Source organism: Natroniella sulfidigena (assembly GCF_023223645.1).
Taxonomy (GTDB): domain Bacteria; phylum Bacillota; class Halanaerobiia; order Halobacteroidales; family Halobacteroidaceae; genus Natroniella; species Natroniella sulfidigena.
On record NZ_JALKBY010000003.1, the window covers coordinates 173014 to 216987 of the forward strand.

Annotated in this window: 49 protein-coding genes (1 of these 49 only partly in view); 1 reads left to right on the plus strand and 48 read right to left on the minus strand. The window is 34.8% G+C overall.

What is annotated here, in order from left to right:
- The 16 genes from MWH28_RS03275 to MWH28_RS03350 all read right to left on the minus strand — a co-directional run.
- Positions 1–245 carry the 5' end (the start) of a M23 family metallopeptidase gene (locus MWH28_RS03275; RefSeq protein ID WP_248617849.1) on the minus strand. The gene continues 574 nt to the left of window position 1, outside the view, so 245 of the gene's 819 nt are visible here — the first part of the coding sequence; its start codon is at positions 243–245; its stop codon lies off the left edge, out of view.
- A 92-nt stretch (positions 246–337) separates the two neighbouring features.
- On the minus strand, positions 338–1198 hold the full coding sequence (gene spoIID, locus MWH28_RS03280) for a stage II sporulation protein D (protein ID WP_248617850.1): 861 nt from the start codon (positions 1196–1198) through the stop codon (positions 338–340).
- 123 nt (positions 1199–1321) lie between these two features.
- A complete protein-coding gene (gene murA / locus MWH28_RS03285) occupies positions 1322–2584 on the minus strand; it encodes a UDP-N-acetylglucosamine 1-carboxyvinyltransferase (RefSeq protein ID WP_248617851.1) in 1263 nt (420 codons plus the stop codon).
- Positions 2585–2675: 91 nt separating this feature from the next.
- Complete coding sequence (locus tag MWH28_RS03290) at positions 2676–3266, minus strand: YueI family protein (protein ID WP_248617852.1); 591 nt, start codon at positions 3264–3266, stop codon at positions 2676–2678.
- 514 nt (positions 3267–3780) lie between these two features.
- The gene (locus tag MWH28_RS03295; protein WP_248617853.1) at positions 3781–4191 is read right to left on the minus strand and encodes a F0F1 ATP synthase subunit epsilon; all 411 of its coding nucleotides are present in this window, start codon (positions 4189–4191) and stop codon (positions 3781–3783) included.
- Positions 4192–4193: 2 nt separating this feature from the next.
- On the minus strand, positions 4194–5621 hold the full coding sequence (atpD, locus tag MWH28_RS03300) for a F0F1 ATP synthase subunit beta (protein WP_282580105.1): 1428 nt from the start codon (positions 5619–5621) through the stop codon (positions 4194–4196).
- Between the two features lie 20 nt (positions 5622–5641).
- Positions 5642–6496 (minus strand): ATP synthase F1 subunit gamma, encoded by an 855-nt coding sequence (gene atpG / locus MWH28_RS03305; RefSeq protein WP_248617855.1) that lies wholly within the window; start codon positions 6494–6496, stop codon positions 5642–5644.
- Between the two features lie 40 nt (positions 6497–6536).
- Positions 6537–8066 carry a F0F1 ATP synthase subunit alpha gene (gene atpA, locus MWH28_RS03310; protein ID WP_248617856.1) on the minus strand — a complete coding sequence of 510 codons (1530 nt, stop codon included), beginning with the start codon at positions 8064–8066 and terminating at the stop codon, positions 6537–6539.
- Between the two features lies 1 nt (position 8067).
- Entirely contained in the window at positions 8068–8631 is a 564-nt protein-coding gene (gene atpH, locus MWH28_RS03315) for an ATP synthase F1 subunit delta (RefSeq protein ID WP_248617857.1), read from the minus strand.
- Positions 8625–9128 carry a F0F1 ATP synthase subunit B gene (gene atpF, locus MWH28_RS03320; protein ID WP_248617858.1) on the minus strand — a complete coding sequence of 168 codons (504 nt, stop codon included), beginning with the start codon at positions 9126–9128 and terminating at the stop codon, positions 8625–8627. The genes atpH and atpF overlap by 7 nt, the downstream gene beginning before the upstream one ends.
- Positions 9129–9234: 106 nt before the next feature.
- Entirely contained in the window at positions 9235–9495 is a 261-nt protein-coding gene (gene atpE / locus MWH28_RS03325) for an ATP synthase F0 subunit C (protein WP_248617859.1), read from the minus strand.
- A gap of 208 nt (positions 9496–9703) precedes the next feature.
- Positions 9704–10408 carry a F0F1 ATP synthase subunit A gene (gene atpB, locus MWH28_RS03330; protein WP_248617860.1) on the minus strand — a complete coding sequence of 235 codons (705 nt, stop codon included), beginning with the start codon at positions 10406–10408 and terminating at the stop codon, positions 9704–9706.
- Between the two features lie 18 nt (positions 10409–10426).
- Positions 10427–10816, minus strand: coding sequence for an ATP synthase subunit I (locus MWH28_RS03335; protein ID WP_248617861.1), 390 nt, complete (start codon positions 10814–10816; stop codon positions 10427–10429).
- 11 nt (positions 10817–10827) lie between these two features.
- Entirely contained in the window at positions 10828–11040 is a 213-nt protein-coding gene (locus MWH28_RS03340; RefSeq protein ID WP_248617862.1) for an AtpZ/AtpI family protein, read from the minus strand.
- 394 nt (positions 11041–11434) lie between these two features.
- Positions 11435–12451, minus strand: a complete 1017-nt coding sequence (locus tag MWH28_RS03345; RefSeq protein ID WP_248617863.1) for a glycosyltransferase family 4 protein — start codon at positions 12449–12451, stop codon at positions 11435–11437.
- A 161-nt stretch (positions 12452–12612) separates the two neighbouring features.
- Complete coding sequence (locus tag MWH28_RS03350; protein WP_248617864.1) at positions 12613–14757, minus strand: catalase; 2145 nt, start codon at positions 14755–14757, stop codon at positions 12613–12615.
- 188 nt (positions 14758–14945) lie between these two features.
- Here MWH28_RS03350 and MWH28_RS03355 point away from each other — a divergent pair, with 188 nt between their 5' ends.
- The gene (locus MWH28_RS03355; RefSeq protein ID WP_248617865.1) at positions 14946–15467 is read left to right on the plus strand and encodes a hypothetical protein; all 522 of its coding nucleotides are present in this window, start codon (positions 14946–14948) and stop codon (positions 15465–15467) included.
- Positions 15468–15629: 162 nt separating this feature from the next.
- On the opposite strand, the gene MWH28_RS03360 is transcribed toward MWH28_RS03355, so the two are convergent.
- The 32 genes from MWH28_RS03360 to MWH28_RS03515 form a co-directional block, all read right to left on the minus strand.
- Positions 15630–16091, minus strand: coding sequence for a deoxycytidylate deaminase (locus MWH28_RS03360; RefSeq protein WP_248617866.1), 462 nt, complete (start codon positions 16089–16091; stop codon positions 15630–15632).
- Entirely contained in the window at positions 16078–16707 is a 630-nt protein-coding gene (upp, locus tag MWH28_RS03365; protein WP_248617867.1) for a uracil phosphoribosyltransferase, read from the minus strand. Before upp ends, MWH28_RS03360 begins: the two co-directional genes overlap by 14 nt.
- 32 nt (positions 16708–16739) lie before the next feature.
- Positions 16740–17975 (minus strand): serine hydroxymethyltransferase, encoded by a 1236-nt coding sequence (locus tag MWH28_RS03370; RefSeq protein ID WP_248617868.1) that lies wholly within the window; start codon positions 17973–17975, stop codon positions 16740–16742.
- Between the two features lie 14 nt (positions 17976–17989).
- A complete protein-coding gene (rpiB, locus tag MWH28_RS03375) occupies positions 17990–18427 on the minus strand; it encodes a ribose 5-phosphate isomerase B (RefSeq protein ID WP_248617869.1) in 438 nt (145 codons plus the stop codon).
- A gap of 116 nt (positions 18428–18543) precedes the next feature.
- Entirely contained in the window at positions 18544–19011 is a 468-nt protein-coding gene (locus tag MWH28_RS03380; RefSeq protein ID WP_248617870.1) for a low molecular weight protein arginine phosphatase, read from the minus strand.
- Between the two features lie 6 nt (positions 19012–19017).
- Positions 19018–19548: a manganese efflux pump MntP gene (locus tag MWH28_RS03385; RefSeq protein ID WP_248617871.1), complete on the minus strand. Its 531-nt coding sequence runs from the start codon at positions 19546–19548 to the stop codon at positions 19018–19020.
- A gap of 12 nt (positions 19549–19560) precedes the next feature.
- Positions 19561–20136, minus strand: coding sequence for a manganese efflux pump MntP (locus MWH28_RS03390; protein ID WP_248617872.1), 576 nt, complete (start codon positions 20134–20136; stop codon positions 19561–19563).
- Between the two features lie 68 nt (positions 20137–20204).
- Positions 20205–21248, minus strand: coding sequence for an L-threonylcarbamoyladenylate synthase (locus MWH28_RS03395; protein WP_248617873.1), 1044 nt, complete (start codon positions 21246–21248; stop codon positions 20205–20207).
- Between the two features lie 317 nt (positions 21249–21565).
- Positions 21566–22429, minus strand: coding sequence for a peptide chain release factor N(5)-glutamine methyltransferase (gene prmC, locus MWH28_RS03400; RefSeq protein WP_248617874.1), 864 nt, complete (start codon positions 22427–22429; stop codon positions 21566–21568).
- A gap of 1 nt (position 22430) precedes the next feature.
- On the minus strand, positions 22431–23507 hold the full coding sequence (prfA, locus tag MWH28_RS03405; protein ID WP_248617875.1) for a peptide chain release factor 1: 1077 nt from the start codon (positions 23505–23507) through the stop codon (positions 22431–22433).
- A gap of 41 nt (positions 23508–23548) precedes the next feature.
- Entirely contained in the window at positions 23549–24403 is an 855-nt protein-coding gene (locus MWH28_RS03410; RefSeq protein ID WP_248617876.1) for a DUF1385 domain-containing protein, read from the minus strand.
- 93 nt (positions 24404–24496) lie between these two features.
- Entirely contained in the window at positions 24497–24700 is a 204-nt protein-coding gene (rpmE, locus tag MWH28_RS03415; RefSeq protein WP_248617877.1) for a 50S ribosomal protein L31, read from the minus strand.
- Positions 24701–24808: 108 nt separating this feature from the next.
- Entirely contained in the window at positions 24809–26059 is a 1251-nt protein-coding gene (rho, locus tag MWH28_RS03420; RefSeq protein WP_248617878.1) for a transcription termination factor Rho, read from the minus strand.
- Between the two features lie 280 nt (positions 26060–26339).
- Positions 26340–27185: a class II fructose-1,6-bisphosphate aldolase gene (gene fba, locus MWH28_RS03425; RefSeq protein WP_248617879.1), complete on the minus strand. Its 846-nt coding sequence runs from the start codon at positions 27183–27185 to the stop codon at positions 26340–26342.
- A gap of 82 nt (positions 27186–27267) precedes the next feature.
- Complete coding sequence (locus MWH28_RS03430) at positions 27268–27906, minus strand: hypothetical protein (RefSeq protein WP_248617880.1); 639 nt, start codon at positions 27904–27906, stop codon at positions 27268–27270.
- Between the two features lie 90 nt (positions 27907–27996).
- Complete coding sequence (locus MWH28_RS03435; protein ID WP_248617881.1) at positions 27997–28746, minus strand: hypothetical protein; 750 nt, start codon at positions 28744–28746, stop codon at positions 27997–27999.
- Positions 28747–28877: 131 nt separating this feature from the next.
- On the minus strand, positions 28878–30473 hold the full coding sequence (pyrG, locus tag MWH28_RS03440; RefSeq protein WP_248617882.1) for a CTP synthase: 1596 nt from the start codon (positions 30471–30473) through the stop codon (positions 28878–28880).
- Between the two features lie 232 nt (positions 30474–30705).
- Positions 30706–30861: a XapX domain-containing protein gene (locus MWH28_RS03445; RefSeq protein WP_248617883.1), complete on the minus strand. Its 156-nt coding sequence runs from the start codon at positions 30859–30861 to the stop codon at positions 30706–30708.
- 201 nt (positions 30862–31062) lie between these two features.
- The gene (gene argS / locus MWH28_RS03450; protein ID WP_248617884.1) at positions 31063–32730 is read right to left on the minus strand and encodes an arginine--tRNA ligase; all 1668 of its coding nucleotides are present in this window, start codon (positions 32728–32730) and stop codon (positions 31063–31065) included.
- Positions 32731–32946: 216 nt separating this feature from the next.
- Complete coding sequence (locus MWH28_RS03455) at positions 32947–33363, minus strand: YwiB family protein (protein ID WP_248617885.1); 417 nt, start codon at positions 33361–33363, stop codon at positions 32947–32949.
- A gap of 110 nt (positions 33364–33473) precedes the next feature.
- Positions 33474–33917, minus strand: coding sequence for a DUF441 domain-containing protein (locus MWH28_RS03460; protein ID WP_248617886.1), 444 nt, complete (start codon positions 33915–33917; stop codon positions 33474–33476).
- Between the two features lie 287 nt (positions 33918–34204).
- Complete coding sequence (locus tag MWH28_RS03465; RefSeq protein WP_248617887.1) at positions 34205–35158, minus strand: acyl-CoA dehydratase activase; 954 nt, start codon at positions 35156–35158, stop codon at positions 34205–34207.
- A complete protein-coding gene (locus MWH28_RS03470) occupies positions 35155–36237 on the minus strand; it encodes a 2-hydroxyacyl-CoA dehydratase (RefSeq protein WP_248617888.1) in 1083 nt (360 codons plus the stop codon). The genes MWH28_RS03465 and MWH28_RS03470 overlap by 4 nt, the downstream gene beginning before the upstream one ends.
- The gene (locus MWH28_RS03475; protein WP_248617889.1) at positions 36212–37207 is read right to left on the minus strand and encodes an acyl-CoA dehydratase activase-related protein; all 996 of its coding nucleotides are present in this window, start codon (positions 37205–37207) and stop codon (positions 36212–36214) included. Before MWH28_RS03475 ends, MWH28_RS03470 begins: the two co-directional genes overlap by 26 nt.
- Positions 37208–37452: 245 nt before the next feature.
- Entirely contained in the window at positions 37453–38520 is a 1068-nt protein-coding gene (gene arsB, locus MWH28_RS03480; protein WP_248617890.1) for an ACR3 family arsenite efflux transporter, read from the minus strand.
- 28 nt (positions 38521–38548) lie between these two features.
- The gene (locus tag MWH28_RS03485; RefSeq protein ID WP_248617891.1) at positions 38549–39262 is read right to left on the minus strand and encodes a metallophosphoesterase family protein; all 714 of its coding nucleotides are present in this window, start codon (positions 39260–39262) and stop codon (positions 38549–38551) included.
- Positions 39263–39504: 242 nt separating this feature from the next.
- Positions 39505–40398: an ArsA family ATPase gene (locus tag MWH28_RS03490; RefSeq protein WP_248617892.1), complete on the minus strand. Its 894-nt coding sequence runs from the start codon at positions 40396–40398 to the stop codon at positions 39505–39507.
- The gene (locus MWH28_RS03495; protein ID WP_248617893.1) at positions 40398–41282 is read right to left on the minus strand and encodes an ArsA family ATPase; all 885 of its coding nucleotides are present in this window, start codon (positions 41280–41282) and stop codon (positions 40398–40400) included. The genes MWH28_RS03490 and MWH28_RS03495 overlap by 1 nt, the downstream gene beginning before the upstream one ends.
- 2 nt (positions 41283–41284) lie before the next feature.
- Entirely contained in the window at positions 41285–41605 is a 321-nt protein-coding gene (arsD, locus tag MWH28_RS03500) for an arsenite efflux transporter metallochaperone ArsD (RefSeq protein ID WP_248617894.1), read from the minus strand.
- Between the two features lie 56 nt (positions 41606–41661).
- Positions 41662–41988 (minus strand): ArsR/SmtB family transcription factor, encoded by a 327-nt coding sequence (locus tag MWH28_RS03505; protein WP_248617895.1) that lies wholly within the window; start codon positions 41986–41988, stop codon positions 41662–41664.
- 159 nt (positions 41989–42147) lie between these two features.
- Positions 42148–43275 (minus strand): SIR2 family protein, encoded by a 1128-nt coding sequence (locus tag MWH28_RS03510; RefSeq protein WP_248617896.1) that lies wholly within the window; start codon positions 43273–43275, stop codon positions 42148–42150.
- Positions 43276–43300: 25 nt separating this feature from the next.
- A complete protein-coding gene (locus MWH28_RS03515; RefSeq protein WP_248617897.1) occupies positions 43301–43630 on the minus strand; it encodes a tRNA-binding protein in 330 nt (109 codons plus the stop codon).
- Positions 43631–43974: the final 344 nt, after the last annotated feature.

Below are 43974 nucleotides of genomic sequence, written 5' to 3' on the forward strand. Positions count from 1 at the left end.
TACTCATCCTCTTCTTCTAACTCAACAATTTCTACTTCTGCACTTTCTTGACTTAAGTCCTGATCAGTTATAAATTGATAAATCGCAAAAGAAATCCCTAATACAAAAGAAATTATTATTACTAGCATGTACTTACTCCACTGTAACCCCTTTAGCCTTTCTAATTGCTTCTTGATAAAATTTTTCTTCTTAGCCCAGCTAATAGAAAATGGTAATTTGTCATTTTGATTATCTTTTTTACTCAACTTAATCCACCTCCAGAAATATTATTTCCAGAAATGATTATTTTATACATCTTGTTTCCATCAATTTACTTTTAGCTGGGTGGTTACTACTTCTAATAATATCTCAATTCAGTATCAGGATAATAGTGTTCTAAAATTTCTCTAAAGTCATAACCATTAGCAGCCATACCATCTGCTCCATACTGACTCATCCCTACTCCATGCCCATAACCAGAAGTGATGATTCTAACTTGTTCATCATCTTGTTCAATAAAAAAGTTCGTTGATCTAATACCTAGTTGTTCCCTAAACTCTCGTCCTGAAAATAAATGATCACCAATTTTTAACTTTAAAACTCGACCACTTGCACTTCGTTCAAGTATCTCAATCTGTTGGGCAAAGTTACTATTTATCCCTAACTTACGATTGAATTCTTCAATTGAAAAAAATTGTTGATATTGATAGTAAGGCGATTCTTCTTCATATTCACTAGCTACCGACTGTAAATAGGGTAGATTACTACCCCACACATTAACTGCTGCTTCTGTATAATCCCCACTAGTAGAGTGATAAGCAGCAGTAATTAGCTCCCCTTGATATTTTATTATCAACCCTTCAGTTTCTTCTACTGCTGCTGAAATTTTTGCCCAATACAGCAAATAATTTAGACTTCCCCATCTATCTATTAACTCTGCTTTGGAAACCCAAGCTTGATCTATAGTACTATCAGTCGTTAATTGTTGACCTTCTTCTAGATTTTTAAGGGCATAAGTTCTAGCAGCAACTGCTTGAGCTTTCAAGGCTTCAAATTCAAAATTAGCTGGCATTTCTGCTGCTACAACCCCTTTTAAGTACTCTTCCAGTTCTAAAAGTAGTATTTGATCATTAACATTATCATAAACTTCAACTTCAATCGATTGAACACTAAAGCGATTAGATAAATTTATTATTAAAGCAGGGATTATAATTATCAATACTAGTAAAAATATAATTAAACTAAGTAATGCCTTATTAACATTTCTCCCCCCTAATAAATCAATTTATTAATTTTTATGTTTCTTAAATTTAGATATGTCAGATAATAAAAAAAGCACCCCTTATTCAGAGGTACTTACCCGTTTGATATTGACACCAATCTTTTTCAATTTTTCTGTTACATCTTCATAGCCACGTTCAATATGATATATATCTGTTATTTTTGTCTTACCTTCTGCTGCTAAAGCAGCTAAAATCAAAGCTGCACCAGCTCTTAAGTCTGTAGCTTTTACTTCAGCTCCACTTAAGTTAGATTTTCTAATCATAGCAGCCCTACCATCTATCCTAATATCTGCTCCCATTCTTCTTAATTCATCAACATGGCCAAAGCGATTTTCAAATACCGTTTCCACTAACACACTATTTCCTTCAGCTTGGGTCAATAAAGCCATGAATTGAGATTGCATATCAGTAGGGAATCCAGGATATGGTAATGTCTTAACATCTGCAGATTTCAACTTGCCAGTACTAATTACCCTAACTCCACTGACATCTTCTTCTATCTTAACCCCCATCTCTTTTAATTTAGCAATTAAAGGTTTAATATGCTCTACCAAAACATTATCTATATATAATTCGCTTCCTGTAATTGCAGCCGCCATCATATAGGTGCCTGATTCAATTCGATCTGGAATAATAGTATATTCGCTACCAATTAATTGTTCCACCCCTGTAATCCGAATTATATCAGTTCCAGCTCCTTTGATCTTGGCCCCCATTACATTCAAGTAATTTGCTAAATCAATAATCTCCGGTTCTCGTGCTGCATTTTCAATAATTGTTTTTCCTTCAGCTGTAGTTGCTGCCATAATTATATTCATTGTAGCACCTACACTCGGGTAATCTAAATAGATCTTGTTGCCTACTAGTTTATCAGCTTTTACTTCTACTACACCATGCTCAATCTTTACTTCAGCTCCTAAAGCTCGAAATCCTTTCAAATGCAGATCAATTGGTCGACTACCAATTTCACAACCTCCTGGTAAAGTAGTTGCTACTTCACCATAACGGGCCAACAAAGCTCCTAAAGCATAATAAGATGCTCTCATCTTACGGGCTAGAGAATAAGGAACTTCTAATCGATTAACGGTATCAGTATTAATCTGTAATTTATTTTGCTCATAATCAACATCAACTTCTGCTCCTAAAGACACTAATATCTTAATTAAGTTATTGATATCTCTCAAATTAGGTATTCCATATAATGTACTTTTTCCAACTCCCATTAAGCTTGCAGTTACAATTGGCAAAGCAGCATTTTTAGCTCCACTAATGCTTACTTCCCCACTTAATTTATTACCACCAGTTATTACTAGGTGTTCCATATTATTATTTCCTCCTATCCTTATAATCAAATAGCCCACTGAAACTATTCTTGATCAAATCATAAATTCCTGCTTTCTAGCTTAAATTAAATCAATGAGCACCGGGACAATTTTTTCCAATTAATTTATCAACCCATGTTATCTTTTGATAATTTTGTAATTCTTCTGGAGCACGCTCTTCTAATAATTCATAACACTCACTGCAGATTGCCTGCCCTTGAGCATTAATTAATTCTTCTGGAATCCCTTTTTCCTTCAATTTTTTCTTGCGATTCTCGACATGAATATCTTCTTTATTAACAGCTTGATCACTGACTACCACTAGCCCAACCTCTCCTTTGAATTCAGGGGAATTAACTTTTTTAAAGGATAGATCATTCTCTCTAGCAATTTCAACATATTCTTTAGCTGCTGAAGAAGAAACTCGACTATCGATAATCAACTTTTTAGCTTCTGGATCCTTGATACTGCTTATAATTTCAGGATAGATCCCTTCTTCCTCTACCTGAGCGAAAGTTAAAGCTTTTAAGACTCGCTCTTTGAATTGACCTAAATATTGATTTCGCTCCTCCTTCTTTAGTTCAAGACCACCATGAGCTTCTGCTCCTACTTTTCTTTCTAATTCGCTTTTTCCTTGTTGACCTTTAATTGCTTCTTGCTGTAAATCTTTCTCTTTACTCATATTTTATCACCTCTAGGTTAGTATTGACCACAATAAAATATTATATTATTTCGAAGCTATATTTTTTTATAATCAAAGCTGCTTTGATATTAAGTGTCACTTCGTGACACAGTCATTAGTAACTGGTAACTAGTAATTAGTAAATTCAAACCTCTAAAAACATACAATCAAACCCTTGTTAGAAGCAGACTAAATTCGGATTAAAATTCGACTAACACAAGACAATTTCAAGGTCATAAAATAAATTTTAATTGGTTTTAATCAGAACTTAGCTAAACCTTAGTCCCCCCAAGAGTACTTCCTCAGAAAACAAAAAAACGTTTTCTTCAGGGCGCTGTGTCAAAAGATTTTGACTTTAATTTTACCAATCACGAATCACTAATTACCAATTACTAAAGCTAAGCTTTATTGTAATACAAATTTACTTTTCACTAATATCTATATTATAAAGACAATAACATCTTGACCCAATTCCTTTTTATCCATAAAAAAAAAGAGCAAGAGATATTATCTCTTACTCAAAATTTCTACCTTTACTAGCTTTTAATCTATTTAGTGCTCTTTGCAAAGCCAGTTCAGCTCTTTTTTCGTTAATATTATCCTTTGGAGAATTAAGCCTCTCTTCAGCTCTTTTTTTAGCAGCTTTGGCCCGTTCTACATCAATCTCCTTAGCAAATTCAGCTGAATCAACTAAAATAGTAGTCTCTTCTGGTTGGACTTCCATATATCCTTTAGTTGCAGCTAATACATGCTCCTCATTATTTGCTTTAATTCTAATCGTTCCAATATCTAATCCAGTAATTAAAGGAGCATGCCGTGGCATAATTCCTCTATCTCCGTCAATAGTTCTTACAATAACCATCTCTATATCATCATCATAAACAACTTCTTCCGGAGTGACAATGTTTAATTTCATTTTAGACATGATTATTCACGTCCTTTTGACTTTTCTGCTTTCTCCACTGCTTCATCGATTGTTCCTACATATAGGAACGCTTCTTCAGGTAAATCATCATGCTTTCCTTCTAAGATTTCTTTAAATCCACGAACCGTCTCATCTACAGATACATATTTACCAGGCATTCCAGTAAACTGTTCTGCTACAAAGAAAGGCTGGGATAAGAAACGTTCAATCTTTCTTGCTCGTTCTACAGCTAATTTATCGTCCTCTGATAATTCATCCATACCTAAAATAGCAATGATATCTTGTAAATCTTTATAACGTTGTAAAATCTCTTGGACTTGACGTGCTACTTGATAATGCTCATCTCCTACAATATTTGGATCCAAAATTCGTGAAGTAGAATCTAGTGGATCTACTGCAGGATAGATACCTTTCTCTGCAATCGGTCTTGATAATACAGTCGTTGCATCTAAGTGAGCAAAAGTCGTCGCTGGAGCAGGGTCAGTCAAGTCATCTGCTGGTACATAAACTGCCTGTACAGATGTAATCGATCCCTCTTTAGTTGATGTAATTCTTTCCTGCAATTCTCCTACATCTGTAGCTAAAGTTGGCTGATAACCTACCGCTGAAGGCATTCTTCCTAATAAAGCAGAAACCTCAGAACCTGCCTGAATAAATCGGAAGATATTATCAATAAATAATAGTACGTCTTGCCCTGCTTCATCACGGAAGTATTCGGCCATTGTCAATCCTGTTAATCCTACTCTCATTCTAGCTCCAGGTGGTTCATTCATCTGTCCATAAACTAAAGCAACTTTATCTAGTACTCCTGACTCTTTCATTTCTAACCATAAGTCATTACCCTCTCTAGTACGCTCACCTACACCAGAGAATACTGAGTAACCACCATGTTCTGTCGCTATATTATTGATTAACTCCATAATCAATACTGTCTTACCTACACCTGCTCCTCCAAATAGACCTACTTTACCACCACGGGCATAAGGAGCTAATAAATCAACTACCTTAATTCCTGTTTCAAAGATCTCAGTAGATGTATCTTGTTCTTCATAAGCCGGTGCGTCTCTATGGATTGGAGAATAAGTTTCAGTCTCTACCTCTCCTCCTTGATCAACCGGTTCACCTAATACATTAAATATTCTTCCTAGACATTCTTCACCGGTTGGAACAGAGATTGGTCCATCTAAATCTAGAGCATCCATTCCTCTAACTAAACCATCAGTAGATGTCATAGCTACACCTTTGACTCTGTTATCACCTATCTGCTGCATAACTTCAATTACAATTTCACGTTCATTTGCCTCATCTATAATCTTTACTGCACCATTAATTTCTGGTAGCTTGCCACTGTCAAATTCAACTTCAACTACTGGACCAATAACTTGGACGACTTTCCCAATATTTTGGTCTGTAGTAGCATTTTGACTCATCATAATACCCCCTCTAACTCCTATTCTAATGCTTCAGCCCCACCAACAATCTCAGAAAGCTCCTGTGTGATTGCAGCTTGGCGTGCTCTATTATAAGATAAAGTTAATTCCTCAATCATCTCTTCAGCATTATCAGTTGCAGAATCCATAGCTGTCATCCGTGAAGCAAATTCACTAGCTTTAGATTGTAACAATGCACCAAAAATAATATTTTTGATATATTGAGGTAATACAACTGATAATACTTCTTCAGGTGACGGCTCATATAAATACCTAGTATCAGGATTTTCAGGTTCCATATCGTCTGGGTCAACAGGTAATAACTTAATCTTTTTTACCTCTTGGTTAATTACACTTTTAAAATCAGTATAAACTAAATAAATTTCATCAAAGATTTCTTCTTGATATAGCTCAACTACCTCCTGAGCAAAATTAGCTGCATTATGAAAAGTAGGACTATCTTCTAGTTCAAGATATTCAGAAATTATTTCAACATCTTGCCTTTTAAAATAATCTCTTCCCTTTTTACCTACAGTAATCAAATTATTTTCTTTCTGATCAGCCTCAATACTAGTTTCAACCTCTTTAATAACTCGATTATTGTATGGGCCAGCTAATCCTCGATCTCCAGTAATCAAAAAGTAACCAACTTTCTTTACATCACGTTCTTCTAACAAAGGATGCAATCTATTATCTATCTTAGCAGTAACATTAGCTAAAGTCTTACGTGTCTTTTCAAAAAAGGGCTTGGCATTTTCAGCCCGCTCCTGTAACCTTCTTAATTTAGCAGCAGCAACTAGTTTCATTGCTTTAGTAATCTTTTTAGTATTCTCAACACTAGCTATCTGCCGCTTAATATCTCGCATACTTTTCATCTAACTCACCCCACTTTCTTCCCCAGACATTTAACTTTAATTAAGCTGTTTCTTTCTGTTCACTAGTTACAAAGTCTCCTTTAAACTCCTCAATAGCAGCTTTTAATTTTTCTTCTGTCTCTTCTTCTAACTCTCCAGTTTCAGCAATCGCCTCTCCAATTTCTGGATGGCTATTTTGAACAAAACTGATAAACTGATCCTCAAATTCCTCAATATCTTCTACAGGAATATCATCTAAGTGACCATTCGTTACAGCATAAATAATAACTACTTGGTCTTCTACTTCATATGGACTAGTTTCATCCTGTTTTAATACCTCAACAATTCTTTCTCCACGAGCAAGCTTTTGTTGAGTAGATTCATCTAAATCAGAACCAAATTGAGCAAATGCTTCTAACTCACGATACTGAGACATATCAAGTTTTAATGTTCCTGCAACATCCTTCATTGCACTAACTTGGGCATTTCCACCAACTCGTGATACAGATAAACCAACATTGATCGCTGGTCTAACTCCTGAGTAGAATAATTCACTTTCTAAAAAGATCTGCCCATCAGTGATTGAAATTACATTTGTCGGAATATAAGCCGAGATATCACCAGCTTGTGTCTCAATAATTGGTAAAGCTGTCAAAGAACCAGCTCCCAATTCATCACTTAATTTAGCAGCTCGTTCTAATAAACGAGAGTGTAAATAGAATACATCACCAGGATAAGCTTCTCGTCCAGGTGGTCTTCTCAATAATAAAGACATTTCACGATAAGCAACAGCGTGCTTAGATAGATCATCATAAACTACTAATACATCTTCACCATCATGCATGAATGCCTCTCCGATAGCACAACCTGCATAAGGTGCTAGGTATTGTAAAGGAGCTGGATCACTAGCAGAGGCAGAAACAACAGTTGTATACTCCATTGCTCCAGTTTGCTCTAACTTATCTACTATTTGAGCAACAGTAGATGACTTCTGACCAACAGCTACATAAATACACTTTACATCTTTACCTTTTTGGTTAACTATTGTATCAATACCTACAGCAGTTTTACCTGTCTGTCTATCACCAATAATCAACTCACGCTGTCCTTTTCCAATTGGCACCATAGAGTCAATAGATTTAATCCCTGTTTGCAATGGTTGTTCTACTGGCTGTCGTTCAACAATTCCAGGTGCATCAGATTCAACAGGTCGAGTCTTATCAGTATTGATTGGGCCTTTTCCATCAATAGGCTGACCTAAAGCACTTACAACTCTCCCCTTTAGCTCATCCCCTACAGGAACCTCAACAATTCTTTGGGTTCTATGTACAGCATCTCCCTCTTCAATTTTAGACTCATCACCTAAAACCACACAACCAATACTATCTTCTTCTAAGTTCAATACCATTCCATAAACGCCACTATCAAATTCTAGTAATTCACCTGCCATTGCATCTTCTAATCCATGAATTCTAGAAATTCCATCACCAACACTAAGGACAGTTCCTACTCCTTTAGTCTCTAACTCAACATTATAATTTTTTATCTGCTCTTTAATAATAGAACTGATCTCTTCTGCTCTAAGATTCATTCTATCTCACCCCTAACTTACTTACTTCTAAATTATTTAAATTCTTTTTCATCTTATTTAATTGATTTGATAAACTTCCATCAATTACTTTGTCACCAATCTTCACTATTAAACCACCTAATAGATCAGGCTGAATCTCTATATCCAAATCAACTTCTTTTCCAGTAAACTTCTCTAACTTACCCTTAAGAGAGTTCTTATTCTTTTCAGACAATTCAATTGGTGCCTTTACAGCTACTTCTATTTTATTCCTTTGAGCACTTATTAAACCTTCAAACTGCTGATAAACATCTTCTAAATAAATCTCTCTTCGCTTATCAAAAAGCAATTTGATAAAGTTAAGTAACATCTCAGATATCTCATCTGAAAAAACATTATCAAACAACTCTCTTTTTTGTTTAACAGCCAATTTAGGATGCTCTAATACCTGCTTTAACTCTTCGACTTCATTGACCATTCTTATTACTTCTGAAAACTCTTGCTGAGTTTTATCTAGAGTTTCCTCTTCAACTGCTAATTCAAATAAAGCCTGAGCATATTTTTCAGCAACCTTATTCTTTAACATTTCAGGTCACCCAATTTCTCTTCATCTAACTGTTCAATATAATTACTGATTGTTTCTTCTTGCATTTGGTCATCAATAGATTGTTCAATCAGTTCTTTAGCTATTTGAATTGAAATAGTAGCTACCTCATCCTTTAGATCCTCAACAGCTTGTTGTTTACTTCTTTTGATCTCTTCTTCAGCTTTTTTAATCTTACGATTAGCTTCTTCCTTAGCTTCAATGATTATATCTTCTTTAACTCTTTCAGCTCGACGAGAACTATCTTCAATTATATTTTGAGCTTCTATCTTAGCTTCTTTAAGTTTTTGTTGATATTCTTCCTTTATTTCTTGAGCAGCCTGTTGCTTCTGCTCAGCACTATCAATTTTATTGGATATGCTTTGTGCTCGCTCTTCCATAAAATTACTCATCGGCTCAAACAAAAAGTGACGTAAAAGTAAAAATAAAACTACAAAATTGAATAGTTGAAACAAAAACGTTATATCAATACTAATCACCTATGATTCCCTCCTTTCAAAACTACACCACCAAATAAAAGAATTAGAATAGAAGATGAATAATGTCACCCATTACCCATCTTCAATTAGTAAGTAAAATAATTTCTTATCCCAATAAACCAAGAAGAGGATTAGCAAATAATAAAATTAAAGCAACTACTAAACCATAAATACCAGTTGTCTCAGCAACTGCAGCCCCTAATAACATAGTTCTAGTAATAACACCTTGCGCTTCTGGTTGTTTACCTACTGCTTCAGCACCTTTACCTGCAGCAAATCCCTGACCAATTCCTGCTCCAATACCAGCTATCATTGCCAAGCCTGCTCCAATTGCAGATGCGGCTAACACTAATGCTTGATCACTCATTATTCATTTCCCCCTTAAAATTATTAATTTATTCTATATATATTTGTAAATTAGAATACCTAAATTGAAAAACCTTGAATCTCTAGTAACTCTACTAATCACCATTATACTAAAATCTAAAAGCTAATCTTGACTAATTTAATACTTTACAAATAAAATAACATAATCACTTCAATAGTCATTCTTAATTTAGCTAAACTTAGATAGATTACTCTACTTCCATGGAAATATAAGTCATAGTTAACATTGAGAAGATGAACGCCTGTAAGACTCCTGCAAAGACATCAAAATAAATAGTAGCTATTCCTGGAACTACCAATGGGACCACTCCAAACAACAAAGCCATAATTACTACACTTCCCATCATATTACCAAATAAACGAAAAGCTAATGATATAGGATCAGCAAATGCACCAATAACATTTATTGGGAAGAGCAGTGGCATTGGTTCAAAATAGCCTTTTAAGTAAGCACCAATTCCTTTGGTTTTAACTCCAAGAAAATGTACATTAATAGCAGTAATAAATGCTAAAGCTAATGTAGTATTTAAATCAGCTGTAGGAGTATAAAGGTTAAAGAGATCCCTTCCCGGAATAATTCCAACTAAATTGGCAACTACTAAATAAATAGTCAATGTTCCAATATAGGAAACAAAAGCCTTATTCTTGGATTCCATTGTAGTCTCTACTAAATTAGCAATCGCTTCTACATACGCCCCCATTATATTTTGTAGACTACCTGGCTCAGGTTCCTTTTTCAGATCCTTAGTAGCTAGCCAAGAAATCAAAACTAATGCTGCCATGATAAGCCAAGTAGTAGTTACAGTAGACTTCACTGGAGCACCAGCAATATTAAATAACCTAGTTACCGCATTATTGGGTAAATAAAACAATTCTACTGGGGCAAATTCCATTCATTTTCCCTCCTTTCCTTAAAATTCAGAATATTTTTGATTGGTTGTCCAGTAATTTAGAGCATTACTTGTTAGAACAACTAGTTTTACTGTTAGCGTCCCAATTACCGTAGTTAATAAGTTGACATCATTACGTTGTAAAGCTATGTAAAAAACAGCAAACCACAACATGTACCTTATTATATATTGAACAAAAACATAAATCCCAGCTTTAATCGGACTGAATTCAACTGCTTTTTGTAAAGACATTGATAATAATTGAAAATTAATCAGACTCATTACTGAGCCAACAAAAAAGCCAAAAACAATCTCATGACTAGATAACACAAATAACAACAATAATATACAAAAATCCAACAAGGCTGTCCACTTTAAAATAAATAGTTTTGTCTCTTGTATTGCTTTCATATAATCACTTCCTAATCTTGCTGAGACATAAGTAATTTATAAGCATTTCTAAAACCAACTATAACTCCCAGCACAACAAAAACAGCCAAAAACAAAGCTCCTGTTCCTAACCAGTCATCTAATTTATTACCTAACAACATACCAATTATTATCGGAATTAAAATAGCAATTCCTACTTGTGATAATAATGATAGTGCTTTTAAAACCCCTAATTCATTTTTCATTATAACTCTCCTAAGGTCTAGCTTTTAATTTAAAAATTGCTTGTATTTTATGTGCAACTAAAACTAATTCATAAAATCATTAATTTCTAGTTTATACAATTCAATTTTAGTTATGCATATAACAAAAAGAACTGCTCAATTACACTTGAGTAATCTCTCCTAATTCCTCTATCATTATACTATAAATTAGTAATTTTGTAAAGTTAATTTCCAGTAAGAAAGCAACATCTTTTCCCCTTAAAATCTAAGTCGATAGATGTTCTTCTATTCAAAAGATTCGCACAATTACAATCTGTTTTTAGATCTTCTCATTTGTAATTATTAGATACCAGATTTTAAGCATTCTATTTTGTAATATCTGGCATCTAATATCCAATAAAAATCAATTATAAGATTAATTTCCTAAATTTAATTCAGAATTTAATTTTTTAAAATCAAGACTACCTATAATTAAAAATAATATAGCACTCCCTAATAAAAATAGAGCTTCTTCAATAGTAGCTAAACTTACTCCAATGGCAATCATACTTAAGAAAATACTAATTAAATAAATAATTAAAACAACTTCAAATTGTTTCAAACCTAAAGCCAATAATTTATGATGAAAATGATTATTATCAGCTTGGAAGATAGGTTGACCAGCTAGCTTCCTTCTTATAATGGATAATAGGGTATCAAAGATTGGAATCCCTAAAGCTAAAATTGATACTATTAAGGTTAAAGCTGTTACGCTTTTTAAAGCTCCAGTAATTGAAATTACCCCCAACATAAATCCTAAAAACATACTACCTGTATCCCCCATAAAAATTTGAGCAGGATTGAAATTATAACGTAAAAAACCCAAAGTTGAGCCAATAACAGTCAAAGTCAAAATCACAGTCAAAACTTGCCCTTGTTGATAAGCAAAAATAGCCAAAGTTATAGCTGCAATTACAGTAATTCCACCTGCTAAGCCATCTAAACCATCTATTAAGTTGATAGTATTAGTTATCCCCACTAGCCAAATTAAAGTTAAAGGTATTGATAACCATCCTAAATAATACACTCCACCCCATGGATTAGTAATAAATTGAATCTGTAAGCCCAAAAATATTGCTACTAATGCTATAACAATTTGACCTATTAACTTATTCCAAGCAGATAACTCGTATAAGTCATCTAGAATGCCTAAGCCAAATATTAAACTCCCACTGACCAAAATAGCTAAAAAATCTCGACTATAACCTAACAGTAATAAAGTAAAGACTACTCCAGCATAAATAGCAAGCCCTCCTAGATTAGGTATAGGCTGCTTATTAACCCGTCTCTGATTAGGATAATCTAGTGCTCCTACTTTAAATGCTAACTTTTTAACCTGAGGAGTTAAGATCAAACTAATTATCCCTGCTACTAATAGTGGGTAAAAGAACATTCTTCTCACCCTTTCTAATTAAACAATTAATGTCCACTCCTAATTCTATGTAATCTCTTCTCTAATGTCAATTGTTTAATCTTGTTAATAATTACTATTAGTACAGAGTTGAAATAAAGGATCCAAACTTTTAGTAAATTATTTGGACCCTTCAAAAAATTTTAAGCAGGTACCATTTCTTTTTTGTTTTTTCGCTTCCAATGGCGATGTTGAGCAATAGCACTGACAAATTGTTGACTGAAGTAACCTTCCTGTTCAATAGTTCCCATATCTCCTGCATTTCTGATAGTTACTATCCCCATCTTTGAAACAAGCTCTGCTTGACTATCTAGAGCTGCTAGCTCGATTCCTTCAACTTGGGATATAACAAGCAGATCGACTCCTTCATTTGTAGCTCCAATTGTCTTCCCATGCTTAAATGCTTCATTGACAAAATGTAGAGCATCACCTTGTTGTAATAGATTATCCACACTCTGTCGCCCACCAGGAATATAAACTGCATCGTACATAATTGATCCGGTATTAACATAGTTCTTATTCACTTCTAACTGTTGTCCATCTACACCTGTAAGCATCCCTAAATTCTTACTGATAATCTCACTATGAACACCAGCACTCTTTAGAGCTTCCATAACTTGTGTTACTTGGTGGTGATTAAATCCATCCTCCAGTAAAATAGCAACCTTTCTAGTTGCTGCTACTTGATTAGTATTTTCCTGACTTACTGCTGGAGATGAAGCAGTAACACCTGTTCCACCTGGGTTTTGAGGGGGAGCTACACCTATTCCTTTAGCAATCTCAGTGGCTAGTTCTCCATCAACATGATTAAACATCTCTACTACGCGTTCTTTAATCTGTTTGTCCATCACTGCTCCCACTTCAAAATGAAATGCTTCAATAATATGCTCTTTTTCAGCATTTGACATACTATTCCAAAAGAGGCTTGCTTGGCTGTAATGATCATTAAAACTCTCACTACGTTCACGTACTTTCTTGCCGTCAACCTTTTCGGTATAATGAGCATATCCATGTTCAGTATCTGGGGTAGGATGTGGTGCATTACCTCGCAGTGAATTAGGTGAATAACTAGTAACACCTTGATCAATCGTCATTCGGTGATAACCCTCACGTTGATTATTATGAATCGGAGCTAGTGGTCTATTGATCGGAATTTCATGGAAATTAGGGCCACCTAAGCGAATAAGTTGAGTATCAAGATAAGAAAAGAGTCTGCCTTGTAAAAGAGGATCATTAGTAAAGTCAATGCCTGGTACTACATTAGCAGGATGGAAAGCAACCTGCTCTGTCTCAGCAAAGAAGTTATCGACATTACGATCTAAGGTCATCTTACCAATTGGTTTAACAGGAACAATCTCTTCGGGCCAAATTTTAGTAGGATCAAGAACATCAAAATCAAAATTGAACTCATCTTCCTCTTCTATAATCTGTATGCCCAATTCGTATTCTGGATAATCTCCCTTAGAGATGGCATCCCATAAATCACGGCGATGGTAGTCAGGATCCTTACCCGCTAGTTTTTGTGCTTCATCCCAGACTAAAGAATGGACACCTAATAAAGGCTTCCAGTGAAACTTAACAAAACGCCCTTTACCCTCTCCATTGACAAATCTAAAGGTATTGACACCAAAGCCCTCCATCATCCGATAGCTACGAGGGATAGCCCGATCAGATAACAGCCACATAATCATATGGGTTATCTCTGGTGTATTAACAACAAAGTCCCAAAATGTATCATGAGCTGCTGAAGCTTGGGGCATATCATTATGTGGTTCGGGTTTGATTGAATGAACAATATCTGGAAACTTGATTGCATCTTGGATGAAAAAAACGGGAATATTATTTGCTACAAGATCATAGTTTCCATCCTCTGTATAAAATTTAGTTGCAAATCCCCGTACATCACGTACCGTATCAGCTGAACCTTTCGAACCTACCACAGTAGAAAATCTAACAAAGACTGGGGTCTTAATTGACGGATCCTGTAAGAACTTTGCTTTAGTAAGCTCAGCCATCGACTCATAAGGTTGAAAATGTCCATGAGCACCAAATCCTCGAGCATGGACAACCCGCTCTGGTATTCGCTCATGATCAAAATGGGTCATCTTCTCTCTAAAATGAAAGTCCTCCATCAGAGTTGGCCCGCGATTACCTGCTTTAAGTGAGTCATCAGTATGAGAGACACCTACTCCCTGATTAGTAGTCAATTTTTGATCATCATGATTGACTCGAGATTCATTTAGTTGTTCTTCCTTACTATATTTATTTACATTGTTTTCATTATCCATTTTTTCACCTCTTGTTTTAAATCTTCTAGATTAACTGGAAATACATGATTAGTATAGCTATCAAGACTATAGATTATTCAATTGATTAAAAAGATCTACTTTAGCAATTTTAGATTTTAAAAGAGGAAAATAATTTTTGTGAAGAGAATAATAAATAATATAAATGTAGAGTTGTGGAGGGTAAAGTTATGGATTATTCAACTAAAGAACTGGTTATAATTTCAATTACAGTAGCACTGATGGTTGTTGTTGGCTTTATATTTTATGCTCTTGCTAATTTTTTATTATTTCCAGGTTATCGATTTATCATCTTGGGGGCTTTTTTAGGGTTTATGATAACTATCCCTATCTTAAAGATTAGAAAAGTTGGGGTAATTACTGTCACCAGTATTGTCTTTGCTATGATCATGAGCTTAATCTCTATCTTTATGGGACTAGCTATTGTAATGACAGCTTTAGCTACAGAATTAACAGCCTTTTTACTATTTAGAGATTATACTACTAAACATAAGATTATCTTTTCAGCAGCCTTTTATCCTTTCTATGGAGCAATAATTTTTGTTTTTATTTCAAGCTTATTAATTGGCAAGAATATCTACGATTTAATTGGTAGTCCAACCTTATTTTTGATCTCTTTAGTTATCGTCTATGGATTAGGACTCCTAGGTTCATCTGCTTCATTAAATACAATTGGAAAAAGGTTAAGATAAATAAGAAAGTTGCCTCTGGCAACTCAGCTTAAGTCTAAGATTGAGTTTAAGTAAAACTAACAAATATCATCCACAACCTCTAAAAAGATAATTTCTTAAACAATAAAAAAGAGCTAAGAGCAATTTACTTAAACTGCTCTTAGCTCTTTTTATTAGATCCAATTACTCAAACTGTTGTAACTCAATTTCTGCTTCTTCTATCATCTCTAAAGCTAATGAATCAGGATACCCACCCTTAAAGATGATCTTATCAACTCCAGCATTAATAATCATCTTAGTACAAAGAATACAGGGTTGATGAGTGCAATATAGAATTGCCCCTTCAATAGAAATCCCATGTAAAGCAGCTTGAATAATAGCATTCTGTTCAGCATGCAATCCTCTACATAGCTCATGCCTCTCTCCAGATGGAACTTCTTCTTGGTCACGTAAACAACCAACTTCTTGACAATGTTGTAAGCCACTAGGGGCTCCATTATAACCTGTAGCTAAGACTCTTTTATCTTTTACAAGCAAAGCCCCTACTTTTCTTCGCAAACAGGTTGAACGTTTAGCTACTACTTGAGTCATCTCCATAAAGTATTGATCCCAAGAAGGTCGCTGCTTACGATTATTTGGTTCCATACAATCTATCACCAGCATCACCTAAGCCGGGTTCAATATAAGCATGATCATTCAACTTTTCATCAACAGCAGCTGTATAAATATCAATATCAGGATGAGCTGCCTGTAACTTTTCTATGCCCTCTGGAGCAGCTACTAAACACATAAATCTAATCTTCTTGGCCCCTCTATCTTTAACAAATTGTAAAGCTGCTTCTGCTGTACCTCCAGTTGCTAACATTGGATCAACAACAATTAATTCCCGGGCTCCAATATCAGTTGGCATCTTACAATAATACTCTACAGGTTCTAAAGTATCTGGATCACGATACAGACCAATATGACCAACTTTAGCAGTTGGAATTAAATCTACTACTCCATCTACCATCCCTAGTCCTGCCCGCAAAATAGGTACTACAGCTAACTTCTTACCTGCAATCACTTGTGCTGTTGTTTCTGTAACAGGAGTCTTAATTTCAATTTCTTGTAAAGGTAAATCTCTAGTAACCTCATAGGCCATTAAAGTAGCAATTTCATCAGTTAATTCTCTAAATTCTTTAGCTCCAGTCTCTTCTTTTCTTAAATGGGTTAATTTATGTTGAATCAATGGATGATCAATTACATGTACTTCACTCATTTAATTTACCTCCTTGAATTCATTAGTAAATGCTATTCTTTATGTAGTGGATAACTTTTAACTAGTTCTTTAACCTTTTCCCTAACTTCTTCCTTTACATCTTGATCTTTTATATTTAATAGTAATTTATTAATTAAACTTCCAATCTCCTTCATTTCTTCCTCTTTCATTCCTCGAGTGGTCAAAGCAGGTGTTCCCAATCTAATCCCACTAGTAACAGTTGGACTTTCTTCTTCAAAAGGAATTGTATTCTTATTAACAGTAATTCCTACCTCATCTAAAGCTTCTTCTGCTTCCTTCCCTGTTAAACCACTACTAATTACATCAACTAATAGTAAATGATTATCTGTACCTCCAGAAACCAATCGAAATTCTTTGCTAATTTCGCTAGCTAAAGCTTTAGCGTTATTAACAACTTGCTGTTGGTATTCTTTAAAATCATCTGTTAGTGCTTCTTTGAAAGAAACTGCTTTAGCAGCTATAATATGCATCAATGGCCCACCTTGAATACCAGGAAAGATTGCTTGATCAATCTTCTTACCCAACTCAGCTGTAGATAAGATCATTCCTCCTCTTGGCCCTCGTAAAGTCTTATGAGTTGTTGTAGTTACTACATCAGCATATCTAACCGGATTTTGATGTAAGCCAGCAACTATTAATCCCGCGATATGAGCCATATCTACCATAAAGTAAGCATCTATCTCATCTGCTATATCTCTCATCTTTTTAAAGTCAATCTCTCGTGGATAAGAACTTGCTCCTGCTACAATTAATTTTGGCTTTTCCTTTTTGGCTAGTTCTCTTAACTGCTGATAATCAATTAATTCTGTATCAGCATCTACTCCATAAGATATAAAATCATAATAAGTCCCTGATAAATTGACCGGACTACCATGAGTCAAATGACCACCATGGGTCAAATCCATCCCCAAAACCTTATCCCCTTTATCCAATAAAGCAAAATAAACTGCGGCATTAGCTTGAGATCCAGAATGAGGTTGAACATTAACACGTTCTGCTCCAAATAATTCTTTGGCCCTCTCTCTTGCTATCTCTTCAATTTGATCTACATATCCACAACCACCATAGTATCTCTTTTCTGGATATCCTTCAGCATATTTATTAGTTAAAACACTACCCATTGCCTCCAAAACAGCCTCACTAACAAAATTTTCTGACGCAATCATTTCTAGGTTATCATGCTGTCTTTTTTTCTCCTGTGTCATAAGTTCTGCTACCTTAGAATCTACTTGCTCCAAATTCTTCATTATATTACTCCTTTCTAACCTTCTAACTCAGTAATTTTATCAATTCTACGTTGGTGTCGTCCACCATCAAATTCAGTCGTTAACCATGTTTTTACAATTTCTAAAGCCAATTCACTGCCAACTACTCTTTCCCCTAAAGTCAATACATTTGAGTTATTATGTTGCCTGGTTGCTTTAGCTGAAAATACATCATGACATAAAGCCGCCCTAACTCCATTAACCTTATTTGCAGCTATTGACATTCCAATTCCTGTTCCACAAACTAAAATCCCTCGCTCATATTCCTCTTCTCCAACTGCAGTAGCCACTTCTTTAGCAAAGTCAGGATAATCTACTGAATCACATGAATCAGTTCCCAAATCATCATAGCCAATATCCAATTCATCTAATAAATCTTTAATCTTACTCTTTAAATTATAACCACCATGATCACTACCTAATGCAACTTTCATATTTACCTCCTAAAATCTCTTTATATTATGTATTATAACTAAATATTACTAATAAGAACAAAAATCGTGCTAGTATCCTAAGTAATGATTCTTTAGCTTCAGACTTTCTCCTTCATTTAATCCAGTTTTTTTATAACTTTTTTGAGTTCTTCTTTTATCTCCTCTGCACATTCTTTATAAACAGATAAAGGTTGTCCAAATGGATCAGAAATATCTAAACCCTTATTATCTGTAGCAGCATACTCTTTTAACGTATATATTTTATCTTCAACTTGAGGATAAGCATCTAAAATAGATAGTTTATGCCGCTGAGTCATTGTCAAAATCAAATCAGCTTCAGTTATCAAATCAACAGTCAAGTAGCTGGTTTGATGAGTAGTTAAATCAAGATCTTCTTCTTTCATAACTTCTATTGCTTGCCTAGCAGCACTTTTCCCATCCACAGCAGCTATCCCTGCTGATTCAACATCATAATTATCCAGATTATTCTTCTCAAGTAAATCTTGAAAAAGAACCTCTGCCATACTGCTTCTACAAGTATTGCCAGTACAAACAAACAGAACCTTCTTGCTAATTATAATCACCTCCTCTTAAAAGATCATCATCTTAACTCCAAATCCTATCAAAATAGCTCCTCCTATTAAACCAGCTCTTTTAATTACAGATCCTAAGCGATCACCAAGGGTCAAACCTATCATCGTCATTGCTAAAGCAACTGCCCCAAAATAAATTACCATCTGATAGATCTCCACCCCTAATGCCCCTAAGCTAAAACCTACTGTCAAAGCATCTAAGCTGACACTCAGTGGTAGTAGAAAAAAACCACTTCCTTCTAGTTTAATCTCAAGTTGCTCTTCCTTTAATTCTTCATAGATCATATGAGCTCCTAATAAAATCAAGACTACTGCTCCTATGTAATCAGCAACCTCTCCTAAATAACCACCCACTAATCCACCAATGTAGAGACCAAATAACGGTAATATAATATGTAAAGCTCCTACTAGCAAGCTAAATTTTAAAGCTTGATCTTTATTTACTCCTCCAACTCCTACTCCAATTCCTAAAGGTAAAGCATCCATTCCTAGAGCAATTCCAATAAATATTATTTCATAAAAGCCCATCTTTTCAGCTCCTTAGTTGATTGATAGCAAAAAATGAATTCCTAATAAAATTAATACAACTCCTCCTAAAACTTCAGCTTTGTTAGCTATAAGGTTTCCAATTTTATTACCAACTAATAGACCAACAATCACTAATACCCCAGCAATAATTCCTAATGTAAGCGAAGTAATTACAGTATTAATTTCTAGCATTCCTAGACTAAAACCTACTGATAAAGCATCCATGCTAACACTTAATGGTAAGATTATTAGAGTCCAACCATATAAATTCAGATTATAATTTATGCTTTCTTCCTCTTTGAGTTGTTCATAAATCATAATCATCCCTAAGATCATCAATAATCCCGAAGCAATTACTGTTGTGATCTGATCAATTGTCTCTTCAAAGTAATAATTCCCAAAAAAATTATATAGTAATCTTCCTAGATTAATCCCTAAAAAGGTCATTAAAATATGAAAAAGTCCAATCAGTAAGCTCAACTTAATAATAACCGCTAACTTTAACTGTCTAGTACCTATCGCAACCGAAACTGAGAAAGCATCAGCTCCTAACGCTATCCCTAGAGTGGCCAGCTCTAAAAAACTCAAATTATCCCCCCTAATTAAAATAAAGCTTTTTCTATTTATATTCTAATTAGAGGTAGGTTATCCACTGACTAAACTTCAATAATTTGATAAGCTGCAGATTTACGTAATCTATTCATAATAGCAAGACCTAGCCCTTCTACTGGTAATCCTTCAACAATGATCTTATCGACCCCTTCATCATCAAATTCACGCAATAATTTGAAGATATTAGTACTGATTTCAACCAAATCACTTCTACTGCCCATCTCTTTAACAGTTACGTTTTGATAGTAGTTACTAAACTCATTAGTAACCATCACTCCTACTTTAAATTCATAATTCTCAGCAATTAATTCTTTAATTTTATCTGATATCTTTTCAATCTTTCCTTCAACTAAAATAACTTCAGCTTGCGGAGAATAGTGTTTATACTTCATTCCTGGTGAGATTGCTTGTTGATCATTATTAGCTAACTTAGCTTCTACAGTAGGATCGATCTCAACTTCTCCTAAAATTTCAGTCAATTGTTCATATGTAACTCCCCCAGGACGGAGTAAAACTGGTGTAGAATGAGATAGATCAACCACCGTTGATTCTACTCCAATCCCCGTCTGTCCTCCCGCTAAAATCCCATCAATCTTCCCTGCTAAGTCATCTATTACATGCTCAACTAAAGTAGGACTTGGCTTCCCAGATAGATTTGCACTTGGAGCAGCAACAGGAAGTTGAGCAGCCTTAATTAACTTCAATGCTACAGGATGCTGAGGCATTCTAACCGCTATTGTTTCTAACCCTCCTGTAGTAACTGCTGGTACTGTGTTATTTTTGGGCAAGACAATTGTTAATGGTCCGGGCCAAAAATTAGCAATCAACTGTTTGACATCTCCAGTTAATTCCCCTCTAACTAAAGATTTCAACTCCTCCTGCTCAGCAATGTGAACGATCAACGGATTATCACTTGGCCGACCTTTCGCAGTAAAGATCGACTTAACAGCTGCTTCATCCAAAGCGTTGGCCCCTAGCCCATAGACTGTTTCAGTTGGAAAGGCAACCAGTTTACCTTGTTGTAGTAAATCAGCTGCTTCTTTTATTTCAGAGTCATCAAAAATTTTAGTCCCTTCAATTGACTTCATCCTTTACCCCTCTTTTCTATTCTCACTTCTAATTTAACTATAGGTAAATTAACCTAAGTAATAGTATATAATATTTAACTCAAATTGTTAAGAGGGAAAGGCTACAATTACTATTACCTACTTGCCTTGAAATTATTCAACCGCTTAATTTTGACCCTTGATTGATAAATAGCTTAAGTTTAAGGCTGAGGTTGAGTTTAAGTCAATCACTAGAAACATAAGAGCTTAGCTCTTACTTAGACTTAGACTCAAACTTAAACTTAAACTTAATTGTAATAAAGCTAAGCAATCATAAAATAAAGAGTAGGCTAATTAGCCTACTCTTTAACATAACTAGCTTTTACAATTCGCTCGATTCCACTATAATCTTCAATAATCTCTATCTCCTTAAAGTTAAACTCCTTTAACATCTCGGCAACCTTTCTTGCTTGATTAATTCCCACTTCTAAAAGAATCAACCCATCTGACCTTAACTTAGTAGTTGCTTGCTTGATAATTTGATAATAATAATCAAGCCCCTCTGCTCCTCCATCCAACGCAAGCATTGGCTCTGCTTTAACCTCTTGTTGTAAATCAGATAGTTGCCCAGTTGGAATATAGGGAGGATTAGAGACAATAAGATCAACCCGATCATCCAATGGCTCTAATAGATCACCAAGCCTAAAATCAATCTTACCTTTAACTTGATGTTTGATTGCATTTTTTTGAGCAATCTTTAAAGCCTGCTCAGATATATCTATCCCAACTCCTGTTAGATCTTTAGTAGCTAACTTAACCAGACTAATAATAATAGCTCCACTTCCTGTTCCTACATCAGCTATCTTAAGCTCAGTCTGATCTAATTCAGCTATCAACTCTAAAGCAGTCTCTACTAAATGTTCAGTTTCAGGTCTAGGAATCAAAACATCAGGAGTAACTTTAAACTCCAAAGACATAAACTCTTGATTTCCAACAAGATAGGCAACCGGTATCCCCTTGCTTCTAGATACTACTAATTCTCGATAGCGATCAACCTCAGACTTCTCTAATGGTTGATCAAAATTAACATATAGCTTTATCCTCTCTAACTCTAAGACCTCTGCTAATAATATCTCAGCATCTAAACGAGGGGTGTCAAGCTCATGTTCTTTAAAGAAGTTTGTTGTTTTATCTAATAAATCTTTAACTGTCAACTGCTCCAATTTAATCCACCTGCTTTAATTTTTCTATCTGATCAGCTGTGATTAGAGCTTCAATCACTTCCTCTAACTCCCCATCTAAGATTGATTCTAATTGATGGCTGGTTAGATTAATTCGATGATCACTTACTCTTCCCTGAGGAAAGTTATAAGTTCTAATCCGCTCACTTCTTCCTCCAGTTCCAATTTGGCTCTTTCTTTGTTCGGCAACTTCTGCTTGTTGTTCCTTTTCAATCTTTTCCTTTAATCTAGCTCGTAAGATTCTCATCGCCTTATCTTTATTTTTATGCTGAGATTTTTCATCTTGGCAAGAAACAACCAAACCAGTCGGCTCATGAGTAATTCTAACTGCAGAATCAGTAGTATTTACACTCTGTCCCCCAGGACCACTAGAACGGTAGGTATCGATCTTTAAGTCATGATTTTTAATCTCAATATCTACTTCCTCAGCTTCTGGCAAGACAGCTACTGTAGAGGTAGAGGTATGAACTCGACCACTCGATTCTGTTTCTGGTACTCGTTGTACTCGATGAACACCACTTTCATATTTCAATTTACTATAAGCTCCTCTTCCTTCAATGATAAAGATTATCTCTTTAAACCCTCCCATTTCAGAAGAGCTTGAGCTCATAACCTCGACTTTCCAGCCTTGCTTTTCGGCATAACGAGTATACATTCGATAGAGATCACCCGCAAAAATATTTGCTTCATCTCCTCCAGCACTACCACGGATCTCAACAATAACATTCTTTTCATCATTAGGGTCTTTAGGAATTAACATTAAAGGTAACTTTTCTTTTAATTCTTCAAGTCGTGGTTCAGCTTCTGCAAGTTGCATCTTAGCTAATTCAATCATCTCTTCATCATCAGCTATCTCCAATACTTCTTCTGCTTCATCAACATTATCTTTTAACTCTTGATACTCATTATAACTTGTAACAATCTCTTTCAAATTTGCATATTTTTTAGATAATTTTTGGAATCTTTCTTGATCATTAATTACTTCTGGGTCACTTAATAAACCCTCTATTTCCTTATAGCGTTCTACAACACTATCCAATTTATCAATCCATTTTTCCATAAATTAAGCCTCCTTACTTTAATCTTAAGACAAATTCAATATTAATCATCTAAAATTGCTTCTAAAGACTTAAGAGCAACCTCTATTTGATCTGAAGATGGTTCTTTTGTTGTTAGCTTTTGCAGTTGCAGCCCTGGGATAGCCAACAGCTTAAATATCTTGCCTGCATTCTCTCGACCAGCCTGTTTAATCAACTCATAAGATAGTCCAGCAACTACTGGGAGTAATGAAATATGAATCAAAATTCGATTAAGCAGAGTAGGTCTTCCAAAAAATGAGAAGATCAAGATACTCATTAAAATCACGATCAATAAAAAATTAGTCCCACATCTGGGATGTAGAGTAGTGAATTTCTGAGCATTTTCAATACTTAATGGCAGTTCTGATTCATAATTATGAATCACCTGATGTTCTGCCCCATGATATTGAAAAACTCGCTTAATATCTTCCATCTGAGAAATAACTACTACATAAGTCAAGAAAAAGGTAACCTTAATAGCCCCCTCAATCAGATTCAAGACCAAATTTGATGCTATAAAATCTTGAACAAAACCAATTAATGTAGCTGGTAAAATTACAAACAATACTATAGCCAAACCAAAAGAAATCCCAATGGTAGTTACCAATTCTAATAAAGTCAACTCTTCTTCTTCTTCACTAAATTGATTAGCTGAAAAAGTCAAAGCCCTAATACCTAAAATCAATGATTGAAACAAAGCCACTACCCCTCTTAATAAAGGCCACTCCAAGAATTTGAACTTATTAGCAATTGAATCTAACTTGTTTTTTTCTAATACTATCTCTCCATCTTCTCTACGAACTGCAATCGCTAATTCATCCTTGCCCCGCATCATAACCCCTTCAATCACCGCTTGACCTCCATAATCGCGAGCCATCTTCTTCCCTCCTTTAATTTTTTAACTTTACTAACAAATCTTATCTAAACCTTAATATGAAAAAATAGCAGAGCTAGGGCCCTGCTATCGAAATTAATCTTCAATGCCATATTTTTTCTTAAACTGTTCAATTCGTCCACCCTTAGCAGATTTTTTCTTTTTACCAGTATAAACTGGGTGACAATTAGAACAAGTCTCTACTTTCAAATCGCCTTTAGTGGTCTTAGTCTTAAATGTCTCTCCACAAACACAAGCTATTGTAGCTTCTTTATACTCTGGATGAATAGCTTCTTTCACTTAGCTCACCTCTTTCTATTTTTCCTTAGATTTCAACTGTTACATTATAACATAGCTGAAATTAGATTGCAACCTAACAGCCTAGTTTAAAATTGAAACAAAGAAAAATTAACTGAGTACCTTCCGTAATGACTCTAACATTTCCTTATTATTATCACTTGCCTTAATCTTTTTAATAAAAGTATCAATTATCTTACTTGGATGTGCATTATTCATCTCTCGTCTAATCTCCCACATAGTCTCTAATTCATATTCTGATAACAATAATTCTTCTTTACGAGTTCCAGATGATTTAACATCAATCGCTGGGAATAATCTCTTCTGGGCCAAATTACGGCTCAAATGAAGCTCCATATTCCCTGTACCTTTAAATTCTTCATAAATTACATCATCCATCCTACTTCCTGTCTCAACCAAAGAAGTTGCTAGTATAGTTAGGCTACCACCTTCTTCAATATTTCTAGCTGCCCCAAAAAAACGCTTAGGCTTATGAAGAGCAGTCGGATCTAATCCACCTGATAATGTCCTCCCACTGGATGGAATATTAACATTATAAGCCCTAGCTAATCTTGTAATACTATCAAGCAAGATGACTACATCCTGTTTTTGTTCTACTAACCTCTTTGCCTTCTCTAAAACCAATTCAGAAACATTGATATGGTGTTGAGGTGGTTCATCAAAGGTAGAACTGATCACCTCAGCATCAACAGAACGACGCATATCTGTTACTTCTTCTGGACGTTCATCAATCAAGAGCATCATCAGCTTAGCATCTGGTAAATTAGCACTGATACTATTAGCAACCTTTTTTAATAATACAGTCTTACCAGCTTTAGGAGGAGCTACAAGCAGACCACGTTGGCCCTTTCCAATAGGAGCTATCAGATCAATTAATCTGCTAGATATCTCTGCTGGATTACTCTCTAAGCTAATCCTTTCTCGTGGATACAAGGGCGTTAAATCTTCAAAGTGTGGACGCTCTTGAGCTAATTCTGGATCTTGATAATTAACAGCTTCGATTCTTAACAAAGCAAAATAACTTTCATTCTCTTTAGGTTGCCTTACCTGCCCCGACACAACATCTCCATTTCTTAGATCAAATCGTCTGATTTGAGAAGCAGAAATATAAATATCATCTGTGCTAGGTACATACTTTGAAGGACGTAAAAAACCATAACCATCTGGCAAGATCTCTAATACACCTTCAGCAAAGATAAGTCCTCCTTTTTCCGTCTCAGTCTTTAATATTTTAAAGATCAATTCCTTTTTCTTTAAGCTACTATAGCCAGTAATATCTAATTTTTTAGCAATCTCATATAATTCACTAATTGTTTGTTCCTCTAATTCACTAATATTCATTAACTAACTTCCTCCCAAAAATTTATTCCAAACTTAAAGCTTAAACGAATTTCACTATATGTATAAAGTTAATAACTATAATATCAGCTCTATCGTCTAAGCAGACTTATTGCCTGCTAAAGTTGTTAACCCACCCATAATTATAACACCATTTAATTTAACAAGTCAACTATTAGTATATTATTCCTTCAGTTGAATAATTTATAACTAAAATAAAGATTATATACAGGAAAAAGGAGCAGATTCTACTCTGCCCCTTTAAAATCTTCTTAACTTTTAATTAAGCTTTATCATTACTACCAAATAATCTAATCTTTTCTTTAACTGCTTCTATCATAGCTTCTCTTCCTGGTCCACAAATTTTACGTGGATCATAAACATCAGGATCTTCAAGTACCTCTCTTACTTTAGCAGTCCAAGCTTGTTGGAAAGCAGTATTAACATTGATCTTATTAACACCCAATTCAATTGCCTTAGTAACACTTTCCTCTGGTACACCAGAAGCACCATGCATTACTATTGGAAGAGGAATTCGATTATTGACTTCTTCTAGTAATTCAAAGTCAAGTTCAGGCTCCCCTTTATAAACCCCATGTGCTGTACCAAAAGCAACAGCTAAAGCATCAACATTTGTTCTTTCTACAAATTCTACACACTCATCTGGATCAGCTAGAGAAGCACTCTTAACAACATGATCATCTTCAGCTCCACCAATTTTCCCTAACTCTGCCTCAACAGTAACTCCTACTGCATGAGCAGCTTCAACCACTTTTTGAGTTAGAGCAACATTTTCTTCAAATGGTGACTTAGAACCATCAATCATTACCGAAGTAAATCCATTTCTAATACATTCAATAATCTTACTGAAGCTACTACCATGATCAAGATGGATTGCTACTGGTATATCAGCATTTTCAGCAGCAGAAATAGCCATCGGCAAAGCAAGGTGCATATCCATATACCTCAATGCTCCTTCACTTGCTTGTAAAATAACAGGAGAATTCTCTTCTTCAGAAGCTTCAATAATAGCTTGTAAAAACTCTAAATTATTCATATTGAAGCCACCTACTGCATAACCTTCTTGATTCGCCTGCTCTAAAATTTGACTCATTGGTACTAATGACATTTTTTATAACCTCCCTTATAAATTCCCACTAAATATTTATTCCAGATATTTGTTAAAATTCCTTTTTTTAGTTGAAGTTTTTTTAATTTGTTCGCTCTAAAGCACTAACGACCCCTTCTAAGATCTTAACTTTCCTTAACTTCTTTAAAAATAGTAAATCATCTTTGGTTTCCGCATTAATCGTAATTGCACCATAACACTGATGACAAGTTAACTTAACTTTACCTGGTAACATTTCAATCTCTATATCGTCATTACCACACTGACAAGTTAAGCCACTATTTTCAGCGATATCATGTAAAATATTTAAAACAGAAAGCATTACCTCTGGATTACTAAAGTAATCTTCAAACTCTAGTTTGTCCATCATTAATTCTAAATATTCTTCTTCTAAATCAGCCAGTTTTTTCACCTCAGTATAAGGCCCTAAATAACCTAATTCAGCTCCATTATCGACACACTTAATCTTTTTAACTTGATTAGACCATAATTCACTCTGTTTATAAAATACTCTATGCTCAGATTCACAGATTATACAATTATATTTTAATTGATAACGTTTAGAATTATTTTTAATTACTACTAACTTAGTAAAATCACAACCACACTTTATTTCTAATTTATCAGTACCAGAAAAATAAAAGATATTAATTTCATTTAATTCCAACTCTCCACAAAAGGGACATCGCCAAGCAAAAGTAGTACTAAAATCGAGTAGCATCTCTCTACCTCCTCTAACATAATTATTCTCTATTAAATTTAAAACTCCTCTTCATAAGAAGAAAAAAAGTTGCCCAGCTAGAGCAACAATTTAGATCTGTTTGATATTTACTTGTTTGACTCCCTGATTTAGTTCTAAGCTAACCCAATAATCAACAGTTAGCTCTTCAAAATCAATCTCTTCTTCTTCCTTAAGTAATAGTGTATCAGGGCCAACTTGATAACCCCTCGTTTTTGGGTCTAATCTACTACCTACATTAACTTTAATTCTTTTATTCTCAGTATCAAGATCAGTTACTACACCATTAACCTCATAATTATAGATGATTATTTTCTGTAATCTATCTTCTAAGCCTAATACTATTAATCCACTATCTCCATCTTGAATCTCTTCTAATTCAACTTGATGGTTATTTCGCAATAACTCTACTTGCTCCCCCAACTGATATTCAATCTCTTCTCTTGTATTCAAATCTTTAACTACTAAGTGATCACGTTCAATTCTTTTAATTTGAACAGGAAGTGCCTTGTAAGCTGCTGTTATCTTATTTATCTGCTCATTAACTAATTCAACTTTAGCTTGTTGAAACACCTCTGGCATAATCGGCTTTAAAGCTGGAAGTGAAACTTGCTTACCATTTAACTTAATTGAACTGTTAAGTTGAACCTGGTACTCTTCTACTCCAGTCTCACTCTTGAATAAAATAGTATTTTGTTCATCATTAACAGCAACTATTTCACCTGTTATCTTTTCTGTATCTTCCACGTCTCTAGCTGCTACTTCTACAACTCCAACCAATAAACCTAGCAATAAAATCATAATTATAGTTAACCGTTTCATCTTTTATCCCCCTCGTATATCTTTTGTTAGTAATATTATTTACATTATTTAGAAATATATACAAGGTTTTTCTATTTTTTTATATAATAAAAATCCCCTTCTATACAGAAAGGGATTTTAAACAAACATTATTATTTTAAAGTAGCTTCTACAAAACCTTTAAATAAAGCATGAGGACGATTAGGTCGTGACTTAAATTCAGGATGGAATTGACTAGCTACAAACCAAGGATGATCAGCAACTTCAACCATCTCTACTAATCTATCATCTGGAGAGACTCCAGCTAAGATCAATCCCTGCTCTATCATCTTTTTACGATAGTGATTATTGAATTCATAACGATGGCGATGGCGTTCATAAATAACCTCTTGTTGGTATAACTTACGACTAACAGTATCCTCAGCTAACTTACAAGGATATAAGCCTAACCTCATTGTTCCTCCTTTATCCTCAACATCTTTTTGTTCTGGCATTAGATCAATTACTGGATGTGCAGCATCTACGAATTCAGAACTATGAGCTTGCTTCAAATCACAAACATTACGAGCAAATTCAATTACAGCACAGTGCATTCCTAAACAGATCCCTAAATAAGGAACTCTATTTTCCCGTGCATAACGGGTTGCCTCAATCTTACCTTCAATTCCTCGATCACCGAAACCTCCTGGCACTAAAACTCCATCAACATCTTCTAAAAGCTCATCTGCGCCTTCCTCTTCAACATCTTCAGCATGAACCCATTTGATCTCGACATCTGTTCTATTAGCAATTCCTGCATGCTGTAATGCTTCAAAAATACTGATATAGGCATCCTGCAGCTCAACATACTTCCCTACAATTGCTATTTTAACAGTACGCTCTAAACTTTTCATACTCTCTACTAAGTCTTTCCACTCATCTAAACTTGGTTTAGCTACTTTAGAACGAAGTTTTAATTTACGTAATGTTATCTTGGCCAACCCTTCTTCTTCCATAATCAATGGCACCTCATAAATATAGTCTGCATCTTTCGCTTGAATTACAGCCTCTTTTTCAATATCACAAAATAAAGCAATCTTATCCTTAACTTCCTGAGTTAAATCCCGATCAGAGCGACAAACAATTACATCTGGTTGAATACCTAAACTACGCAACTCTTTAACACTATGTTGAGTCGGCTTTGTCTTTAACTCTCCTGCTGCCTTTAGATATGGAACTAAAGTACAATGAATATACATTACATTCTCCGGGCCAAAATCACTCTTACACTGCCTAATCGCCTCTAAAAAAGGTAACCCTTCAATATCTCCTACAGTTCCTCCAATCTCAACTAATGCTATATCAACCTCTTCATCATCACCCAAGCGCTTAACTCTCTTTTTTATCTCATCAGTGATATGAGGAATCACTTGTACAGTTCCTCCTAAATAATCACCTTTTCTCTCCTTAGCAATCACTGTAGAATAGATTTGACCAGTCGTAACATTTGAGTTCTGATTTAAATCGATATCAATAAATCGTTCATAATGGCCTAAGTCCAAATCTGTCTCTGCTCCATCATCAGTTACAAAGACCTCTCCATGTTGATAAGGACTCATTGTTCCTGGGTCTACATTGATATATGGATCTAATTTCTGAACAGTTACATTCAATCCTCGCTCCTTTAATAATCGACCTAACGATGCTGCTGTAATCCCTTTCCCTAATGAAGATACAACTCCTCCAGTTACAAAAATATATTTTGTCATAATTAATCCTCCCCTAATATATTGAAATTAGTTACTAGTAATTAGTGACTAGTAATTAGCTAACCCATTTAAATCATCTGCGTCAACCTAACACATAATCTTCTATTAAACCCCTGCAAACATAAAGGTTTTGAACTTGATTTTTTACTGACACAAATTATAAGCTAACAACAAAATAAAGAGACTAGAAAATTTGGAGATACTGACCCCTCCATTTTCTAGTCTCTGCTATTCACTTCCAATGATTCATAATTGTAAATCCTAAATAAATTCCAACTACGCCCATCACTCCTGCTAAGGTCGGAGGAGCTGGAACTGGCAAGCCCAACCATGAAAATAACCCTCCAACAATCAAACCAGATAGCGTTGCTAATATAACTTGATTCACTTTTGCTCCTCCTTCCTAATATAATTTACAATGTACAATGGACAATTTACAATTAAAAACTAACCCTTTAAAGATTTAAAGAACCTTATAGCTCTTTTAATTGTCCATTGTACATTCTGTCAATTGTCCATTAGTTTTTTCTATTCACTATTCTCTATTCTCTATTCTCTATTCTCTATTCACTATTCTCTATTCATTGCCCTACATATTCTCCGGTGCTGATAATCCTAATAAACTTAATAAATTAACCAATACCTGCTTTGTAGCTAATACTAACCTCAATCTTGCCTTCAGTAACTCCTGATCTTCAACTAAGACATAACATTTATTATAAAATGTATGGAACGCCGAAGCTAATTGATAGGCAAAACGAGCCATATGGTGTGGTGCTCTACTCTCTGCACTCTTAGCTATCTGCTCAGGGTAATCCGCTAATTCTTTAAGTAAGTTAATCTCAGCTTCTGTTGTCAATTTAGCTAAATCTATCTCTTCTAAAGAATCAACTTCAACTCCTTCTTCTTTCACCTGCTCTAAAATACTACAAATTCTAGCATGAGCATACTGAATATAATAAACTGGGTTTTCTGTTGACTCTTCTTTAGCTAATTCTAAATCAAAATCAAAGTGGCTATCTGGACTACGCATTACATAAAAATAACGAGCAGCATCCTTACCAACCTCTTTAATTACATCACGCATCGTTACAAAATCACCAGCTCGCTTGGACATTGGAACCTGCTTTCCATCCCGCAACAAAGTCACAAGTTGAACTAAAATAATCTGCAACGCCTCACGCTGATAACCTAACGCTTCAACTACTGCCTTCATTCGCTCTACATAGCCATGATGATCAGCACCCCAAACATTAATTACCTCTGCAAACCCACGTTGATACTTATCTTGATGATAAGCAATATCAGCTGCTAGATAAGTCGGAGTACCATCCTCTTTAATTACTACTCGATCCTTATCATCACCAAATTTACTAGATTTAAACCATAATGCTCCATCCTGTTCATAGATCAATTGCTCAGCTTGTAATTTATCAGTTACTTCCTCTATCTTATCAGGATGTAAGCTTCGCTCACTGAACCAATTATCAAATTCAATGCCGAAGTTATTTAAATCAATCTTAATCCGCTCTAACAATTTTTGATAAGCATACTCTCTAAAATGTTCAAGTTGACCATCCTTAGCTGCTGATAGATAACTATCTCCATCTTGATCAACAATCTGCCGGGCCAACTCCGTAATATATTCTCCTCGATAAGCATCCTCAGGCAATTCAATATCTACTCCCAATAGCTGCTGATACCTAATCGCCACAGAATTACCTAACAGATCCATTTGGTTACCAGCATCATTGATATAATACTCCTTGCTGACATCAAAACCAGCTGTCTGTAAAATATTAGCCAAAACATCGCCAACTACAGCTCCTCGACTATGACCTACATGTAATGGCCCCGTCGGATTAGCACTGACAAATTCGACCTGAACCTTTTCGTCTGCTCCTAAATCAATCTGTCCATAATTATCTGCCTGTTCTTCAATCTCAGCAACTACATCATATAACCAAGCAGTGCTAAAATAAAAATTAATAAAACCTGGACCTGCTACCTCTGTCTTAGCGATAAAATCTAGTTCAGTTAAATTATCTATAATCAACTGAGCAATTTCTCGCGGTGGCATCTTAGCTTGGCCCGCTAAAACCATAGCGATATTAGTAGCATAATCACCATGATCTTCATTACGTGGTGTCTCCAACTTAATCGGTGGCAAATCAGTAACTTCTAACTGCTTTGCAGTCTCAATTGCCGACTTTATCTCCTCTTGTAAGCTTGTTTTCAACTCCCGAATTAAAGACATACAACTCCTCCTTACTATCAGTTTACAGTTTACGGTTGATAGTTGACAGTTAAAACCATTAAAATCAAGACTTTAAAAAATTTTTGAATCTATGATTTTTCACTCACACTAACACTCACACTGTACTATTAATAAAATTTTATTTTTAAATTTAATGCCTATTAGGCTTAGTTCTATGTTCTTAATACTTGACTTAGCCTCAGCCTCAACCTTAAGCTATTCTTTATATGTAATATTCAATTGATTGCAACTAACCAGTCTCTGTTGTTCATAAAGCCGATACTTAAGCTTGATCTCTCCTGTTTGCTCTGCTGCAGTCACTGCCAATTTTTCAACTTCAATCTCTAACGGTAACTTTCCATAAGGTGTCTGATAATCAAAACTTGTCCTCTTCTCTGGTAAAAATTCCTGAGTTCCTCCTACCTGACCACGCCTAATCAAAGTTACAGCATCTTCTTTTATCTTTAAGGTTGTCTTAGTACCTTCTAATCCTTCTAATACCTCTTCATACTTTAAATAATAAACACCATTCCTATAATATAATTTACCCGTTACTTGTGAAGAAAATTCTATCTCATCTTGTCCAGTATCTTGCAAACTATTTATCTCAATCTCTACCTGCCGGGCCAACACTATCGACCCCTTTCGTTTATTATTATCAGATACAACAATAAATAATTATATAGCTAAAATTGATTTTTTTCAAGTCTAAAACTTAGATTTTAACATATTTCGCAAACTACTTAAGTAAATAATTTATATAATACAGCAGTAATTCCACTTGCTATTAAAGGTCCACTAGGCAATCCATTAAAGAATGCAACCCCAAAAATAATACCTAAAACTAAATTGACTGTCACTGTAGGGTCAGTCTCCATTAGCCAAATACCTTCTCTAGTAAATTGAGTAACAGCTATCCCCATTATAATTCCAACTATAGCCAATGGTTCTAATAAGCTTGTTAAGCCCCCTTCTACTTTCAACTCTCCAGTAGCTAATGGTGCTAATACCCCCAACATAATTAAAATAATTCCTATTTTAACACTATAATTATCAATCAAATCCAACAAACCATCTAATCTAAAGATTCTAGTTCCAAGTAAGACAACTGCTGAAAATATTAATGAATCATTTTTAACAATTATTCCTAGAATTAAGATTATAACCAATACTAAATTAGCATCCATCAACCAAACTCCCTTCTACAACGAATAAAGTGGGCGATCGCCCACTTTAGGTTAAGTTTAAGTCTGAGTCTAAGTAACCCATTTAAAAACAGTAAAATTAAAAAGTTATCCACGACCTCTAAAAAGCATAATTTCATAAACAACAAGAACAAAGTGGGCTTAAGCCCACTCTATTTGACTAACAACTATTATTTTAAATTACTAGTTACTAATCACCAGTTACTAATATTATTTACAATTAATTTTTTTTTATTACTGATCTTACTTAAACTCAACCTTAAACTAAATTAAACCATATCCCACTTATGACATCTATGACCCCAACGGGCAGCTAACTCTTCCTCCACATAAATTTCAATTACCTCACAACGATTAGTACAACTTTCACACTCAAAACTTGATGGTTGATAATCCAAACTAGCACTATCCCATCCTTTAAAATTAGTTGTTCCGGTTTTAGCAACCTTTTGCTGGGCCAACAAAGCAGAACCTAAAGCTCCCATTACATCATAATTTTCAGGAACGATAATTTCAGTATCAAGTGCTTCAGCAAAAGCTGCCTTAATTCCTTTATTAGCTGCTACTCCTCCTTGAAAGACAATTGGCCCTAAAATATCCTTTCCTTTTCCAATATTATTCAAATAGTTCCTAACTAATGCCTGACATAAGCCATTAATAATATCCTCCACACTATGACCTAGCTGCTGTTTATGAATCATGTCAGATTCAGCAAAGACAGAACAACGCCCTGCAATCCGAACATCATTTTCAGACTTAAGTGCTAAATCACCAAACTCCTCAATTGGAATCTGTAATCTTCCTGCCTGTTGATCCAAAAATGAACCTGTTCCAGCTGCACAGACAGTATTCATTGCAAAATCAACTACAATTCCATCCCGCAAGATAATTATCTTAGAATCTTGACCACCAATCTCTAAGATAGTCCGTACATCTGGTACTTGATGGGAAGAAGCTATTGCATGGGTTGTAATCTCATTTTTTACAATATCAGCCCCTACAATTACACTGGCCAGTTTACGACCACTTCCTGTCGTTCCTACACCTTTAATCTCCAAATCAGCAGGTATCTCCTCTTTTAGATCCTGTAAACCTTGTTGAACAACCTTAATTGGTTCCCCTTTAGTTCTTAAATATAAATTAGTTATTACATTTTGCTCTTCATTAATTACAACTAAATTAGTACTAACAGAACCTACATCTATTCCTAGATATCCATTCATGAAATCTTCATCTCCTTCCTTCCCTGTTTTTGGAGTAATAGATCAATAAAAGCTTCTAGTCTTGTTCTAATTCCTTCGCCCCCTGTTTTTTCATCTAAAAATAAGGTCAAAACTGGAATATCTTCTTCTTTACTTACTTCTGGTAAGATACTTTTAGCTACAATTTCAGGAATACAGGTGAAAGGAGCTAAATGAATCACCCCATCATAATCATTTTGACCATATAGTACTGTACTACCTACAGATTCTTGACCATGTCCACCAATTAGTTGATCTAGGTATGGTTTAGCTGCATCTCTTGCTGGATCCTCAGCTGGAACAAAAAAGCTATGTTCCTCTGTCCAATCGCTTAAATAAATTGAACGATCAACCTCAACACCCATCTCACCTAAAACTTTTTCTACTTCTAAATTAGCAAAAGGCTCTAAAACAACATAGATCTCTCCAATAATTCCAATCTTTAATGGTTCGAAGTCTTTGTTTTGCGGAATAGCCTCTAATTTATCAATTCCTTGCTTCTTAGCTTCTTTAATTTCAGCTATACTTTCAGCTTGAGCCACCAAGTCTACTACTTCATCAAAGACATCAGTAGTATGTCCAGGCTTTAATTCACGAGGTCTAACCTTATGTACTTTCTGTTGTAACTTATCTAATACAGTTAACCGATTCCACTCCCGCCAGATCGTCTTAAAGATTCTTATCCAGGAAGCATCACCAGCTACCTTGCGTATCTTACCGAAAAAATCTCTGAAACTATCGGTCAAAGACTCAAAAACAATCATTTCAAATTCATAACCTAAATCCTCTAAAATCTCTTTATGTAATTGACCATAATGTCCAGCTCGACAAGGTCCTTTCCCTCCAGAAGTAATAATCATCTCTGCTCCATTCTCTAAAGCTTCGATATATGTTCCTAATAAGATCTTAAATGGAATACAAGCAAATTCTGGAGAATGCTGTACACCTAAGCTTAAAGTCTTCTTACTAGGTTGATTAGTAATTACCTGATGGTCAAAGGATTCTATTAAAGATTTTAATGCCACATGTGAGTTACTAAGATACGGTAAGACTACTTTCATTCCTATCACTCCTTAACTTCAGCATATCTACATAAGCTTCTAATCTAGTAACTATGCCAGCTTCCCCAGTATGTTCATCAATCGTTAAACACATAAAAGAGACATCTTTTCTTCTCTTCCCTTCTAACTCTAACTTCTTATCAACTATAAAATCTGGCCCGCAACCAAATGCAGTAACATGAATGATTCCATCTACATCTGCTTGCTCATAATAATGTAGACCAGCCTTAATTTTTTGATCACTAAATGTCCAAAACAGCTCCTTAGATAGCCCTTTAAAATTCTTCTCTAACTCAGGTTCTGGTATCATATCTGCTGTAACAACCTTAACCCCTAACTCCCTTAATTTTTGAATCATACCGACACTAACAAAGGGATCATAGATAATATAAGGATAACCCAATATCGCAACCTTTAAATCATTATCTCCCTCATTTAAATCAATCTCCGCTCCATTAAGCTTATCCATTGCTTCAACTGCTGTATAACCAGCTTGTAAATATTGATTAAATTGTTTCCAATCTTGTTTAGCCTTATAAGCAGCTTTAATAATTTTGAGTGGGTTGCTAGTAAATTTAGTACCTAATTTAAAGATAACTTTATATAAATTTAGTAAACCTTCTCTTAAGTCAATATCTGGAGCTAAAATGGGCGGTAGATCATCTAAAGAACTAGCAACCATATCCGGCAAACCTAAAAACTTCGGACAATAAATAGTTTGGCCATTCAAACTGACCAATCGAGGGATGAATAAATAATCGACTCGATCCTTCAAGTTCAAAACATGTCCATGAAATAATTTAATTGGCACGCAAGCATCATTAACTGTCTCTTTAACACCTGCATCTATTATTTCACGGGAGGTATCATCCGATAAGATGATTTTTACTCCTAATTCTTCTAGGAATGTCTTCCATAACGGAAAGTAAACATAGTACGCTAATGTTTTTGGAATACCTATTTTAACCATTAATACCCTCCTTTTGCTTTTGAATTTATTCTTATTTTACCATATAAAATTTATAAATCCAAGGAATGAATTCATTTCCTTGGATTTATTGAACTAAAGTAAAGCAAGAGGGTTATTTGTTTTTACCCTTACCCCCTACCCCTACCCCTAGCATCATTATTATATTAGATTTTCTCATCCCTGTCAAGCTACTTCAAACTGAACTTAAAGTTAAATAAATTTATTTAACTTTCTTCAATTTGTATTTATTTTCCATGATTAGGGAACCAGTGTCTGGTTCGATTAGCTATCCCTACTATAAACAACATCAAAGGAACTTCTACTAAGATTCCTACTACAGTAGCTAAAGCTGCACCCGAAGTAATACCAAAGACAGAAATAGCAGTGGCTACAGCTAACTCAAAGAAGTTACTAGCTCCAATCATTGCTGCCGGAGCAGCTATAGGATGTTCTAGCTTTAAAGCCTTTCCAGTTCCATAGACCAAAAAGAAGATAAAGAAGGCCTGAATCGTAATTGGTATTGCAATCAATAAAATATGGAGTGGGTTATTGATTAAGGCATCACCCTGGAAAGAGAAGATAATAATTAATGTCAATAATAATCCAATAATCGTAATATTATCTAACTTCTTAAGAAATACATCCTCAAACCACTCAATTCCTTTGGTCTTGATTAAATACTTCCGAGATAGATAACCTGCTAGCAATGGAACTACTACATATAAGACCACAGATAAGATAATAGTATCATAAGGAACTGTAAAGTCAGTTACTCCTAACAATAACATTACAATCGGAGCATAAGCAAAGACTAAGATCGAATCATCTAAAGCAACCTGAGCTAAAGTATACTCTGGATCTCCATCGGTCAAATAACTCCAAACAAAGACCATCGCTGTACAAGGAGCTGAACCCAATAAGATTGCTCCAGCAATATACTGATCAGCCAATTCTGGGCCAATCAAACCACTGAAGATATGCCTAAAGAATAGCCAAGCAAAAAAAGCCATCGTAAATGGTTTAATCAACCAATTACTGACTGTCACCATCGTTAGTGGTTTGGCCCGTTTTTTTATCTTCAGCAGACTACTGAAATCAATATCTACCATCATCGGATAGATCATAAACCAGATTAAGATTGCTACTGGAATTGAAACTTGAGCATATTCAAACTGGCTCAAAGTTTCAGGAATAGCAGGTAAAAACCTTCCAATCGCAATTCCAACTACAATACAGAGTGCTACCCAGATGGTTAAGTATTTTTCAAAAAAACCTATCCCTTCTGTTTGTTCCTTAACATCTTGCTCACTCATTTAAATTCCTCCTCAATTAATTTTTTTATTAAGCTCGACCCAACTCGAGTAACTCAATCGATTCATCAGCCAAATCAGTCTCTTTGATCTTAGCTGCTACCTTCTCAACTGGATAAGATAATTCAATAAGTTCTCTTTTAACCTTTCCTTGAGCTACTTCAACAATCGTATAAACTGCATTAGGATTACCATCCTTTGGCTTACCAACACTACCAACATTGATTATATGCTTTTTCGAAATTAATTGATGATAAGGCCGATGAGTATGACCACATAACAAGAGGTCTCCTTCTAACTCTTCAACAACCTCTTCTAACTCTTGACTATCAGCATAAAGATATTCAGTCAACTGCCGCGGACTACCATGAACTAGCAGAGCCTTTAGCCCTCCAATTTTAACCTCCAATTGCTGAGGTAACTCTTTTAAAAACTCTCTATTTTGTTCGCTAATTTCTTGGTTGGTAAATTGAATCGAACTGGTTCCAATTCTTTTGGCTTTTTCATTCTTATAATCACAACCGCAAAAAATTCGACTATTAGCAATAGCCTCATCATAATTGCCTTGAACCGTCTTAATTCCTTCTTCTTTTATTCTTTCAATCACCTGATTAGGAAACGGGTTGTAACCTACTAAGTCTCCTAAACAAAATACTTCTTCTATGTCCCTTCTTTTAATGTCTTCTAACACTTGATTTAAAGCATCGATGTTACTATGAATATCAGAAATTACAGCTATTCTCATTCTATTTACCTCCTTATTCTATGCTTAAGATTAATTGATATTAAGTTTAAGGCTAAGTCTAAGTTTAAGTAAAACCTAAACCCTTGTGCTTTTAACGGTTGGCTTAGACTTAAACTCAACCTTAGACTTAAGCTATTTTGTAATTGAGATTCACTTTAGATCCTTAAAGAATCAAATAATGTAATATTTACCTCTATAACTTCTTTTAGGATTTTAACTATTCATTATTAATTATTCACTATTCATTGCTTTTTATAGATCCGCTCCCCTGCTTCAATCAAAACATCCAACCCCTTGATCTCTTCAGCAAACAACGGCATCTTAATAATTGGAGCAGTAAACTTCTCCTTCATCACTTCTAGATGCTCATCTTGCATCTTCTTTCGCTTCTTAAAATACGGAGTAGTACAATACTCTGCCGGTAAGATCTGATTAGCAATTACTAACTGCGTCTCAACATCGACTGTCTGCAACTCTTTGACGGCACGATCTGCTTCCAAAATCGGAGTATTTTCAGGGTAAACTACAAAGGTAAAGGTAGTCTGTTCTTTATCCTGTAACTTATCAATTACTCGTTCAAAACGCTGTTGGGATTTTAGGTCGGCTTGATTACTATTGGTTGCCATCTTGAACTCTAATTGTTGATTCCAGCTCATCGGCAACTCCAATAATCGTAAAGTATGGCCTGTTGGTGCCGTATCAAAGACAATCACCTGATACTGGTCTGCCTCTGTATAATCAACAAACTTATCAAACGATGCCATCTCCTCTGTACAAGGTGAATCTAGCTCTTCTTGAAGTCCCATCATCATCTCTTCGGAGTAATCTTTCTCCTTAGCTTCAGTTAATACTCTTTCCTTATACTCTTGGGCAGCTTCTTTGGGATCGATCTTAACGATATCTAGATCCTCTACCCCTTCCACCGTTGTAACCTTTCCTTGTACATCCTGTTGAAAAACATCTTCTAAATGAGAAGCAGGATCAGTTGTCAATAACAATGTTTGATAACCTTGCCGGGCCAAATATACAGCAGTTACTGCTGATAAAGAGGTCTTACCCACTCCTCCCTTTCCAGCAAAGAAGATCAAGCGTGGTTCTTTGTCAGTCGGTAATAAAACTTTAGCTTCTTCTTTCATTAGATCTCCTCCTTGTAAAGATCCTGAGCTACTTCTCTTAAGATCTCTGTTCCTTTAATCTCTTGATCTAATAAGTACATTTTTTTAGTTGGTAAATCTATCTCTTCTTCAATTTGGGCCAAATACTTCTGCTGCATCTCGCCCCGTTTCTTAAAGAATGGATTTTGACACTCTTCTTCTGGTAAGATCCCATTGACAATTATCGAGCTAGTATTGATCCCAATCTCTTCTAACTCATTACTAGAACGTTTTGTCTCTCTAATTGCACTTCCTTCTGGGTGCATTACAAAGATAAACTCTGTTCTAGTATCATCCTTCAATAATTCAATAGCTTGATCATACTTTTCTTTAGAATCCTGAATATTCTGGACTGGCCCCATACAAGTCTGCCCACTTCCTTGAGCACTCTCCTCAATATGCTTACTCCAATCAACTGGTAATTCCAATAATCTAATCGTATGACCAGTTGGTGCTGTATCAAAGACAACCACATCATATTGATCCTCAGCCATAAAATCAACAAAGCGATCAAATGATGCCATCTCTTCTGTACAAGGTGAATTCAACTGCTCTTCAATTACCTGTAACATCTCATCATTAAATATTTCTCGCATCGGGGCCAACGTCTGCTCTTTATATTCTTCAGTTGCTTCTTTAGAATCTATCTCCATCGCAAATAAATTACCTACCCCTTCAATCTCTGTCACCCGATGGCCAATCTCTTGCTGAAAGACATCCGATAAATTGGCTGCTGGATCTGTCGTCACCAAAATAGTATCTAATCCTTGGTCAGCATAATAAACTGCAGTCGTTGATGCCATTGAAGTCTTACCTACTCCTCCCTTACCCGAGAAGAAGATATATTTTGTCTCATCTAGTTCCATTACTATTCCCCCTTGATTTTAGCGATTTCTTCTTTCAGTTCAGCTAATGTTGGATAGTCACCTAGTTTAATCGTCTTTCCATTAATCTCTGTAATCGGTAAATTCTCAGTTCCTTGAGTATTGACTATATCCAACACACCTTGATTATTCTGAAAAGCAAGTGGATCATGATTCATGGTACTTCTCTCCACTTCAATCCCTTCCTTCTCTAACTGCTTAACAGCATCACTGAATTGAACCAGTTCATCATCAACATCTGGGCCACAAACCCCAGTCGGACAACACATCGGCGGTTCATAAACCTTAACTTTAATCTTACTCATTATAATCCTCCTATATAAAACATGCTTTTGACTTTACTAACACTCACACTATCTAATTAACATTTTTCCTCACAATTAAGTCTTGTAATCCCACACTCTTCTGCATCACATTCAGCAATTACGTCTCCTAATGACTCTTGTAGATACTCTAATTTATCTCGATTTAATTGATAGTCTACCCAGCGACCACGCTTAGTAGCAACAATTAAACCTGCATTCTTTAAGATCTTGAGGTGATGAGATATATTAGGCTGACTTAGATCTAGCTGTTCTGTAATATCACAGACACACATCTTGCCACAGGATAATAGATCAATAATTTGTAACCTTCTCTGATCAGCTATAGCTTTTAATAACTCAGTTAATTCTATAAAATCTTTCATCTGAAGTTCACTCCTCATTATTGATTGATATATTTATATCTATTTATATGTTATGTTACTTATTCCATTTTGTCAATCTATTTTGAGCAAAAAAACAGGTAATTATACTCTTCAGCATAATTACCTCTTTACATAAATCAGCTTCAACTACTTATCTAGTTAACCCGTCCTAATCTCTTTTAAAACACCAGGGATCTCTTCATAATTGTCTACCCAAATGGTTCTAATACCAAATGAAAGAAGATCTTCTTCTTGAAAATCTTCCATCATACTTGCTAAATTACTTACTAATTGATCTATCTCTTGCTCCTTAAAGTCATTTTGTTCGTTTTCTTCAAAAGATAAATCAGCTTCTTTTTTTAATGCTTCTACTACATCTAATTTAAGCTCTTCATGATCAAACCTTCTTTTAATCAAATAATGATATTCATTATTATTTCCTCGCTGCAAATTAGCAATATCTAATAACCTTCGCATATTTGGATCCGTAAAGGAAACACCAATAAATAAGCATGTGTTTTCTTTGAATTTATTTATTTGGACTATATTCTCCCAACTATATATATTTTTATACTGTTCATGATAGTGGCTATCACTGAGAACAACCTTATTTTTTGCGGTTAACTCCTCGTTCTCAGGCAAAAAACCATGAACATGATAGATTGGTAGTTCATTAAAGGATGGATTGACCCCAGGTGAATAGATAGACTTATACGGTAAATCTATCTCAAGATTAGAAATAGCCTTTTCTATAACATCATCATAATTATAGGTAATAATACTGTCAAGATTTGAACTCTTCCCAGGTGCTACACAAAATTGAATTATCTCATCTACTAATTTAGATTTTAGATTATTTTGATTTGCTTTTTTATACAATACCTTCCTTATTTCTTTTTCAAAAGCCAATGGATCTTCACTATTTGAATAGTTATTTTGGAGATATCTAGCTGATATTGTTAAGCTCTTTGGAAATATTTTTGTAAAGATTTCAGCTAATAAAAAATCATTTTCACTAGAATTGTTCATCCCAATTTCTAAATTAGAGAGTAATAAATTTTGTAACAAGACTTCCCAATTCGGAAGACCAGAGTCAATCGATACTCCTGCTCCTAATACAAAGACCAAATCATCATTCTTAAAAGATTTAATTAAATCTTTTATACTTTCTTCAGTTGTAATCTTCTCTTCAACATCACTCTTTATAGAAGAGGCCATCTCTTTATATTTTATGGATGATGATAAAATAGCTGTCAGAAAATTACTTGCTGTTGTTATGTCTGACATTAATATCAACTCCTTTCAAAAACAATTAACCTAATTTATCTCCATTTTTTACAGCCTTATCTGGAGTAATTAATACTACTCCCTCCTCCGAGTAGATCCCTAAGATTAAAACTTCAGACATAAAGTCAGCAATTTGCTTTGGAGGAAAGTTGACTACACCTAAGACCTGCTTTCCTAGCAGCTCTTTTTCGCTGTAACATTCTGTAATTTGGGCACTGGATTTTTTTGTGCCTAGCTCAGTACCAAAGTCTACCCATAATTTATAAGCAGTTTTTTTTGCTTTTTCAAAAAATTCCACTTTTTTAATTTCTCCTGCTCTAATATCTAGCTTCATAAAGTCTTCGAATTCTGCCATTATTACTCCTCCTCTAAAATTTATCTAATGTCTCTTAGTAACTAAAGTTAGGACGTCTCTGTTAATAATTGTAATCTTAAAGCAAATCTATAAATCTAACATAGGTCATCTAACTACTCATTTATAAAGATAACTTCTACCAAAATTATCTTATTCCTTTAAAACTATCCAAATAAAAATAAAAAAGTTGCCTCCAGCAACTCAGTTTAAGTTTAAGATTAAGTTTAAGTAAAATCAACAAATGTAAATTAGTAAAAGTTATCCACATGCATTGTTTCTGATAAATCAAGTATTTTCTAAAAATAATTTCATAGTCCCACTTTAAGCTACTTTTGAATGGGCTT

Excerpts from the sequence above, each read along its gene's own strand:
- murA (WP_248617851.1), bottom strand. The coding sequence starts at position 2,584 with ATGGAACACCTAGTAATAACTGGTGGTAATAAATTAAGTGGGGAAGTA.
- MWH28_RS03290 (WP_248617852.1), bottom strand. The coding sequence starts at position 3,266 with ATGAGTAAAGAGAAAGATTTACAGCAAGAAGCAATTAAAGGTCAACAA.
- MWH28_RS03295 (WP_248617853.1), bottom strand. The coding sequence starts at position 4,191 with ATGTCTAAAATGAAATTAAACATTGTCACTCCGGAAGAAGTTGTTTAT.
- atpD (WP_282580105.1), bottom strand. The coding sequence starts at position 5,621 with ATGAGTCAAAATGCTACTACAGACCAAAATATTGGGAAAGTCGTCCAA.
- atpG (WP_248617855.1), bottom strand. The coding sequence starts at position 6,496 with ATGAAAAGTATGCGAGATATTAAGCGGCAGATAGCTAGTGTTGAGAAT.
- atpA (WP_248617856.1), bottom strand. The coding sequence starts at position 8,066 with ATGAATCTTAGAGCAGAAGAGATCAGTTCTATTATTAAAGAGCAGATA.
- atpH (WP_248617857.1), bottom strand. The coding sequence starts at position 8,631 with ATGTTAAAGAATAAGGTTGCTGAAAAATATGCTCAGGCTTTATTTGAA.
- atpE (WP_248617859.1), bottom strand. The coding sequence starts at position 9,495 with ATGAGTGATCAAGCATTAGTGTTAGCCGCATCTGCAATTGGAGCAGGC.
- atpB (WP_248617860.1), bottom strand. The coding sequence starts at position 10,408 with ATGGAATTTGCCCCAGTAGAATTGTTTTATTTACCCAATAATGCGGTA.
- MWH28_RS03335 (WP_248617861.1), bottom strand. The coding sequence starts at position 10,816 with ATGAAAGCAATACAAGAGACAAAACTATTTATTTTAAAGTGGACAGCC.
- MWH28_RS03340 (WP_248617862.1), bottom strand. The coding sequence starts at position 11,040 with ATGAAAAATGAATTAGGGGTTTTAAAAGCACTATCATTATTATCACAA.
- MWH28_RS03345 (WP_248617863.1), bottom strand. The coding sequence starts at position 12,451 with ATGTTCTTTTACCCACTATTAGTAGCAGGGATAATTAGTTTGATCTTA.
- MWH28_RS03350 (WP_248617864.1), bottom strand. The coding sequence starts at position 14,757 with ATGGATAATGAAAACAATGTAAATAAATATAGTAAGGAAGAACAACTA.
- MWH28_RS03355 (WP_248617865.1), top strand. The coding sequence starts at position 14,946 with ATGGATTATTCAACTAAAGAACTGGTTATAATTTCAATTACAGTAGCA.
- MWH28_RS03360 (WP_248617866.1), bottom strand. The coding sequence starts at position 16,091 with ATGGAACCAAATAATCGTAAGCAGCGACCTTCTTGGGATCAATACTTT.
- upp (WP_248617867.1), bottom strand. The coding sequence starts at position 16,707 with ATGAGTGAAGTACATGTAATTGATCATCCATTGATTCAACATAAATTA.
- MWH28_RS03370 (WP_248617868.1), bottom strand. The coding sequence starts at position 17,975 with ATGAAGAATTTGGAGCAAGTAGATTCTAAGGTAGCAGAACTTATGACA.
- rpiB (WP_248617869.1), bottom strand. The coding sequence starts at position 18,427 with ATGAAAGTTGCATTAGGTAGTGATCATGGTGGTTATAATTTAAAGAGT.
- MWH28_RS03385 (WP_248617871.1), bottom strand. The coding sequence starts at position 19,548 with ATGGGCTTTTATGAAATAATATTTATTGGAATTGCTCTAGGAATGGAT.
- MWH28_RS03395 (WP_248617873.1), bottom strand. The coding sequence starts at position 21,248 with ATGAAGTCAATTGAAGGGACTAAAATTTTTGATGACTCTGAAATAAAA.
- prfA (WP_248617875.1), bottom strand. The coding sequence starts at position 23,507 with ATGGAAAAATGGATTGATAAATTGGATAGTGTTGTAGAACGCTATAAG.
- MWH28_RS03410 (WP_248617876.1), bottom strand. The coding sequence starts at position 24,403 with ATGGCTCGCGATTATGGAGGTCAAGCGGTGATTGAAGGGGTTATGATG.
- rho (WP_248617878.1), bottom strand. The coding sequence starts at position 26,059 with ATGAATATTAGTGAATTAGAGGAACAAACAATTAGTGAATTATATGAG.
- fba (WP_248617879.1), bottom strand. The coding sequence starts at position 27,185 with ATGTCATTAGTACCAATGAGTCAAATTTTAGAGCAGGCGAATCAAGAA.
- MWH28_RS03430 (WP_248617880.1), bottom strand. The coding sequence starts at position 27,906 with ATGCTACTCGATTTTAGTACTACTTTTGCTTGGCGATGTCCCTTTTGT.
- MWH28_RS03435 (WP_248617881.1), bottom strand. The coding sequence starts at position 28,746 with ATGAAACGGTTAACTATAATTATGATTTTATTGCTAGGTTTATTGGTT.
- pyrG (WP_248617882.1), bottom strand. The coding sequence starts at position 30,473 with ATGACAAAATATATTTTTGTAACTGGAGGAGTTGTATCTTCATTAGGG.
- argS (WP_248617884.1), bottom strand. The coding sequence starts at position 32,730 with ATGTCTTTAATTCGGGAGTTGAAAACAAGCTTACAAGAGGAGATAAAG.
- MWH28_RS03460 (WP_248617886.1), bottom strand. The coding sequence starts at position 33,917 with ATGGATGCTAATTTAGTATTGGTTATAATCTTAATTCTAGGAATAATT.
- MWH28_RS03465 (WP_248617887.1), bottom strand. The coding sequence starts at position 35,158 with ATGAATGGATATCTAGGAATAGATGTAGGTTCTGTTAGTACTAATTTA.
- MWH28_RS03470 (WP_248617888.1), bottom strand. The coding sequence starts at position 36,237 with ATGAAAGTAGTCTTACCGTATCTTAGTAACTCACATGTGGCATTAAAA.
- MWH28_RS03475 (WP_248617889.1), bottom strand. The coding sequence starts at position 37,207 with ATGGTTAAAATAGGTATTCCAAAAACATTAGCGTACTATGTTTACTTT.
- arsB (WP_248617890.1), bottom strand. The coding sequence starts at position 38,520 with ATGAGTGAGCAAGATGTTAAGGAACAAACAGAAGGGATAGGTTTTTTT.
- MWH28_RS03485 (WP_248617891.1), bottom strand. The coding sequence starts at position 39,262 with ATGAGAATAGCTGTAATTTCTGATATTCATAGTAACATCGATGCTTTA.
- MWH28_RS03490 (WP_248617892.1), bottom strand. The coding sequence starts at position 40,398 with ATGAAAGAAGAAGCTAAAGTTTTATTACCGACTGACAAAGAACCACGC.
- MWH28_RS03495 (WP_248617893.1), bottom strand. The coding sequence starts at position 41,282 with ATGGAACTAGATGAGACAAAATATATCTTCTTCTCGGGTAAGGGAGGA.
- arsD (WP_248617894.1), bottom strand. The coding sequence starts at position 41,605 with ATGAGTAAGATTAAAGTTAAGGTTTATGAACCGCCGATGTGTTGTCCG.
- MWH28_RS03505 (WP_248617895.1), bottom strand. The coding sequence starts at position 41,988 with ATGAAAGATTTTATAGAATTAACTGAGTTATTAAAAGCTATAGCTGAT.
- MWH28_RS03510 (WP_248617896.1), bottom strand. The coding sequence starts at position 43,275 with ATGTCAGACATAACAACAGCAAGTAATTTTCTGACAGCTATTTTATCA.
- MWH28_RS03515 (WP_248617897.1), bottom strand. The coding sequence starts at position 43,630 with ATGGCAGAATTCGAAGACTTTATGAAGCTAGATATTAGAGCAGGAGAA.